This window comes from Duganella sp. BJB476 (genome assembly GCF_003416895.1).
Classification (GTDB): domain Bacteria; phylum Pseudomonadota; class Gammaproteobacteria; order Burkholderiales; family Burkholderiaceae_D; genus Rugamonas.
The window spans coordinates 680,643-722,708 of record NZ_QVIO01000004.1 but is presented as its reverse complement, the minus strand read 5'-3'; the positions used below and the strand labels follow the sequence as shown (position 1 = coordinate 722,708).

The window sequence follows — 42,066 nt, the reverse complement described above, 5'->3', positions numbered from 1 at the left end:
CCACCGACCACCCCGCCCAGCCCGCCCACGCGGCGGCCGCCGAGGCCCGTCTTTGAAGTCCATCGCGCGCGCGCTGCTGGCGGTCGCCGCACTGGTGCTGAGCCCGCTCGCGCCGGCGCAGACCGAGGACGGCGAAAACCAGCAGCTGTACCGCCAGGCGCTGCAGTCGATCGCCGAGGGCCGCAACACCGACGCCAGCGAAACGCTGCGCCGCGTGATCGAGGGCGAGCCGCTGCACGCCGGCGCCTGGCTGGACCTGGCGCTGATCCAGTGCGCGCTCGGCCACGAGGACGAGGCCGAACGCATGTTCGAGATCATCCGCAGCCGCTTCAACCCCTCGCCCGGCATCGTGCAGCTGATCACCGAGGCGCGCAGCGCCGGTTGCGCGCACTGGCGCCCGCACGCGCAGACCGCCTTCAGCGTCGGCCGCGGCATCGACCAGAACGTCAACCAGGGCGCTAGCAGCGGCGGCTACAGCGTCACCGGGGTGCCGGTCGAGGTGCCGCTGACCGAGGATTTCCATCCCAAGCACGACCAGTACACGGTGCTCACGGCCGACTACGTCAGCGACATCACCTCCAACGGCACCACCGGCTATGCGCAGTTCCAGTCGCGCCGCTACGACCGCCTGGGGCTGTACAACTCGTCGTCGCTGTTTGCCGGCGTCGACACGCCGTGGCGCTTCGGCCGCTGGACCTTGCACGGCTCGGCCAGCCTGGGCCTGATCACGCTGGGCCACCAGCTGTACCAGCGCCAGAGCCAGGTGCAGGCGCGCATCGGCCCGCCGCTGCCGCTGCCGGGCAGCATGCAGTTCAGCCTGACGACCAGCCTGACCCATGTCACCTACCTGACGCTGAGCAATTTCGATTCCAACACCGCCGAGCTGCGCGGCCAGTTCAACTACCGGCTCGACGACGACAGCGCCAGCGCCAGCCTGGCGCGGCTGAGCGACCGCGGCGGCAGCGCCCGCCCCGGCGGCAACCGCGAGGGCTGGCTGCTCAACGCGCAATGGCGGCGCCGCCTGTTCGGCGAGACCAGCGGCGAGCTCGGCTACACGCACCAGACCTGGAAAAGCAGCTCGGCCTATTCGCCCGGCTTCCTCGACCAGGTGCGCGACCAGACCACGCAGGTGCTGCGCGCCTCGATCAATTATCCGTTGAGCAACACCCAGTCGCTGCAGCTGGAGGCGCGCCAGGTGCGCAACAAGGAGAATATTTCCATATTCCAATACAACGACCGGCAATTGCAGCTCAGCTGGCAGTGGCAGGGACTGTGAAGCCGGCGTCCGCCGAACACGTTACAATCGCACCATGACGTCCACACCCGCCCCTGCCCCCCTGTCGCCGCCGGCCGTACCGCCCGCGGAAGAACGCCAGATCCAGATCCATCTGCGCAAGATTCCGCTGCTGTCCGAGCTGTCGGACGAGGAAGTGCTGGCCATCAAGCCGGAAATGCGCATCCGCCAGTACGCCAAGCGCGAAGTGGTGCTGCACAAGGGCGGCAGCGGCGACGGCCTGCTGTTCCTGCTGTCGGGCTCGCTCCAGGTGATCGACGTCACCGAGGACGGCCGCGCGATCGGCCTGCGCATGCTGGTGCCGGGCGACTTCTTCGGCGAGATCGCGCTGATCAACAGCTCCACCCGCTCGGCCTCGGTGGTGGCGATGACCGACGTGCTGGTGGCCTTCCTGCCGGCGCCGGTGGCGATGAACCTGTTCTCGCACTCGCCGTCGGTGGCGCGCCAGATGCTGCGCCACCTGGCGCAAAAGATCCAGCGCGACTCGGAATTCCGCGCCCTGCTCAGCATCAACAACACGGCCAAGCGCATCTACGCCTACATCGTGCTGATGCAGAAGAAAAACCCGGACGGCACCGTGGTGGAAAACCTGCCGACCCACCAGGACATCGCCAACATGATCAACACCAGCCGCGAGACCGTCACCCGCGCGCTGCTGACCCTGGTCCAGCAGGGCATCGTCCAGAAGGAGCCGCACCGCCTGCTCATCAAGGATCCGGACGCGCTGCAAAAGCTGGTGCAGGGCGACTGAGCGGCCGTGCGCGGCGGTCGCTGCGCAGTGTGACAAGCTGTAACATGTTACTTGCATAACAAGACGTGCGGTATAATCCCCGTCTCGTAATTTCCGCCCCGCGTGCCTGTCCCATGATGCCTCTCCGCCCTTCCTCCCCTCGTTCACCGCAGCGCGCACGGGCCGCATGATGTCGATCGCCATGCTACGCGGGCTGTGGCGTTACCGCGGCTTCGTGCTCGGCAGCGTCAAGCGCGAATTCCAGTCCAAATACCGCAACACCATGCTGGGCGCCGCCTGGACCGTGCTCAGCCCGCTGGCCATGATCCTGGTCTACACGCTGATCTTTTCCCAGGTGATGAAGAACCGCCTGCCCGGCAACGCCAGCGAATACGGCTACAGCATCTACCTGTGCGCCGGCGTGCTGGCCTGGGGCATGTTCGCCGAGATCACCTCGCGCGCGCAAAACATGTTCCTCGAACAAGCCAACCTGCTCAAGAAGATCAGCTTCCCGCGCATCTGCCTGCCGCTGATCGTGGTGCTCAACGGCCTGGTCAACTTCGGCATCATCTTCGGCCTGTTCACCGTGTTCCTGATCGCCTCCGGCCAGTTCCCCGGCGCCGTGTTCCTGGCGCTGCTGCCGGTGCTGCTGATCCAGGTCGCGCTGGCGATCGGGGTCGGCATGGTGCTCGGCGTGCTCAACGTCTTCTTCCGCGACGTCGGCCAGTTCTTCCAGATCTTCATCCAGTTCTGGTTCTGGTTCACGCCCATCGTCTACCCGGCCAGCATCCTGCCGCCCGAAGTGCGCGGCCTGCTGGTGTGGAACCCGATGGCGGCGGTGATCGAGGCCTACCAGACCATCCTGGTCAGCGGCCAGCCGCCGCAATGGCTGTCGCTGCTGCCGGCCGTCGGCGCGGCGCTGGCGACCTGCCTGCTGGGCCTGCAACTGTTCCGCAAGCGCGCGGGTGAAATGGTGGATGAACTCTGATGGGCGCAATTACTGTTAGCAATCTGGGCAAGGCCTACAAACTCTATCCCAACCGCTGGTCGCGCCTGGGCGAATGGATGCTGCCGTTCAACGGCCCGCGCCACAAGCTCAAGTGGATCCTGCAGGACGTCAGCTTCCAGGTGGCGCCGGGCGAGGCGGTCGGCCTGATCGGCATCAACGGCGCCGGCAAGAGCACCCTGCTCAAGCTGATCACCGGCACCACCCAGCCCAGCACCGGCAGCGTCCACATGCAGGGCAGCGTGGCCGCGCTGCTGGAGCTGGGCATGGGCTTCCATCCCGACTTCACCGGCCGCCAGAATGTCTACATGGCCGGCCAGCTGATCGGCCTGACGGTCGACGAGATCAGCGCGCTGATGCCCGACATCGAAGCCTTCGCCGAAATCGGCGACTACCTCGACCAGCCGGTGCGGGTGTACTCGAGCGGCATGCAGATGCGCGTGGCGTTCGCGGTGGCCACCGCGCGCCGCCCCGACATCCTGATCGTCGACGAGGCGCTGTCGGTGGGCGACACCTATTTCCAGCACAAGAGCTTCGAGCGGATCCGCCAGTACCGCCGCGCCGGCACCACGCTGCTGCTGGTGTCGCACGACAAGCAGGCGATCCAGTCGGTGTGCGACCGCGCCATCCTGCTCGACGGCGGCCGCCTGGCGCGCGAAGGCAAGCCGGAGGAAATCATGGACTACTACAACGCCATGATCGCCGAACGCGAGAACAGCACGCTGCGCCTCAACCAGCGCGACGACGGCAAGCTGCAGGTCACCTCCGGCACCGGCGAGGCCACCGTGGCCGAGATCGTGCTGCTGAACGACGCCGGCGAGGCGGTCGAAGTGGTCGACGTCGGCCAGGAAGTCACGCTGCGCATCACCGTGGCGGTGCACGAGGCCATCCCGCGCATGGTGCTCGGCTATATGATCAAGGACCGGCTCGGCCAGGCCATGTACGGCACCAACACCCACCTGAAGGAATTGCCGCTGGAAGACATGCAGGCCGGCCAGCGCGTCACCTACAGCTTCCGCTTCGCCGCCAACCTCGGCGCCGGCAGCTATTCGGTGGCCACCGCCATCGTCAGCACCGCCACCCACCTGGTCAACAACTACGAGTGGCGCGACCTGGCGCTGGTGTTTACCGTGGTGAACATGCAGCGTCCCCATTTTGAGGGTTCGGCCTGGCTGGACCCCGCCATCGAGATCACCCGCACATGAGCTTTATCTCCTACGCCCAGAATTTTGAAGACGTGCTGCTGTGGCGCGCGCTCAAGGACGTGCCGGCCGGCTGCTACATCGACGTCGGCGCCAACGATCCGGAACTGCACTCGGTCACCAAGGCCTTCTACGACCAGGGCTGGTCCGGCATCAACGTCGAGCCGATGCCGTCCTACGGCCCGGCCTTCCGCGAGCAGCGCCCGCGCGACATCAACCTGAACGTGGCGGCCGGCGCCGAGAGCGGCAGCATCACGCTGTTCGACGTGCCCGATGTCAACGGCTGGGCCTCGACCGACAGCAGCGTGGCCGCCGCCCACCGCGCCCACGGCCACCAGGTGGTCGAGCACACGGTGCCGCTGCTGACCCTGGCCGAGATCTGCCGCGAGCATGTGCGCGGCGAGGTGCACTTCCTCAAGATCGACGTCGAAGGCTTCGAGGGCGACGTGCTGCGCGGCATGGACTTCACGCTGTGCCGGCCGTGGATCGTGGTGGTCGAAGCCATCATGCCCAACAGCCGCGACAGCAACCACGGCGACTGGGAAGCGCTGGTCACCGGCCACCGCTACCAGTACGCCTGGTTCGACGGCCTGAACCGCTACTACGTCGCCGACGAACACGCCGAACTGGCCGAACGGCTGCACCTGCAGCCCAATGTGTTCGACGACTTCATCACCCACCACCTGGACAAGGCCTGGCGCCGCGGCAAGGAGCTCGACCAGCAGGTCGAAAGCACCTGGCAGCTGGCGCGCAGCGCCGACGCCCGCAGCAGCGCGCTGGAGCAGGACGTCACGCGCGCGGTGCAGCGCGGCGCCGAGCTGGAACAGGCGGTGGCGCGCGAGGCCGGCCATGCCGCGGCCCTGGAGCAGGACGTGGCCCGCGCGGCCCGCCACAGCGCCGCGCTGGAACAGGACGTCGCGCGCGCCGTGCAGCGCGGGCAGGAACTGGAACAGGCCGTCAACGACGCCGTGCGGAGCGGCGCCGAACGCGCCGAACAACTGAGCGGACAGATGCTGCAGATGCGCCAGCAACTGACGCAGCAGCTGCAACAGCGCCAGGACCAGGTGCTGCAGCTGCAGGCCGAGCTGCGCCAGTCCGAGAGCGCCGCGCGCCAGCTGGAAAACAATCTGCACCAGACCGCCGAATGGGGCACGCTGATGGAACAACGCCTGACGGCGGTGTACGCCAGCAGCTCGTGGCGCCTCACCGCGCCGCTGCGCGCGCTGGCCCGGCGCGGCGACAACAGCCTGCCCAAGCTGGCCGTGCGCGCCGCGCACAGCGGCGTGCGCCGCGGGGTGCGCTGGCTGAGCTCGCGCCCGGCGCTGCGCCGCGTGCTGATCCCGCTGATCAGCCGCTCACCCAAGCTGAGCAGCACCATCAGCCGCAGCCTGCAGGCCATCAAGCAGGGCGACCCGGCCGTCGGCGCCGCCGCCGTGCCGCACCTGCTGCGCGAACTGCCGCTGTCGGCGCGCAAGGTGCTCGACGACCTGCGCCGCGCACAACACTCTAACGACCACTGAACATGCGCCTTGTAATCGATCTCCAATCCTGCCAGAACGGCGCCGCCCGCGCGCCGGACGCGGTGCTCGCGCTGGCCCAGGCGCTGCTGCGCCAGGCCGCCACCCGCAGCACCCCGCACACCGTCCTGCTGGCGCTGGCCGCCGGCCAGAGCGAGCACATCGACCGCCTGCGGCTGGCCTTCGCCGGCCTGCCGCCGGCGCAACTGCTCAGCTATGAAGTCCCGGCCGGCCACGGCTGGAGCCACCACGCCGCCACCCTGGTGCGCGACGGCTTCCTCGCCAGCCTCAACCCGGACGCGGTGTTCGCGCCCGGCCTGTTCGACGTCGCGCTCAACGACACCGTGTTCGGCCCCGGCCCGGACGGCGTGGCCATGGTCTACACCGAAGCCGGCGCCGCCGCCGACAAGGCGCTGGCCGAGCGCCAGCAGGCGGCGCTGCGCGGCGCCGCGCTGGTGCGGCCGGCGATCGCCGCCGGGCTCGACGCCGAGGCCGAAGCCGCCGCGCTGTGGCTGGCGCTGGAACAGGCGCACGCGGCCCGGCTGGCGCAGCGCGCCGCCAGCGCCAACACCGCCGCCGCCCGTCCGCGGCTGGCCTACATCTCGCCGCTGCCGCCGGAAAAATCCGGCATCGCCGACTACAGCGTCGAGCTGATCGCCGAACTGGAACCGTACTACGACATCACGCTGGTGGTCGCGGCCGCCAGCGCCGGCGGCGTCGCCGCCACCGCGCTGGGCGCCCGCCTGCCGCTGCTCACGCCGGAACAGTTCGACCAGCAGGCGCCGCACTTCCAGCGCCTGCTCTACCACTTCGGCAATTCCAACGCCCACCAGTACATGTTCCCGCTGCTCGAGCGCCACCCCGGCATCGTCGTGCTGCACGACTTTTTCCTCAGCGGCGTGATCGACAACATGGAACGCGAGGGCGTGCAGCCGCTGGCCTATGTGCGCGCGCTGTACGCCTCGCACGGCCACAGCGGCCTGCTGGCGCACAAGGAGCTGGGCCACAACCCGTCGATCTGGGCCATGCCGAGCAACAAGGCGGTGCTGGACCAGGCCGCCGGCGTCATCGTCCATTCCGATTTCTCGCGCACGCTGGCCGAACAATGGTACGGCCCCGGCAGCGCCGACACCTGGCGCACGCTGCCGCTGCTGCGCGGCCTGCCGCCGCAGGCGGCCGGCCAGACCCCGGCCGAACTGCGCGCCGCCGCGCGCCGCCAGCTGGGCATCGCCGAACACGAGTTCCTGGTGTGCAGCTTCGGCATGCTGGGACCGACCAAGCTCAATCACCGCCTGCTGGACGCCTTCCTGGCCTCGCCGCTGGCGCGGCAGATCGACTGCCGGCTGCTGTTCGTCGGCGAAAATGAAGGCGGCCAGTACGGCGCCGAGCTGGCGCGCAGGATCACCGGCGCCGCCCACGACACGCCGGCCAGCATCGCCATCACCGGCTTCGTCAGCACCGACGATTACCAGCACTACCTGGCCGCCAGCGACGTCGCGGTGCAGCTGCGCACCCAGACCCGCGGCGAAACCTCGGCCTCGGTGCTGGACTGCCTGCTGCACGGCGTGCCGGCCATCATCAACGCCCACGGCGCCGCCGCCACCCTGCCGGACGCGGTGCTGGTCAAGCTGCCCGACCTGTTCGAGGACGCCCAGCTGAGCGCCGCGCTGGCCGAGCTGTACGCGCAGCCGCAGCGCCGCGCCCAGCTGGCCGAGGCCGGCCGCGCGCACGTGCGCCTGCACCACGCGCCGGCCGCCGTCGGCCGCCAGTACCATGGCGCCATCGAAGAGCTGGCGCGCGACAGCGCCGCCGGCCACTACCGCCAGCTGGTGGCCGCCGTCAGCGCCATCCGCCCGGCGCCGGACGACAGCCAGCTGATCGGCGCGGCCGCCTCCATCGCCGCCAACCAGCCGGGCGCCACGCCGCGCCAGATGCTGATCGATATCTCGGCGCTGGTGCAGGCCGACTACAAGACCGGCATCCAGCGCGTGGTGCGCAGCATCGTGCTGGCGCTGATCAAGGCGCCGCCGGCCGGCTACCGCGTCGAGCCGGTGTACAGCGAAGGCAGCAACCGCAGCTACCGCTACGCGCGCAGCTTCACCGCCGAGATGCTGGGCGTGCGCTCGCCGCAGCTGGAGGACGCGCCCATCGACAGCCGCGCCGGCGACCTGTTCCTCGGCCTCGACCTGGCCTCCAACATCACCTCGCAGAACCAGCCGCAGCTGCTGGCGATGCGCCGCCGCGGCGTCGCCGTGTGGTTCGTGGTGTACGACCTGCTGCCGGTGCTGCGTCCCGAATGCTTCACCTTCGCCGCCGACAAGTATTACGCCGACTACCTCGACACCATCACCTACGCGGCCGACGGCATCGTCGCCATTTCGCGCGCCGTCTCCGAGGAGCTGGCGGCGTGGGTGGCGACCCGCCCCAACCGGCGCCAGGCGCCGCTCAAGCTGAGCCACTTCCACCTGGGCGCCGACCTCGACGCCAGCGCCCCCAGCACCGGCCTGCCGGACAACGCCGGGCGCGTGCTGCAGGCGCTGCAGGAGGCGCCGACCTTGCTGATGGTCGGCACGCTGGAGCCGCGCAAGGGCCAGGCCCAGGCGCTGGCCGCCTGCGAGCTGCTGTGGGCGCAAGGGGTGGCGGTCAACCTGGTCATCGTCGGCAAGAACGGCTGGCTGGTCGAGGCCCTGGTCAGGCAGCTGGAGCAGCACCCGCAGCGCGAACAGCGCCTGTTCTGGCTGCCCGGCGTGTCGGACCAAATGCTGGAACAGCTGTACCAGCACAGCGCGGCGCTGCTGGCGGCCTCGGAAGGCGAAGGCTTCGGCCTGCCGCTGATCGAGGCGGCCCAGCACCGGCTGCCCATCATCGCGCGCGCCATCCCGGTGTTCCGCGAGGTGGCCGGCGAGCACGCCTACTACTTCGACGGCAAGTCGCCGCAGGACCTGGCGTCCGCCATCGAGGCCTGGCTGGCGCTGCACGCGGCCGGCCGCGCGCCGGCCTCGGCCGACATGCCGTGGCTGACCTGGCAGCAGAGCGCGCAGCAGTTGCAGCAGGCGCTGCTGTCCGACCAGCCCCACGCCAGCGTCGGCGGCGGCGGCGTCGCCCCGCAGCTGCTGGTCGACGTCTCGGCGGTGGCGCGCGAAGACTTGAAGACCGGCATCCAGCGCGTGGTGCGGGCCCAGCTGTCCGAGCTGATGGCGCTGCACAGCACGCGCTACCAGGTGCTGCCGGTCTACCTCAGCGACGAGGGCGGCCGCTGGCACTACCGCTACGCGCGCCGCTACCAGCACACGCTGACCGGCACCGACAGCTACGGCGTGATCGAGGACGAAGTGGTGGTGGCGGCCGGCGACGTGTTCTACAGCCCCGACTTCTTCCCCGGCGCCGTCACCGAGGCCGGCCGCATCGGCCTGTTCCAGCGCTGGCGCGACGCCGGCGTCAGCGTCAACTTCCTGATCCACGACCTGCTGCCGGTGCTGCGGCCGGAGTTCTTCCCGGCGCGGGTGGACGACGTGTTTGAAAAATGGCTGCACACCGTCAGCAACAACGCCGACCGCCTGCTGTGCATCAGCGGCGCGGTGGCCGACGAAACCCGCGCCTGGCTGCAGCAGCACGCGCCGCAGCGGCCGTTGCCGCAGTTCGCCGTGCTGCACCACGGCGCCGACATCGCCGCCTCGCTGCCGAGCACCGGCCTGGCCGACGACGCCGCCGCCGTGCTGGCCGACATCGCCGCGGCGCCGAGCTTCCTGATGGTCGGCACCATCGAGCCGCGCAAGGGCCACCTGCAGGCGCTCGACGCCTTCGAGCAGCTGTGGGCCGCCGGCGCGGACGTGCGGCTGGTGGTGGTCGGCGGCGAAGGCTGGAAGGGCTTGCCCGACGGCGGCCGCCGCACCATCCCGGCCATCATGGCGCGCCTGCGCGGCCACCCGGAACTGGGCCGTCGCCTGCACTGGCTGCAGGGCATCAGCGACGAATACCTGGAGCGGGTCTACCGCGACTGCGCCTGCCTGCTGTTCCCGAGCGAGGGCGAAGGCTTCGGCCTGCCGCTGATCGAGGCCGCGCGCCACGACCTGCCGCTGCTCACGCGCGACATTCCGGTGTTCCGCGAGATCGCCGGCGCCCACGCGCAATACTTCAGTGGCGACGACGGCGCCGCGCTGGCCGCCGCCGTGCGCGAGTGGCTGCGGCTGCACGCGGCCGGCCAGGTGCAGCCCTCGTCCGGCATGCCGTGGCAGACCTGGGCCGACAACGCCCGCAACCTGACCGCCATTTTGTTCCCCACCCCATCGACCCAGGAAGGCCCCAGCGTATGAGCGAGCTTGTCACCGCCGCCCCGGCGATCGCCGTCATCATCCCCAGCTACAAAGTCACGCGCCACATCCTCGGCGTGATCGCCGGCATCGGCCCCGAAGTGGGCCGCATCTACGTGGTCGACGACTGCTGCCCCGACCGTTCCGGCGAGCACGTCAAGGCGCACTGCCGCGACCCGCGCGTGGTGGTGCTGCAGCACGCCGAGAACCAGGGCGTCGGCGGCGCCGTCATGACCGGCTACCAGGCCGCGATCGCCGACGGCATGCAGATCCTGGTCAAGGTCGACGGCGACGGCCAGATGGATGCGCGCCTGATCCCGGCCTTCGTCGCGCCGATCGCCAACGGCGAGGCCGACTACACCAAGGGCAACCGCTTCTTCGACCTGGAACAGATCCGCCAGATGCCGGCCATGCGCCTGTTCGGCAACGCCGTGCTGTCGCTGATGACCAAGCTGTCGTCCGGCTACTGGGACTTGTTCGACCCCACCAACGGCTTCACCGCGATCCACGCCAACGCCGCGCGCCACATCCCGTTCGCCAAGGTCAGCCGCCGCTACTTCTTCGAGACCGACATGCTGTTCCGCCTCAACACCATCCACGCGGTGGTGGCCGACGTGCCGATGGACGCCAGCTACGGCGACGAGGTCAGCAACCTGAAGATCTCCAAGATCGTCACCGAATTCCTGCTCAAGCATGCGCGCAATTTCGGCAAGCGGCTGTTCTACAACTACTACCTGCGCAATATGTCGCTGGCGTCGATCGAGCTGCCGCTGGGGCTGGTGATGCTGGTGGGCGGCTCGGTGTACGGCATCAGCCACTGGATCGATTCGGCGCGCGCCGGCATCGCCACCCCGCCCGGCACCGTCATGCTGTCGGCGCTGCCGGTGCTGATGGGCATGCAGCTGATCCTGGCCTTCCTGGCCTACGACATCGCCGCCGTGCCGCGCCGTCCGGTGCACCTGCGCGCCGCGCTGAAGGCGCCGCATGCCTGAGCGCCTGTTCCTGCAGCGCCAGTTCCTGGTGTTCGTGGCCGGCGGCGTGCTGTCGGCGCTGGTCGACATCGGCCTGATGCAGCTGCTGCTGGGCGCCGGCGCCGCGCCGCTGGCGGCCGCCAGCGCCGGCTTCGTGGCCGGGCTGATGGTCAACTACGCGTTCCACGCGCGCGTCACCTTCGCGCGCCTGACGCAGCGCCACAGCCTGCCGCGCTACCTGTGCGTGGTGGCGCTCAACTACGGCATCACCTTGCTGCTGGTGTGGCTGGCGCAGACCTTGCTGGGCATGCCGCTGGCCGGCAAGCTGGCCTCGCTGCCGGTGGTGGCCGCCAACGGTTTCCTGCTGAGTAAATTCTGGGTATTCAAATGAGCACAGAGCACACGCCTTCCTCCTCCGCGCCGACGCCGGCGCTGACCTACGCCCCGGTGCGCGCCGACGCCGACGCGCTGCGGCACTACGGCGCGCTGTTTGCCGCCTGCTTCCCCGGCAGCGCCAAGTTCACGCCGGCCTACCTGCGCTGGCTGTACGTCGACAATCCGGACGGCCCGGTGGCCGGCTACGACGCCTGGGACGGCGAACGGCTGGCGGCGCACTATGTGTGCGTGCCCGGCCAGGCGCTGCTCGGCGGCCAGCCGGCGCGGGTGCTGCTCTCGCTCAACACCGCCACCCATCCGGACTACCAGGGCAAGGGCCTGTTCACCAGGCTGGCCGCGCTGACCTACGACAGCGCGCGCGAGCAAGGCTACGACGCGGTGTACGGCGTGGCCAACGCCAACAGCACGCCGGGCTTCATCCGCAAGCTCGGCTTCCAGCTGGTGCGGCCGCTGGAGGCGCGCGTCGGCCTCGGCGGGGTCGGCACCCGCGCCCACGGCCAGGGCGCGCCGGTCAGCTTCGAGCGGGTGCGCAGCGCCGCCGCGCTGGCCTGGCGCTGCGCCAATCCCGACAACCCGGTGCGCATGCGCCGCGCCGGCGCGCTGTGGCAATTCGACGCCGCCGCGCTGGGCCTGGCGCGCGCCTACGGCGAGCTGGCGCTGCCGGCCGACCCGGCATTGGCCGGCGTGGCCGGCGCCAGCGCGGCCGGCGGCTGGGCGCCGGCGCGGCTGTACCTGGGCCTGGTGCCGGACAGCGAACGCCGCTTCACCGGCTACCCGACCATCCCGGCGCGGCTGCGGCCGTCGCCGCTGAACCTGATCTACCGCTCGCTGTCGGGCCGCGTGGCGGCGCTCGACCCGGCGGCGATCCGCTTCAGCTTCCTGGATTTCGATGCCTACTGACGCCACCCCGGCCGCGCTGTTCCTGTTCGCCCACCAGGACGACGAGTACGGCGTGTTCCAGGTCATCGAGGACAGCCTGCGCCAGGGGCGCCGGGTGGCCTGCGCCTACCTGACCGCCGGCGCCCACGGCAGCGGCCCGCGCCGCAACGCCGAATCGCTGGCGGTGCTGGGCGCGATGGGCGTGGCGGCGCACGACATCGCGTTTGCCGGCGACCAGCTGGCGATCACCGACGGCCAGCTGCCGCAGCACCTGGACGCCGCCGGCGCCTGGCTGGCGCAATGGCTGGCCGGCTACCCGCAGGTCGAGCTGGTGTGCGTGACCGCCTGGGAAGGCGGCCACCACGACCACGACGCCCTGCATTTCCTGGCGGTGCAGCTGACCGCCGCGCTCGGCCTGGGCGGGCGGCTGCGCCAGTATGCGCTGTACAACGCCTGGCGGCGCCGCGCGCCGTGGTTCAACGTGCTGACGCCGCTGCCGGCCAACGGCGCGGTCGAGCGCACGCCCATCGCCTGGCGCGCGCGGCTGCGCCACCTGGCGCGGCTGGGGCGCTACCCGAGCCAGTGGAAAACCTGGCTGGGCCTGTTTCCTTTCGTGCTGTGGCACTATCTGCGCCACGGCTGCCAGCAGCTGCAGCCGGTCGATCCGGCGCGCCTGGCCGAGCGGCCGCACGCCGGCCCGCTGTACTACGAACACCGGCGCTTCTACACCTGGGACGCCCTGCAGCGCGACATGGCGGCCTGGCTGGCGCGCCGCGCCGCTTCCTGATCATTTTTAACGACGACACCTTATGACCTTATCGACTCCCGACCAGCTGTACGCCAGCGGCGCCGACCTGCAACAGCAACCGCCGCTGGTGGTCGACCTGGACGGCACCCTCAGCTATTCCGACATGTTGTGGGAAGCGCTGCTGCTGTTCCTCAAGACCAGCATCTGGCAAGCCTGGCGCCTGCCGTTCTGGCTGTTGCTGGGCAAGGCCGGCTTCAAGGACAAGCTGGCCGGCCTGGTCACGCTGGAGCCGGCCACGCTGCCGTACGACCAGGTGCTGCTGCACGAGCTGGCGCGCCAGCGCGCGCACGGCCGCCACGTGGTGCTGGCCACCGGCGCCGACCAGCGCTTCGCGCGCCGCATCGCCGACCACCTGGGCGTGTTCGACCACGTGCTGGCCTCGGCCGACGGCGTCAACCTGACCTCCTCCAACAAGGCCGACGCGCTGATCAAGCTGTACGGCGCCGGCGGCTACGACTACGTCGGCAATTCGCGCGCCGACCTGGCCGTGTGGCAGCACGCGCGCCACGCCTACGCCGTCACGCGCCGCCCGTTCCGGCTGGCCGACGGCCGCCGCACCGAGCACCTGGGCAGCCGCCGCGTGGCGCCGCTCAAGGCGCTGCTGAAGGCGATGCGGCCGCGCCAGTGGCTCAAGAACATGCTGGTGTTCGTGCCGATGCTGGCCGGCCACGCGCTGGGCGTGACCACCCTGACCGAATCGCTGCTGGCCTTCCTGGCGTTTTCGCTGTGCGCCTCCAGCGCCTACCTGCTCAACGACGCGCTCGACGCCCACGACGACCGCCTGCACCCGACCAAGTGCCGCCGGCCGATCGCGGCCGGCTCGCTGCCGCTGCCGCTGGCCATGGTCGCCAGCCCGCTGCTGGCGCTGGCCGCGCTGGGCCTGTGCGCGCTGTACGACCCGCTGCTGCTGGCGGTGGTGGTGATCTACTTCATCTCGACGCTGGCCTATTCCTTCCAGCTCAAGCGCATGCTGATGGTCGACATCGTCACGCTGGCGCTGCTGTACACGCTGCGCATCCTGGGCGGCGCCGCCGCCACCCTGATCGCGCCGTCGTTCTGGCTGCTGGCGTTCTCCTTCTTCATCTTCCTCAGCCTGGCGTTGCTCAAGCGCTACAGCGAGCTGTACAACCTGACCCGCCAGGGCAAGGACAAGACCAGCGGCCGCGGCTACACCACCGCCGACAAGGCGCCGATCGCCATCATGGGCGTCGGCAGCGGCTTCCTGTCGATCCTGATCTTCATGCTGTACTTTAATTCGACCACGGTGCTGCAGATGTACCGCGTGCCCGAGCTGCTGCTGGGCATCGTGCCGCTGCTGGTGTTCTGGATGGGACGGTTGTGGGTGCTGGCCTTCCGCGGCGAAGTCAATGAAGACCCGGTGCTGTACGTCAGCAAGGACAAGGCCAGCCTGCTGGTCATCGCGCTGTGCCTGCTGCTGGCGGTGACCGCCACGCGCTTTTAAGATCGGAACCCCATGAATCCCGTCCTGCTCGGCTACGCCTGGTGCGCCGCCGCTTCGCTGTTCAGCGCGCTGGCCACTTATTTGATCAAGGTCTCGACCCACCACGGGCCGGACTGGAATGTGCTGCGCCTGTTCTGGCTGGGCAGCGCCTGCGGCAGTTATGTGCTGGGCTTTGTGGCGTATTCGCTGGCGCTGCAGAAGCTGCAGATCAGCATCGCCTATCCGGTCATGACCGCCATCACCATGGTGCTGGTGGCCGCCATCGGCGCGCTGGCGCTGGGCGAGCAGATCACGCCGGCCAAGGCGGCCGGCATGCTGCTGCTGGCCGGCGGCGCCTTCCTGCTGGCGCGCTAGCCCGCTCTTCCTTTATTCGCTGCGGCCGATCTCGAAGCGGCTCAGCGCGATCCCCAGCGTGCGCACGTCGTTGCCCTGGCCGAGCGACTTCGGCGAGGCCGGCTGCGGCACCACAATGGTCAGCCCGCTTTGCCGGCCGTCGGTGTCGAACTGCAGCACGCGGTCCTGCGGCGCGCCGGTCAGGCGGACCACCTGGCGCTGGCCGCCGACCTCGACCGCGACATCGGCGTTGACGTTGGGGCCGAAGGCGCTGGCCCGGATCAGCAGGCTGAGCTTGGCCGGCAGCGGCGCCGCGAACGTCATCTTCACTTCCTTGCCCACCGACCAGGAACCCCACGGCTCCGGCGGCGCCAGCCCGTCGACGCTGGCCAGCACGCCGCCCGCCAGCGGCTGCGTCATGTCGACATTGGCCACCACCGTGTGCGCCACGCCGTGGCGCGCCAGCACGAAGCCGGTGCCCTGCACCTGCGGCTTGATCTCCGGGTCGAGCGGGTGGCGGCCCACCACCAGCAGCCATTCATGGTTGGGCGGCACGTCGGCCGCGCTCACCGGCATGCCCGGCGGCAGGTCGACATACAGCGCGTCGGCGCGGTCCAGGTGGAACATCGCGCGCAGCAGGCCGCTGCCCTCGCCGAACACGATCACCCGGCTGCGCTGCTCGGGCGTGAGCAGGGTGCGCGCGGTCAGCGCGGCGCTGTCGTAGGTGTCGGCGATGTGGGCGCGCGTCAGCACGCGGCGCACGCCGATGTCGCCGCTGAGCGTGATCAGCGGCAGCAGCGCGTACAGGTACAGCCGCGCCGCCAGGCCGCGGTTGCGCAGCCACACCAGCAGCAGCGCGATCTGCAGCGCGGCGACGATCTGCAGCGAGCGCTTGGAAATCGCCAGGATCTGGATTTCCGGGCCGTCCACCAGCCCCGGCTTGAAGGTCGGCAGCAGCGTCAGCGCCGCCACCACCAGCCCGGCCGCCAGCAGCAGCGCGGCGGCCAGGCCGGCGCGGCGGCCGCCCTGCACCGGTCCGGCGGCCAGCGGCGCGGCCATCATCACCAGCAGCGGGAAGACGAAGTCATAGTAGCGCTGGTGCAGCCGGTACAGCTCGTCCGGGCCGACCTCGACCAGGGTGGCGGTGTACAGCACCGTCACGCCCAGCACGCCGCCGAGCATCAGGCCGCCGTACACCTGCAGATGGCGCAGCGGCGCCGGCGCGCTGCGGCGGGCCGCGCCGCTCAGCAGCGCCAGCAGCAGGCCGGCCAGCGGCAGCGCCAGCAGCAGCAGCAGCGCCATCGCGTGGCCGCGCAGGCTGGTCAACGCCGGCGCCAGCAGGTGCAGCGGCGAGCGGCCGCTGTTGCTGGCGTGGTCGCCGTAGAAGCTGCCGAACAGCGACAGGCCGGCCTTGCCGGCCGCCAGGTAACCGAGGCCGGCCTTGACGGCCCACACCGCGGCCAGCGCCGCCAGCGCCATCTTCAGCCAGCGCAGCGGCCAGCCGCGGCCGCCGCTCCAGCTCAGGAACAGCATATAGGCCAGCAACGGCGGCAGCAGGAACACGCCGTGCACCTTGACGGTCGACAGCGCGCCCAGCACCGCGCCGGCCAGCAGGCCGTAGCGCAGCGGCGGCAGCTGGCGGTAGCCCAGCACCACCCACGACAGCACGCTGAAGCCGAAGAAGTACATCGCCTCGGGCATGAAGTAGGCGGTGTAGGAATTGACCGGGGCCAGCAGGCTGAGCACCGTGACCACGGCGGCCACGCGCTCGCTGGCCACCTGGCGCGCCAGCCGGTACAGGAACGGCGCCGAGGCCACGAACAGCAGCGCGTTGACGATGCGGGCGCAGTCGAGGAAGCCGTTGCCGCAGGCGCTGGTCAGGCCGAACAGCCACAGGTACAGCCACGACGGCACGATCGCCTGCGCCGCCGGCAGCAGCCGGGCGGCGCTGCTGTAGGCCCATTCGTCGGCGAACACCAGCGGGTACAGGCCGGTGCTGCGCAGCACCAGGTAGATGAAAATAAGCAGCACGGCGGCGGTCAAGCCGTGGCGCTGCGCCAGCGCCGTCAGCCGCGGAGCGCGGGAAAGTTGGGTCATATCACGGCCTTTTATTGAGTTCGGCTTGTTCCTGGGCACAGCGGGCACCGATGTACAACTTGCCCTCATGGCTCAGGTGGTTGGCGTCGCGGTACAGCAGACTGGGCGGAAAGGAGCAAATTTTATATGAAATGACAAGCATTTCCTACCCCGCAGCGCAGCGCGCCCGCCGGCAAGGCTGGCGGCGATATCGATCTTGCAATATACTCCCGTTTTTTCCGCACGGATAACTGGAGCCCCGTCGATGATTTCCCCCTACAAGCTGGCCGGCCACGAAGCGCGCCGCTACATGCTGGCGCTGGCGCTGGCGCTGCTGGCGCTGCTGACGGCGCTGCGTCCCAACATCAACGGCGACTTTGTCGAATACACGCTGCTGGCCTCGGCCTTCGCCACCCACGGCACGCCGGAGGTGCGCCTCAGCGATATCGCCGACCTCAAGCGCCTGGCGCCGGAACGGGCCGCCGTCTACGAAGTACTGGAGAAAGACATGCTGGCCGGCAAGCACGAGGTCTATGCCGCGTTCGAGCGCGGCCGCGGCGAGCAGGTGTACGCGGTGCACTTCTTCGGCTACCCGCTGCTGGCGGCGGTGCCGTTCAAGCTGCTGCAATGGTGCGGCCTGCCGCCGCTCAAGAGCTTCCAGGTGATCAACCTGGGCATGGTCTACATCCTCGGCCTGGCGCTGTTCCGGCTGTTCGGCTCGGCCCGCAAGGCCGGCGCCGGCGTGCTGCTGTTCATGGCCTGCGGCGGCGTGCTGTACTGGACCTGGACCAGCCCAGAATGCCTGAGCGCGGCCGCGCTGCTGGCCGGCCTGATTTACTACGCCAGCGGCGCGCCGCTGCGCGGCGGCCTGCTGGGCGGCCTGGCGGCGCTGCAAAATCCGACCATCCTGTTCTTCTTCGGCTTCGCGCCGCTGATCAAGCTGGCCATCGAGTACCAGGCCGGCGCCGGCCTGGGCGCCAACCTGCGGCGCCAGATCACCGCGCGCGCCGCGCTCGGCCTGGCGCTGGGGCTGGGCCTGCTGGTGCTGCCGCCGCTGTGGAATCTGTACCAGTTCCATGTGCCCAACATCATCGTCAAGAAATTCTCCGACGCCGGCCTGATCAGCCTGACGCGGCTGGTCTCCTTCTTCTTCGACCTCAACCAGGGCATGCTGATCGGCCTGCCGGCGGTGCTGGCGGCGCTGGGCCTGTGGGCCTGGCGCGCGCCCGAGCGCCGCCGCGCCGCGCTGGTGCTGGCCGCCGCCGCGCTGTTCGTGCTGGCGCTGTCGGTGCCGGCGCTGGCCGTGCTGAACTGGAACTCCGGCGCGGCCGGCATGATGCGCTATGTGTTCTGGTCGGCGATGCCGCTGCTGTTCGTGCTGCTGTGGCGCGCCAGCCTGGTGCCGCACTGGCCGCTGCGCCCGCTGCAGGCGCTGTTCGCGCTGCAGCTGCTGTGCATGGTGCACGCGATCACCTATTCGTACGTCAAGTTCAGCCCGCTGGCGCGGCTGGCGCTGGCGCTGGCGCCGGCCCACTACCACCCGGAGCCGGAAATCTTCGCCGAACGCAGCGGCCAGAACGATGACTACATCAACCCGGCCGACATCTACGTCTACCCGCGCGAGGGGCAGCCGATCAAGTGGCTGTACAACCAGGCCCAGCCCGGCATCGAGGCGCACCTGTGCGGCCCCGGCATGGCGCTGGCCGACGGCAACCGCATCACCGACAGCTACCGCAACTGGCGCTACATCGACGGCGCGCTGCACTGCCGCAGCGACGGCGGCCCGATCCAGTACGGCCTGACCGAGCTGCGCCAGGGCACCCCGCTCAAGCTCAGCGCCGGCTGGAGCGGCGTCGAATCGGGCGGCGGCATCTGGAACGGCGTCTGGAGCACCGGCGCGCAGTCGACCATCACCATCACGCTGCCGGCGCAGCTGAGCGTGCGCCAGCTGTCGCTGCAGGGCCACTACTTCGACGGCAACACCCGCAGCGGCGTGCGCGTCAACGGCATCGACCTCGGCTGGGTCCAGCTGGACCAGGCCAACACGCTGGCGCTGCCGGCCGGCGCCGGCGCCGACGGCCAGCTGCGCATCGAGCTCAAGCACGAGGCGCCGCACGCCCCCAACAGCCAGGATCCGCGCGAGCTGGCGTTCTTCCTGCAGGGCGTGACGCTGAAGTAAACGTCAATTATCAGATCGGAAATCTTGGTGATGTGGAACTAATTAGCATATAATTAATCTCATCGTAACACCCAAGAAACCGGACCCCCCATGAGTTTGATGCAAACGGACGGCGCCAGCACGGCGCCGCCTCCGGCGGCGGCGCACGCCGTCGCCGCCCCCGGCCGCCGCGCGCTGGCCCTGTTCGGCGCGCTGCTGGCGCTGCTGCTGGCGGCGCTGGCGCTGTCGCGCCCGGCCAGCCTGAGCGGCGACGGCGAGGAATACCTGCTGATGACGGTGGCGCTGGCCGCGCACGGCAGCCCCGACCTGCGGCTGGACGACCTGGCGCGCGCGCGGCCGCTGATGCCGGGCTATGAACCGGCGCTCGACGAGCTCGGCCGCGGCATCGCCGCCGGCGCGCTGGTGCCGCGCCAGGGCTATTACCGCGGCAACGACGGCCGCGCCTACTCGCTGCACTTCTTCGGCTACCCGGCGCTGGCGGCGCTGCCGTTCAAGCTGCTGCAATGGAGCGGCGGCAACCCGCTGCGCTGCTTCCAAATCGCCAACCTGAGCCTGGTCTGGCTGCTGGGCCTGTGCCTGCTGCGCGTGTTCGGCTCGGCGCCCAAGGCGCTGGCCGGGGTGGCGCTGTTCATGGGTTGCGGCGGCATCCTGTACTGGAACTGGAGCAGCCCGGAAGTGGTCAGCGCGGCCGCGCTGCTGGCGGCGCTGCTGTGCTGGTGCGGCGGCGCGCCGCGCCGCGCCGGCCTGCTGGCCGGCGTCGCCGCGCTGCAAAACCCCAGCATCGTGTTCGTGCTGGGGGCGGCGCCGCTGCTGGCGCTGTGCCTGCACTACCGGCGCGACGCCACGCCGGGCGCCAACCTGCGCGCCACGCTGACGCCGCGCATGCTGGCCGGCCTGGCCATCGGCCTGGCGATCTGGTCGCTGTCGCCGGTCTTCAACCTGATCGAGTTCGGCACCCCCAGCCTGATCGCCAAGGTCGCCACCGCGCACGAGCTGATCAGCCTGGTGCGCCTGCACTCGCTGTATTTCGACCTCAACCAGGGCATGCTGATCGCCATCCCCGGCGTGGCCGCCGCGCTGCTGCTGGGCGGCTGGCGCGCCGGCACGGCGCCGTCGCGCCGGCTGGGGGCGCTGGCGCTGCTGCTGGCGGCGGCGCTGACGGTGGCCTTCGCGGTGCCGGCGCTGTCGGTGCACAACTGGAATTCCGGCGCGGCCGGCGTCATGCGCTACGCCTTCTGGGCCGCGATGCCGCTGCTGTTCCTGCTGCTGTGGCGCCTGCGCGGCCGGCGCTGGCCGGCGCTGCCGATCGCGCTGCTGGCCGCCAGCCAGGCGCTGGCCATGGCGCACGCCAGCCAATATCTGTACCTGGAGTTCAGCCCGCTGGCGACCTGGGTCATGCGGCACGCGCCCGGTCTGTATAATCCGGAACCGGAAGTGTTTGCCGAGCGCGCCACCCACGGGGAATTGCAGCTCGATCCTGGCAAGGTCTACGCCTTTGAGCAGGACGGCGTGCCGCTCAAGGTGCTGTACCATAGCAGCCTGGCCGATCCGCAGGCGCGGCTGTGCGGCGAAGCGCCGGCCGGCAACGGCGGCGCCGGCCAATGGCGCTACCTCGACCACCCGGCGGCCTGCGCGGCGCCGGTCCAGCTGGCGGCGGCGCAGTTCCAGCGCGGCGCCGGGCTGCTGCTGGGCCAGGGCTGGAGCGAGGTCGAACAGGGGCGCGGCGTGTGGAGCGACAGCATGCGCTCGCAGCTGGTGCTGAGCTATGCGCGCGGCGCGCCGCCGCAGCAGGTGGTCATCCACGGCTATTATCTCGACGGCAACCGCCGCACCCGCGTCGCCCTCAACGGCAAGGACCTGGGCTGGTTCGACCTGCAGGCCGGCGCGCCGCTGGCGGTGCAGGCCAAGGGCGCCGAGCACGGCGTGACGATCGAGCTGACGCATGAGGCGCCGCACAGCCCCGGCCCGCAGGACGGCCGCCAACTCGCGTTCTTCCTGCAGGGAGCGACGCTACGATGAACCAAGCAAGCCGATGACAGGAAGCCACACGCTGCGACGAACGAAATCTGGACTGGATCCAGTTGCTGCGCGGCGCCGCCGCGGTGCTGGTGCTGCTGACCCACGCGCGCTATGCGATGCTGGGCGGCGACAGCTGGCCGCTGGCCAACCAGCTGTTCATGCCGGGCGCGCTGGGGGGCGACCTGTTCTTCATCATCAGCGGCTTCATCATGTGCCACTCGACCGCTGCTGCTGAGCGGCGGCATCGACTACTTCCAGCATGCGGTCAACCGCCTCACCTTCTGGCACAGCCTGGGCATGCTGCCGGCGCAGCCGCACGTGCTACCCTACTTCACGCTGACGCTGATGGTGGGCTGGACGCTGGAATTCGAAATGTATTTCTACCTGGTGTACGCCGGCAGCATGCTGTTCAAGCGGCTGCGCTGGTTCGTGCTGGGGTCGTGGGTGCTGCTGACGGTGATCCTGGCGCCGCTGGGCCGGCGCGGCTTCGACATGGACATCACGCGCGACCTCGGCTACGACTTGGGCTACCTGAGCATCGTCACCAGCCCGTTCGTGCTGGAATTCCTCGCCGGCGTGCTGATCGGCTGGCTGTACCGCCAGCCCTGGTTCCGCCTGCGCAGCGCGGCGCAGGCCTGGCAGGTGCTGGGCCTGGGCGCGATTTCCTACTCGCTGTACCTGACCCACGTCATCACCCAGGACTTGCTGACGCGCTGGCTGGAGAACCACGCCATGCGCCAGTTCGCCCACAGCTGGGGCTTCATGTTCATCTCGACCGCGGTGGCGCTGCCGGTGGCGGCGCTGTCGCACCACTACCTGGAGCAGGGACTGTCGACCGCGATGCGCCGCGGACTGATGCGCCTGCTGCGGCTAGCACAAGCCGTCCGGGCCACGCCAGCGTGGCGGCCACGGCGGGAAGACAATCTTCTGCCGGGCTTGAAAGCGCTGGCCGCGGAATCGGTATTGCTATATATTTAACTCCGTCATTTCACGCTGCACGAATGAGGGATATCAATGAATTGCATCGTCTGCCAGCAAACCACCTCGCCGGGGCTGTCGCCCTGGCACCGCATCTGCCCGGCCTGCCGCTATGAGAGCGCCGCGCTGCTGCCCACCATCAACGATGCCGACGTCCATGTCCACGTGGACGAGGCGCAGCGCGAAGCCGGCCTGAAAGCCATACGTCAGCAGAACTTCGAGACCATCGTCGGCTACGCGGTCGAGCTGGCGCCGCCCGGCGCCCGCCGCCTGCTGGACGTGGGCGCCGCGCATGGCTGGTTCCTGGAGGCGGCGCGCGGCCATTTCGACGTGCTGGGCATGGAGCCGGATACGGCGGTGGCGCACAAGACCGCCGCCCGCGGCCTGCCGGTGCGCAACGGCTTCTTCCCCGACGCGCTGGAGGCGGACGAGCGTTTCGACGTGATCGTCTTCAACGACGTCATCGAGCACATCCCCGACATCCGCTCGGCGCTGGCCGCCTGCCGTGAACGGCTGACGCCGGGCGGCATCCTGATCCTCAACCTGCCCAACAGCCGCGGCTTCTTCTATCGGCTGTCCAAGTTGTTCGCGCGCGTCGGCTGGCGGACGCCGTTCGAGCGGCTGTGGCAGAAGGACTTGCCGTCGCCGCATGTGCACTACTTCGAGGCCGGCAACTTGAGCAAACTGGTGGGGGGAGCAGGACTGGAGCTGCGGCTCAAGGCCGAACTGCCTGCGGTGCGCGCCAAGAACATGCTGGAGCGTTTGCGCTGCGCCGGCCAGGGAAGCTGGCTCGGCATCTACGCGCAATACGCCGCCGTCATGCTGACGATCCCGGTACTGCGCGCCTTCCCCAGCGACATCGTGGTCTGCGTCTACCGCAAGGCCTGATGCCGCCGGCGGCTTACTGCTTGGGCGCGCCGCCCAGCAGGAAGGCGATCTTCTGCTTGGGCTTGGCCGCTGCCGCGCTGCTCAGCGTGTCGGCGGGCGTCGGCGCCGGCGCCTTGGCCGGCTCGTACGGCTTGAGGAACCACGGGTCGACCTTCTCGCGGCGGCTGCCGTAGGACGGCGCACCGGCGGCGCGCGGCGGACGCTCGCCACGGTCGCTGCGCTCGCCGCGGCCGGCCGGCGCCGACGATGACGACGGCGCGCCACGGCCGCCCTCGTCGCGGCGCGGACGGCGTTCGCCGCGTTCGTCGCCGCCATAGCTCGGGGCCGGGTTGAAGCCGTCCAGCTCGCCGCGACGGATGGTCTGCTTGATCAGTTTTTCGATGTCGGCCAGCAGGCGTTCATCCTTGTCCGAATAGATCGACAGCGCGTCGCCCGAGGCGCCGGCGCGGCCGGTGCGGCCGATGCGGTGCACATAGTCTTCGGCGTTGTACGGCAGGTCGTAGTTGATCACGCACGGCAGGTCGGTGATGTCGAGGCCGCGCGCGGCGACGTCGGTGGCGACCAGGATGTCGATCTCGCCCTTCTTGAACGATTCCAGCGCCGCCATGCGCTCCTGCTGGGTCTTGTCGCCGTGGATGGCGACCGCCTTCATGCCTTCCTGCTCCAGGCCCTTGGCCAGGCGCGAGGCGCCAATCTTGGTGTTGGAGAAGATGATCACCTGTTTCAGCTCGCGCTGGCGCAGCAGGTGCGCGGTCAGCGCGTGCTTCTGGTTTTCCGGCACCTTGTAGACCACCTGGGTGACCTTGTCGGCGGTCTGGTTGCTGCGCGCCACTTCGATCGTCACCGGGTTGCTGAGGAAGGTGTTGGCCAGCTTCTTGATCTCCGGCGAGAAGGTGGCCGAGAACATCAGGTTCTGGCGCTTGGCCGGCAGCAGGTTGATGATGCGCTGCAGGTCGGGCAGGAAGCCCATGTCGAGCATGCGGTCGGCTTCGTCCATGACCAGCATCTGCACCTGGCCGAGGCTGATGTTCTTCTGCTCGACGTGGTCCAGCAGGCGGCCCGGGGTGGCGATGACGATCTCGACGCCGGCCTTGAGGATGATGGTCTGGCCCTTCATGTCCATGCCGCCGAACACCACGGTCGAGCGCAGCGGGGTGTGCTGGGCGTAGGCCTTGACGTTCTCGGCCACCTGCACCGCCAGTTCGCGGGTCGGGGTCAGGATCAGCGCGCGCACCGGGTGGCGCGCCGGCGAGGTGCTGGTGCTGGCGTGGGCCAGCAGCATCTGGATGATCGGCAGCGCGAAGCCGGCGGTCTTGCCGGTGCCGGTCTGGGCCGCGCCCATGACGTCGCGTCCCTGCAGCAGCACGGGAATGGCCTGGGCCTGGATCGGCGTCGGGTGCACATAGCCCTGGTCGGTCAGCGCGCGCAGGATGGCCGGCGACAGGCCGAAGTCGGCAAAACGGACTTCGGCGGGCTCGGCTGCTGCGACGGCGGCAGGCACGGCCACGGCTTCGGCGGCGACAGCTTGCTGGGCGGCGGACTCAATAACGGTCGGGGTGATGATCTCGGTTTCGGACATAATGTGTGCGGCGGCCCTGCGGCGGACAGCCAAGCTTTCTTCAATTAACATATCTGTGCTGCCGGCCCGGCGGATGTACGACTTGGAGGAGTGCGGAGGGACCGGCGGGCGGACACGCGGTGAGCAGGATACAATGAGCGCCGTAAACTATACCCTAATTTCCGGCAACTGCGCTAAAAACCACCGGCTTTTATATCGAAACCCTTGCATCAATGGTATGTATAATAGCCAATCTGACCAGAATAGCCTATAAAACCGAGCGCTGCTCCGCACGCGCAACCCGTTACGCCACCGGATACTCCTACATGCACGTGCTCCCGCCGGTCTTGCGCCGCTGCCCTTCCCTATTGCTGTCCTTGCTGTTGTTGCTGACTTCCCTGCTGGCCTGGCTGCCGTCCGCCGACGTCCTGGCGGCGCCGGCGCCGTCGCTGCGCTTCAAGAAACTGGGCCCGCTGGGCGGCGACGAACCGTCGATGCTGTCGCTGCTGCAAGACCGCAAGGGCTATATCTGGGTCGGCACCCACACCAACGGCCTGTACCGCTACAACGGCTACCAGGCGGTCAAGTACATCAACAATCCGAGCGACCCGCGCAGCCTGCCGCACGACCGCGTGTCGGCCATCTACGAAGACCAGCAAGGCCGCATCTGGGCCGGCACCCAGAACGGCCTGGCGCGCTTCAACCCGGAGAGCAACGACTTCACCCTGTTCGCGCCGCCCGGCAAGGCGCCCAAGAACCACCGCATCATCAAGAACATCATTTCCGACGGCAAGAACGGCATGTGGGTCGGCAGCTGGGGCGGCCTGCAGCATTTCGATCCGGCCAGCGGCAAGTTCACCGTCTACGCCCACGACGACGCCGATCCCGGCAGCCTGGCCAGCAACGACCTGAACGCCCTGGCGCTGGACGCCAAGGGCGGCGTCTGGATCGGCACCTGGCCCGGCGGGCTGGACTACCTGGCGCCGGGCGCGACCAGCTTCAAGCACCACCAGGTCGACCCGGCGCCCAAGCCGGACGCGCGCGTCAACATCGTCCGCGCACTGCAGTTCGACAAGAACGGCATGCTGTGGATAGGCACCGAATCGGGCGTGATCCGCTGGGACGGCAAGCGCGACTGGGACACCCGCCAGACCATCACCTCGCCATACAGCCGCATCACCAACTTCAACCTCGACAACAAGGGCACCTTGTGGTGCACCACGCTGTCGGCCGGCCTGCTGCGCTGGAACGAGGCCAACGGCGAGTTCGACCAGTTCGTGCACGCGGCCGACGATCCCTACAGCCTGCCCGGCGACAATCTGCGCGCGGTGCTGCAGGACCGCGGCGGCATGCTGTGGATCGCCTCCTTCACCGACGGCATCAGCCTGGCCAATCTGTCGAGCGAAGGCTTCACCCGCCACGTGCCGTTCCGCATCGACAGCCGCTCGGCGCCGGCCAGCAACGCGCTGCTGAGCCTGGCCCGCGCGCCGGGCGGCCGCATCTGGCTGGGCGGTAACGTCGGCATGAGCTTGTACGATCCGGCCAGCGGCAGCGTCATCCAGAGCTACCACGCGGACGACAAGAAGCCGGGCATGCTGAGCCACTCCATCGTCTACAGCATGTACCAGGACGAGGCCGGCAAAGGGCCGCTGTGGCTGGGCACCTCCAACGGCCTGAACCGGCTGGACACGCCGGACAGCGCCTTCCAGGTCATCCACTTCGGCAACACCGCCAGCGACTATATCAACGCCATCGCGCCCGGCGCCGGCGGCGTGCTGTGGCTGGCCACCGGCAACAGCCTGATCCGCTACGACACCAGGACCGACGCCCGCAAGATCTACTACAACGATCCGCAAGACCCGAGCACGCGCAGCGTCAACGGCACCTCGGCGGTGCTGGAAGACCGCGGCGGCCGGGTGTGGGCCGGCTCGGAATGGAATGGCGGCGGACTCGACCTGCTGGATCCGGCCAGCGGCAAGTTCCGCCACTACCGCCACGTCAACAACGAGCGCAACAGCCTGAGCGACGACAACATCGCCAGCCTGCACGAGGATGCGCAAGGCCGCATCTGGGTCGGCACCAGCAAGGGCCTGGACCTGGTGGTGGTGGCGGCGGACGGCCAGGTCAGCTTCAAATCGTACGCGGCGGCGATGCGCGCGCCCAAGATCCTGTCCATCGAGCACGACCGCGACGGCAAGATCTGGTGCAGCACCATCGCCGGCCTGTACCGCCTGGACCCGGCCACCGGCCAGGTCAGCCACTTCAGCGCGTCGGACGGGCTGACCGAGGGCTACACCGTCAACTCCTCATCGATGGGCGAGAACGGCGTGCTGTACTTCGGCGGCGTGCACGGCATGACGGCGGTGACGCCGTCGGCGGTGCGCACCAGCTCGGTGCCGCCGCAGGTGGCGATCACCGACATCACCGTGTTCAACCACTCGCTGCAGGACGGCAAGCCGGGCGAGAACGTCAAGGCCGAAGGGCCGGTGACCTCGCCCACCGCGCTGACCCTGTCGTCGCAGGCCTCGGTGTTTTCGCTGGAGTTCGCGGCGCTGCACTACACCGAGCCCAGCGAGAACCGCTACGCCTACCAGCTGCAGGGCTTCGACCGCGATTGGGTCGAGACCGACGCCGCCCACCGCAGCGCCAGCTACACCAATCTGAACCCCGGCCACTATGTGTTCCGGGTCAAGGCCGCCAACCACCTGGGCGTGTGGAATCCGGAGCCGGCCACGCTCGACATCACCATCACGCCGCCGTTCTGGCAGCGCTGGTGGTTCCGCGCCGGCGGCGCCGCGCTGATCGTCGGCTCGCTGCTGCTGGCCTACAAGATCCGCATCCACCGCCTGACCCGCCACCAGGCCGAGCTGGAGCAGCTTGTGGCCGCGCGCACCGGCGAGCTGGAGGAATCGAACCGCAAGCTGGCCGCGCTCAGCACCACCGACGGCCTGACCGGCGTCAGCAACCGGCGCGGCTTCGACCTGGCGCTGGAGGCGGAATGGCGGCGCGCCGCGCGCACCGGCCAGACGCTGGCGCTGTCGATGCTGGACGTCGACTACTTCAAGAAGTACAACGATCACTACGGCCACCTGGCCGGCGATTCGACCCTGCGCACCGTGGCCGAGCTGATCACCTCGCACGGCCGCCGCACCACCGACCTGGTTGCGCGCTACGGCGGCGAGGAATTCGCGCTGCTGGCGGCCGCCACCGACGCGGCCGACGCCTTCGGCGTGGCCGAGGAAATCTGCGCCGAACTGGCGCGGCGCCAGCTGCCGCACGAGCAGTCGCCGTTCGGTATCCTGACCATCAGCATCGGCGTGGCGGTGATGGTGCCGACCGAGGACAGCTCGCCGGAACTGCTGGTGCAGATGGCCGACCGCGCGCTGTACCGCGCCAAGGAAAAAGGCCGCAACATGGCGCTGCTGGCCATGCCGCCGATGTAGGTAGTGATGGATACGAAGCAAACCACCGCGCCGGACGACGATCCGATGCCGCTGCCGCCGCCAGCGCCGCAGCCGGGCGACTGCTGCCACAGCGGTTGCACCTTCTGCGTGGAAGACATGTACCAGGATGAACTGGAGCGCTACCGCGCCGCGCTCAAGGCGTGGCGCGAGCGCCATCCCGGTTGAGGATCAGCGGCGGGCGCCGGAAAAGTCGAACAGGTTCATCAAGTCGCCGATGGCCGGGCGGTTGCGCGGCACGTAGGGCGAGGCCTTGTCATGAACAGGGTTAGGCAGGTTGTCGCGGCTGCGCGCCGACAGCGGCGGCAGCGACCAGTTGCGCTCGATGAACTTGGCGATCGAGGCGTGGTCGTAATACGTGTGGTCGACCGCGCCCTTTTTGGCCCACGGTGAAATCGCCAGCAGCGGAATGCGGGTGCCGTCGCCGAAGAAGTCGATCGCCTGCACATAGCCGGAATCGTAATAGCCGCCGCCCTCGTCGAAGGTGACCAGGATGACGGTATTCTTCCACAGCGCCGGATTGGCCTGCACGCGCTCCAGCACGCCGGCCACCAGTTCGTCGAAGCTGGTTTCCATGGCATAGCCGGGATGGCCGGAGATGCTGTCGTACGGCGCGATCACGGCCACCGACGGGAAGCTGGCGGCGTCCTTGACGTCGACGTAGAACTGCATCAGGTCGGCCAGCTTGTCCTTGTCCGGGCCGTTCATCGTCGAGCTGAAGAAGGTCGGCGTGTCGCACATGCCGCAGTATTCCTTGTCGACTTTCTTGCCGTCGTTGCGGCCGCCGCTATACCACTTCCACGACACGCCGCCGGCCGTCATCGCATCGCCGATGTGCGGCATAGGTTGCGGCGGCAGCAGGAATTTGTCCGGGCCCAGCGGCAAAGGCTCGCCCAGCGGGCCGAATGCGGGGTCGAGATTATTGACCATGTAGTAGTGGCCGGGCGCGCAGTTGCCGTCGTTGAAGGCGGGGTAAGGCAGTTGCGCCAGCAGCGCGCGGATGCCGGCCACGCCGGGCTGCGCCGGATCGGCGCAATTGACGTAGGTGCCACCGCGATAGCCGTCCTCGGTGTACCAGTTGTTGGTGCCGGGCTGGGCGTCCGGATTTTCGATCTGCTTGGCCGGCGGCACGGCGGCCTTGCCGTCTTCCGTGTAGTAGCCGACATCGGCCGTGGCCAGCGCGAAGTAATTGGCGGTGGTGCCGCCCATGATGGGTTGATGGTAGTTGTCGGCGATGGCGTACTGGTCGGCCAGGCGCTTGAACAGCGGCGCGTCGCCGCGCGCCATATTGTAGAAGCCCATGGCGACCGCGCCCTGCCCGGTCTTGCCAGGCGCTAGCGGCGCCGGATTGCTGGGACCGGGTCCGGTCTGGTCGGCCACCCAGACAAACAAGTCGTTCTTGCCGCCGTCGACCTGCTGCCACATCTGGAAGAAACGGTGGGTCGGATCGCCGGTGTGGGCGCCGTAGCCGACGTGGTGGGTGATCTGGAACGGGCCGTTGGGCAGGTTGGACGGGAAGCGCGCATCGGCCACGTCCTGCCGCTGGCCGAAAGCACCCCAGGCCCAGGGCTGGGGCAAGGTGCCGTAGACGCCGTTGAATTCCGGCGTAGGCGTGTAGGCGCCGCTGGACAGGCCCAGCTTCTGCGCCGCGTCCGCGAAGCGCGGCCCCGGCGTGCCATCCTTGTTGACGATTTTCTTCGACAACAGGTTGGCCACCGTCTGGCCCTTGCGCGGCTCGTACACGCCGTACAGATTATCGAAAGTCCGATTCTCGCCGACCAGCACAATCACGTGCTGGATCGGCGTGGTGGCCACCTCGCTGGCCGCTGCGGCGGCCGACAACATCAACGCACCGCAGACCAGCGAGCGCACCATTTACAGCTTGCCGTTCAGCGTGATGAACACTTGACGCGGCGCACCGGTCAGCAGCGTTTGCGCGGTGCCGTTGACATCGCTGGCCTGGAAGCCGTTGGTGCCGATCGAGCTGATGTACTGCTTGTCGAACAGGTTGGTGACGTTGACTTGCAGCGACAGGTCTTTCAGCATGCCCAGCGATTTCATCTTGTAGCCGGCCGACAGGTTAGCCAGCCAGAACGATGGCACGCCGCCGTCGTTCAGGTAGGTGTAGTAGCGCTTGGCGGTGTACTTGCCGCCGACGCGCGCAAACCAGGTGCCGCTTTCATACGACGCTTCGGTGTTGAACAGATTGCGCGGCGCATCGACCACTTGCTTGCCACTGACGGCCACCAGCGTGGCGCCATCCTGGTAGTTCGACTTGTACTTGGAATCGTTGAAGGTGTACGAGTTGAACCAGCTGATTTCGCGGTTGAACTTCCACACGGCGATCGCTTCCAGACCCTTGGTGTCGACCTTGCCGACGTTGACGAAGGTCGACGGGCAACCGACGATGCCGGCGCAGGTGGCCACGCTCAGCTGGCGGTCGTCGAAGCGGGCGTTGTAGACCGCCACCGAACCCTGGATGTCGGCGCGCTTGAAGCGGTAGCCGAGGTCGATGTTGACCGAGGTTTCAGGCTTGAGGTTGGCGATGCCGGCGTTGTAGGCGGCCTGGGTCTGCGAGAACGGACCGCTGACGCCCGGCTGGAAGGCGCGCATGTTCTTCGATGCGGAAGCGAACACTTCGTCGTCGGCGCTGAGGGCGTAGTTGACGCCGGCCTGCGGCAGGAATTTCTTCTCTGCGTCGAGGTCGCCGGCGGCGCGGGTGCCGATCAGGTTGGTGGCGTGGATGTCGACGTCCATCGCCTTGAAGCCGGCGTTGAACTTCAGCTTGCCGTCCATGGCGCTGAAGGTGTCGGCCACATAGTACTGCGAGGTGGTGGTGACGAAGTTCTGTTTGAAGTCGGTGCGGAACGGATTAGCCAGGAAGAACATGGTGTCGGCAGGACCGGTCACCTTGTAGTAGTTGCGGCTGACGTTGTGGTTGCTGCGCTCGCCCCACAGGCCGGCGGTGATGGTGTGGCCGCCCAGTTCCCAGGTCAGGTCGCTGGTGACGCCGTCGCGGCCGATCGAGTACTCGGTGGTGCGCAGCGAGATCGGGTTGGCGGCGTCGGTCGCCACGTATGGCGTGTACCAGTGGCCCTGGCCGTCGTTGTCGTGGTGGTAGATGGTGGTCTTCAGTTCGATCGACGGACCGAAGTTCAGGGCCAAGGTCAGGCCGCCGATGGTGTCCTTGCGCAGGCCGCCGGCCGAGTAGTAGGCGTCGTCCATGCTGTTGACGCCGCCGGTGTAGACGCCCTTGGCGGCGTTGACGGCGCGCTGCCAGTCAGGCTGGTAGTTGTCCCAGCCGTAACCCAGGCGACGCACCATTTCCAGCGACACGTCCTGGTAGTCGACTTCGCGGCGGTCGGAATAGTTGAGGAAACCGGTCAGGCTGTTTTCGCCGAAGTTGAACACGAACTTCGAGTTCAGCTGATCCTGGTCCTGGCCGCCTTCGCCCTTGGTCTTGTCGGTGCGCTGGCGGGTGCCGCTGATGTAGGCCTTGACGACGTTGTTGATCAGGCCGGTATCGACGCGGGCGAAAGTGCGCGACGTCGAATCGCTGCCGAAGGTTTGCGCGAAGGTCAGGCCGCGCACATCGCTAGGGGCCAGCGTGAAGAATTGCACGGTACCGCCCAGGTTGCTGGTCGAGGCGGTGCCGACCGCGCCCGCGCCTTGCGACACGGTGACGTTGCCGACGTTTTCCGACGAGATGGCGCGGCTGATGTGCAGGCCGTTGTTGTTACCGTAGCTCATGTCGCCCAGCGGCACGCCGTCCAAGGTGAAGCCCAGCTGGTTCTGGTTGAAGCCGCGCACGCTGAAGCGGGTCGACCACTCGTAGGCGCCGAACGGATCGGCGGACTGGAAGTTCACGCCTGGCAGTTTCTCCAGGACTTTGAGCGGGCTGGTGCCCGGCAGCGCTTCGGCCAGGTCGGCCTTGTTGATGTTCTGCACCTGGCGCGACTGGCCACGGCCGGTGATTTCCACCGTTTGCACAGGGCCGATGATGGCGCCGGCTACCGAGCTGTCGGCGGCGGCATCGGCCGCGTCGGCGGCGTAGGCGTGGCAAGCCAGGGCTTGCAGGACCACCAGGCACAAAGGTTTCAGAGGGAAGCGCTGTTGCATAATTTGTTCTTCTTTCTTGCTGGTTAGTGTGGACTAGGCTGGAAACTAAACTCGCAAGATTGTAGGAACTGCATGTGACGCGGCGATGACGGGAATGTGACAACTTGGTGACATAACAACATTTCTTCACTCAGGATAAGTACGCGAGCGTACGGACCGCCGGTTGGCCTCCGCCTTAGCATGGTCATCAACAGGGAGATTTCATGGACATGACGACGCCACAGCGCGGCAAGCAAGGCTGGCTCAGCAAGCTGGGACCGGGACTGATCACCGGCGCGGCGGACGACGACCCCAGCGGCATCGCCACCTATTCGCAGGCCGGCGCGCAATTCGGCTACGGCATGCTGTGGACCATGCTGCTGACCTATCCGCTGATGGTGGGCATCCAGGCGGTCAGCGCGCGCATCGGCCGCGTCAGCGGGCACGGGCTGGCGACCAATATCCGCCACCACTTTCCGGCGCCGCTGCTGTATCTGCTGGTCGGCCTGCTGCTGGTGGCCAACACCATCAACATCGCCGCCGACATCGCCGCCATGGGCCAGGCTGTCGCGCTACTGGCCGGCGGCCCGGCGCACTGGTATGCGGCGGCGGCCGGCATGCTGTCGCTGGCGCTGCAGGTGACGCTGCCGTACAGCCGCTACGTCAAGGTACTCAAATGGCTGACGCTGGCCCTGCTGGCCTATGTCGCCACCGCGCTGACGCTCAAGCTGCCGTGGCTGACCCTGCTGCATGAGGCGCTGCTGCCCAAGCTGTCCTGGCAGGCGGCCTACATCACGACGGTGGTGGCCATCTTCGGCACCACCATCAGCCCCTACCTGTTCTTCTGGCAGGCGTCGCAAGAAGTCGAGGACCTGCACGCCGAACCCGGCGCCAGGGCGCTCAAGCATGCGCAGGAGCAGGCGCCGCGCAACCTACAGCGCATCAAGGTCGACACCGTGGTCGGCATGGGCTTTTCCAACCTGGTGGCCGTGTTCATCATGCTGACCACCGCCGCCACGCTGGGCGCGCACGGCATCACCCATATCGACTCGTCGGCCCAGGCCGCCTCGGCGCTGCGGCCGATCGCCGGCGACTTCGCGTTCGCGCTGTTCAGCATGGGCATCATCGGCACCGGCCTGCTGGCGGTGCCGGTGCTGGCCGGCTCGGCCGCCTACGCCATCGCCGGCGCCATGCGCTGGAAGAACAGCCTGGAGCTGCAATATTCCGGCGCGCCCAAGTTCTACGCCATCATCATCGGCGCGACCGTCATCGGCACCGCGCTGTGCTTCACCAATATCGACCCGATCCGGGCGCTGTACTGGAGCGCGGTGCTCAATGGCGTGATCTCGGTGCCCATCATGGTGGTGGTGATGCTGCTGGCCGCGCGGCCGGCGGTGATGGGCAAGCTGGTGATTTCGCGCAGGCTCAGCGTGCTGGGCTGGCTGTGCACCGGCGTGATGGCTGCGGCCGTGCTGGCGATGTTCGCCACGCTGGGAAAATAATCGGGTAAGCTGGGGCCTCAATATTTGTGGAGCCCACCCATGCTGCGATTCTGTGCACTGTTGATGGCGGGTTTGCTGTCGCTGTCGGCGCTGGCGTTCGAACGGCCGTTTCCGGCCAACGCACTGCGCGGGAAAATGACGCCCGGCTATTTCCCCGATGTCAGCATCGACGGCAAGCCGCGCCAGCTGTCATCCGCCGCGCGCATCTTCAACCGCGACAATATGATCGAAATGCCGGCCGCATTGCGCGGCAGCGACATCGTGGTCAACTACACGGTGGACGGCCAGGGCAATATCGACCGCATCTGGATATTGACCGCCGAGGAAGCGGCGCAGAAACTGCCTACCGCGTCGGACGCTAAATAGCGAAATTATCAACGTGCGGCCTGTCGAGCAGGCCGTCCGCAAAAACCAGCAGTTCCTCCGCCGGGATCGGCCGGGAAATATGGTAGCCCTGCAGGTAATGGCAGCCCATCTTTTCCAGGATGGCCGCCTGGCCGGCCGTTTCCACGCCCTCCGCCACCAGCTGCAAGCCCAGGCTGTGTCCCATCGCGATGATGGCGTGCACCAGATTGTTGCTGCGCTCGCTGTGCTCGATGTCCATCACGAAGGCACGGTCTATCTTCAAGGTGTTCAGGTGGAACTGGGTCAGGTAGCTGAGCGAGGAATAACCGGTGCCGAAATCGTCCAGCGAAATACTGATGCCCAGCGAGCGCAATTGGGCCAGCACCGCCTGTACGTGGCCGCCATCGTCGATCAGCACCCGCTCGGTCAGCTCCAGCTCCAGCTGGCGCGCCGCCAGGCCGTTGCTGGCCAGCGCCTGCCGCACCAGCCCGACAAACCCCGGATCGGCCAGCTGCCAGGCCGAGACGTTGATGCTGATGGTGATCTCGCCCAGCGGGCTGGCCTTCCACTGCGCCACCTGGCGGCAGGCTTGGTTCAGCACCCAGGTGCCAAGTTCGACGATCATGCCGCTATCTTCGGCGACTGGTATGAAACGGTCCGGCGGAACCGCGCCCAGCAAGGCGCTGTCCCAGCGCAGCAGCGCCTCCACCTTGGTCAGTTTGCCGGTGTGGGAGTTGGTGATGGCCTGGTAGACCAGGCGGAACTCGCCGGCCTCGATGGCGCCGCGCAGGGCGCCGTCGATCACCAGCGCATCCTTGGCGGCGGCGTTCATGGCGTCGTTGAAGAAACGCATTTCGCCGCGTCCCGCCTTCTTGGCTTCGAACATGGCAATGTCGGCGTTGCGGATTAGCGTATCGCTATCGGTGCCGTGCAAGGGATAGCAGGCGATGCCCACGCTGGCCGAGACGCCGATGGCATGGTGCGACAGGTTGAAGCTGTCGCCCATGGTGGCGATGATGCCGGCCGCGCAGTCGCCGGCGGTTTTCTCGCTGCCGCCTGCTGGCAGGCCGGGCAGGACGACGATGAATTCGTCGCCGCCGAAACGGGCCAGCACATCCTGCGGACGCAGGATGGCGTGCAGGCGGCGCGCGAACTGGCGCAGCAATTCGTCGCCGACGGCATGACCGAAGGAATCGTTGACGCGCTTGAACTTGTCCAGGTCGATGAACAGCACGGCGCATTCGTTGCGGTCGAAGGCGGCATTCGCGAGCTCCTCTTCCAGCCGTTTGGACAGCGCATGGCGATTGAAATAGCCGGTGACGGGATCGATGCGGGCCGCCTGGTACAGCAGATCGTCCTTCTTTTTGCGCTCGCTGATGTCCAGCAGCTGGACCAGGCAATACGTGCGGCCGCGCTCTTCGTAAGGCGAGCCTAGCATTTCAACGGGCAATTTATTGCCATTGTGCAATGTCACGATGGCGGTATCGACGATGGGGTAATGGACGCCCTCGGTCACGAACTGGCTGAAATAATGGTCCGCCATCTCACGCGTGAGGCCGGGAAGCAAGTCCGTGACATGGCGACCGATCAAATCGGCAGGGGCATTAAAACCCAGCAAACGGGCGCAGCGCTCGTTGGCCACCATGACATAGCCACGGCGGTCGCGAATCAAAAAACCATTGCTCAGGCTATCGATGGTGCGCGCATAGCGTTGCTGGATCTCATCCTGTACCGCATAAATCAAACCCAGCATGCTGAGGGTTTTTAATATCGTGGTGCCGACAAACCAGATCAAATATAACTCGGGTCCCAGCGTTACCGCGCTGAGCAGGTTAAAACCGCCACGCAAGATCAAGGTAATACCCAACAGGCGATAGCGGTTTTTATTCTTGATCAGGCGCTGGCCGCACCAGAGCATCATCATGCCTAATATGGCGGCGCTGCCGGGCGCGATAATGGCCGGATTACTAAACCAGACCACACCTGATATCGTGGCTATCAATATACCTGCAGGCAATATCCAGCGTATTTGATAACGGTATAACTCTCCCAAGAAAAACTTGGTGCCGCTCCAATAACCTATCAGGCCGGCGCTAAGTAATACGGCGCAAAGCTGAATACGCAGGGTTTCGGAAAATACGCGGTCGCCGATAAACCAGATAATAATTCCGCTCATTACCGATAACTGCCCCAGCCCCCAGAACAGGGCGTGCTTTTCCTTGCGTTGCATAAGCCACAGGAAAATAAGCAATGTACTCAGAATAGCGTCTGCCGCAAAAGCGGCCGCTACTGCGGAGAGGTGGGCGTAATTGCTGAGGTCCGTGCTCATATTTATCGGCCGTCTTCTGGCCCGGAATCCTGAAGAACTGTTTTTGAGGTAACTATCTTCATTGTATGCTGAACGGCCGCGCGGGCGGTATCTCAGGCCGGATACAGTGTTGCCGATTGGCACAATGCGGCTGTCCGCCCGAAAAGGCCCCGGGAACTATGTTTTTTATGCCAAAAATTGGCATGTACCAGCCAGTTTTGAGCTTGGCTCGCCCTGCCCCGGGGCAGGGCGCGGACCTCGGCACCAGCAGGCGCTGATTGCCGATCTATTCAATGCCATCAAGCGAATAAGGAAATAGCCAGGCACCACATGACCAGCGCAATCACACCATCCAATATCTGCCAGGCGCGCGGCTTGGCAAATACAGGCGTTAAATAACGGGCGCCAAATCCCAGGCTGCTAAACCACAATAAGGAAGCGAGCATGGCGCCCAATGCGAAATACAGGCGCCCGTTTCCGGCCTGTTGTCCGCCTATCGAACCGAGTAATACGACGGTATCCAGATATACATGCGGATTCAATAAACTGAATGCCAGCATGGCCGCGATAACCGTGCGGCGATCGCCGACCGGGGCACTGTCGCCGGCCGCCATTGCGCCGGGATTTAAAGCCGATCGGGCAGCCCGCAATCCATACCAGAATAAAAATCCGGCACCGGCGATCTTAATCCAGAATAACAGCGCCGGCGCTTCCGTAATCAACTGCCCCATGCCGGCCACGCCCGCGCCAATTAATACAACATCGCAGATAACGCAAATAGCAATGCAGGTCAGCACAAACTCGCGTTTCAACGCCTGCCTCAGCAAATAAGCGTTTTGCGAACCGATAGCGACGATCAGGCTGCCGCCCAGACCGACACCCTTCAAAAAAGCAGTAACTTCCATATTTTTCTCCCAAAGCGATACGACAGCTTACTTAGCTCGCCAAGATAAGTATAATTAATATTACTGACCAAATATTAGAGCGGCTAATGAAGCAAGTAGACTATCGCGGCCTGGCGGCGTTGGATGCCGTCATCGATCATGGCAGCTTTGACAAGGCGGCTTTGGCGTTGTCCATCACCCAATCGGCGGTCTCGCAGCGGATACGCATGCTGGAAAACAGCGCCGGCGAATTGCTGATCGTGCGCAGCCAGCCGCCCACACCGACCGAGGCCGGCCAGCGGCTGATCGCCCATTACCGCCAGGTGCGCCTGTTGGAAGCGGCACTGCTCCACCGGCCGGATTCGGGCGAAGCGCGGCCGGAGATCGCCATCGCCGTCAATGCCGACAGCGCCGCGACCTGGGTGCAGGAAGCGGTAACGCCACTGATGAACAGCGGCCAGTGCCTGCTTCACATCCGCCTGGACGACCAGGACCATACGCTGACCATGTTGCGGGAAGGCCGGGTATTCGGCTGCGTGACCAGCGAAGCGGCGCAAGTTGCCGGAACCACCTCGACGCCGCTGGGCATCATGCGCTATCACTGCGTCGCCAGCCCGGCGTTCGCCCAACGCTGGTTCCCGGACGGCATGACGGCCGCCGCCGTGCAACTGGCGCCGGCGCTGAATTTCGACCGCAAAGATGCGCTGCAAGAACGCTATATCGCCCGCCGCACCGGCTACAGCGGCCACTATCCACATCACTCGCTGGCCAGCTCGGATGGTTTTGTACGGTTTATCGAGGCGGGCTTCGGCTATGGCATGGTGCCGTTCTTGCAGTGCGAACAGCAATTGAAGGCGGGAACGCTGGTGGAAATGACGCCCGGCGACACGCTGGAGGTGCCGCTGATCTGGCACCGATGGGATATCCAGACAGCGCTTACTCGCGCATTGTCGGACAATATGATCGCTACAGCGCGCAAATGGCTACTTTGAGGCCTTATCATCCATGACCACGAACTCTTGCCGCACCCGCTCTTCCCACGCGGCCGGGTCGGGCTCATACAAGGTCGCCGTCGGCGCCACATACTCCAGCGGCCCGGTGCGCTGGTAGAGCATCACATTCGTCCAGGCCACCGTGCCGGCCGGAAAGCTGCATAACAACTTGAACGCCGGATGCCTCAACGGATAGGTAGTCGTGCTGACCAGCGCGCCTTCCTGCATCTCGCGCGCCAGCTTGTCGCCTAGCGCGTCCATCAACGGACCGAAGCAGGTGCTGTACATGAACACCAGGCTGGCGCCGCGCACATCGACCCGGAACATATCCGCTTCGATAAATGCGATGCGGGAAGCGAGATCGAGCAGATGGCTGCCGTGCGCCTCGCCGCCAAACGGCAACTGCAGCGGCGTCTCCGGCGCCAGCGGCGACGGCAAGGCCGCCAGCGCCTGCCGCGCCAGCGCCAGCAAGTTGTGCAGGCGCTGGACCGCCATCGCATGCCGATAGCCTATCAACTCGACACCTATGCAGCGCTGGAATGGAAACGCCAGCGCCGCCGACATCACCACTTTGCCCAGCCCGCTGCCCAGATCGACCATCACGCCGCCAGGGCGGATGGACGCGGCGATCGCGTCGAAGTAATTGTCCAGTTCGTAGCGCCGGAACTCGCCGTAGATCAGGCCGCCGTCCTCCACCAGCCAGGCCCGCACTTCCGCGTCGCCGATCTGCTCCAGCGAACGAAAGCCGGGCAGCGCCGCCACACGCGGCAACATTCCGTGCGGCAGCAAACCCGCCGGCAAGGTGCCGGTGATCACGCTCAGGTGCGGACGCAAGCGTTGCAAAAGATAATCGCGGCGCGACTTGTCTTCCAGGCAGGCGCGCAACGCGTAGCCGACTTCGATAAACCTGAGGAAGGGAGAGTCGGGCTTCAGCTCCAGCGGCGGCCGCACATGCTGTTCGCCGCCCTGTATGCTTTGAAACAAGGTCTCGAACACATCATCGGGATGCTGGAAGCTGGCGACCGGCCGGTTCGCCGCGTCCTGGGTGCGAAAAACCGGCGGGCTCTGCATGGCCTTGCGAATCAGGCGCGCAGCGCCGACAACATCTGGTCGACGCTGTCGTGGGCGGCTTGCCAGCCAGAACTGGCGAGCACCGGCGCGCACACCGGGCATGCCTCGAACGGATTACAGTCGTGCGGCAATTCCTGGTAGAACTTGCCCACCACCGACTTGCCGACGTACGAATCGACCGACAGCGGCTTGGCTTTCGGCGCCACCGAGGCCTTGGCCGGCACAAAATCGGCGCCGCCTGGGGCCAGCCAGCGCTCGAAGGGTTCGGTCGGCTTACCGTCGGGAACGTACCACGACTTGCGCTCGCCATTCCAGCGCGCACCCAGGGCCTTGGCTTCGTCTTTTTCCGCAAACGGAACTTTTAAAAACATCATCGTCGCTACTCCGCTAATGGAAGCTGTCATTTTACATGCACGTCCGGTTGACTGCACCGCCCTTCGCCGATATAGTTGCCAAAAGCAAGCATCAGGAGAAAGCCATGCATCAGGACATGCAACAGCAAGCCGACGTCGTGCGTCAGTTCAACCGCTACTACACAGTCCACCTGGGCCTGCTGCGCGGGCGCTACCTGGACACGGACTATTCGCTCAGCGAAGGCCGCATCATGTACGAACTATCGATGAATCCCGGCTGCACGGCAAATCATCTGCGCAACAAGCTGGGCCTGGACGCCGGCTACATGAGCCGCCTGGTGCGTTCGCTCAGCGAGCGCGGCCTGATCAGCGGCGTGCGCTCGGAACAGGACAAGCGCGCAACGCTGCTGAGCCTGACCGACGCGGGTCAGGCCGTCATTGCCGACATCAACCATCGCGTCTCGGCGGAAACGGTGCGCATGCTGGGCCAACTGGGCGAATCGCAGCGCACGGAATTGCTGGACGCGATGCGCAAGATGCAGCACATCCTGTCGAGCCCGGCCACGCGCGTGGTGCGCGCCACCGCCGCCCAGCTCGACGATGCGCGCCATCTGCTGCACGAGTATTTCGACCTGATCAACGTCGTGCTGCGCGATGACGACGATGCCATCCGCGCCTTCCTCAACGATGCCAGCTCGGCCATGTGGATCGCCTATGTGGACGGTGTGCCGGCCGCCTGCGTGGCCACGCGTGCGCTGTCGGAAGTGGCCGGCGCGACCGAGTGCAAGCGCTTGTATGTGGTCGACCGTTTCCGCCGGCGCGGCCTGGCCGAAGCGCTGATGCAGGCGCTGGAAAGTCACGCCGCGCAAGCCGGCTACAACGCCGTCTACCTGGACACCAAGGACGACCTGCACGTGGCGATCAGGCTGTACGAACAGCTGGGCTACGAACGCTGCGAGCGCTACAACGACAATCCGCAGGCCACCATCTTCATGCGCAAACGGCTGGGCTGAGGCGTGCGGCCGTTCTCGTAGCGAAGGAGTAATATTGCAATATATACACCTCACACCGGAACGCCATGAAAACCCTGCTCGCCATCGCCACCAGCTGCCTGAGCCTCACGATGCCCGCCATCGGCCAATCGGCCGATGGCGATCCTTTCACCGGCATCTACTCGACCATCGACCCGCGCACCGGCGTGGAGGTGGATTTGCTGAAAATTCGCAAATTTCTGGATGATGGTTATACCGTGTTCATCCGCGGAGAACGCTGGTCCGGGCCGTTCGACGGCAAGGTGGGTGAGCCAGCCCAGCAGTGGGCGATGCCTGGCCCCTTCCCTCACGATCCGCGGGTGGTCACGCTGGCCGTCGACGAGCTCGGTTCGCTGTATCACTTGCCCGCCGGCGCATTTTCCCGCGCGGGCAGATCCGACACCGAATACCTTGCGCAGATGGTTCGGCTGGGGACGGTGGAAATGAAGCGGCGTCCGCTGATCACCGACCACAGAGAGCGCGGCGAACGCGCGGCGAACGATTACAGCGCACTGGACAGCGATCAAAAGATCGCGGTCAGCACCCTGAACTACAGCGCCAAACAGATCCAGATCGGCCTGAGCGACCCGGCCAACAAAAACAACGCGGTCGACACCGATCCGTTGAACGGCTACATGACCAGCGTGCCGAATTGCTGCTTCTACCTGCCGGCCGAGTGGAAACCGTCGTTGCGCGTCAACGTCGAGTACCGCGCCGATGGCAAGCAGAAAATCATGCCGCTGGCCGTGCCGAAGTACGACAGCCCGCGCAACCTGTGGGTCGCGGTGCAGCCGGACGGTCGCGTGGAGATCAGCTTCCCGAATGGCTACGAGGAGGACGACCGGCAGCGCGCCATGCCGGCGCCGCCGCCGGCGGAACTAGCCGTCATCAAGGCCGCCAAGTTAAGGCGCATCAGGGAAAAGGTCGCCGACCTGTCCCATCAGTTGCAGAAAATGCCAGCCGACGCGGCCAGCGAATTCCGCGAACCCCTGCTGGGACTGCGGCAAGAAGCGCGCTACATGGAGGTGCTGTACGCCTGCAAGCAGGCGCGCAAGGAATGCGAAATGGAAGCGCAATCGCAGTCCAGGGAGGTGCATTGATGGCGTCCCTGAAAAAAACATTGCTACTGGCATCCCTGCTGCTGGCCGCATTCAGCGTCAGCGCCCTATCGCCCACCCAGCCGCCAACGAGAAAGCTGACCGGCAGGCTGATGAGCGGAGGTGGCATTGATGATGTGAGCGTTTCCGTGCTCAGTCGCGACAACGCGCCAATCGACGCCTACTGCGATGGCCAATGCGGCGACTGGTTCGAGCCCGCCAGGAACGGCGAAGGGGTCACCCTGCGCCCTGCGCTAATCGGCAAAAAAGTCGAACTGTCTGTCGCCACCGAACGTAACGGCAAGCGCATCGCCGGCC

32 protein-coding genes (1 of these 32 cut by a window edge) are annotated in these 42,066 nt (G+C 67.2%); 24 read left to right on the top strand and 8 right to left on the bottom strand.

The annotated features are described in order from the left end of the window. From D0T21_RS19795 to D0T21_RS19740, 12 genes are all read left to right on the top strand, one after another. Nucleotides 1-1,276: bacterial transcriptional activator domain-containing protein (locus D0T21_RS19795; protein ID WP_307720726.1), on the top strand; the 1,276-nt coding region annotated here is incomplete at its 5' end. A gap of 34 nt (nt 1,277-1,310) precedes the next feature. Beyond that, on the top strand, nt 1,311-2,045 hold the full coding sequence (locus tag D0T21_RS19790; protein ID WP_229211556.1) for a Crp/Fnr family transcriptional regulator: 735 nt from the start codon (nt 1,311-1,313) through the stop codon (nt 2,043-2,045). 166 nt (nt 2,046-2,211) lie between these two features. Continuing rightward, the gene (locus tag D0T21_RS19785) at nt 2,212-3,012 is read left to right on the top strand and encodes an ABC transporter permease (RefSeq protein ID WP_116991485.1); all 801 of its coding nucleotides are present in this window, start codon (nt 2,212-2,214) and stop codon (nt 3,010-3,012) included. Next, nucleotides 3,012-4,235, top strand: coding sequence for an ABC transporter ATP-binding protein (locus D0T21_RS19780; RefSeq protein WP_116991486.1), 1,224 nt, complete (start codon nt 3,012-3,014; stop codon nt 4,233-4,235). The genes D0T21_RS19785 and D0T21_RS19780 overlap by 1 nt, the downstream gene beginning before the upstream one ends. Beyond that, nucleotides 4,232-5,752, top strand: coding sequence for an FkbM family methyltransferase (locus D0T21_RS19775; RefSeq protein ID WP_116991487.1), 1,521 nt, complete (start codon nt 4,232-4,234; stop codon nt 5,750-5,752). Before D0T21_RS19780 ends, D0T21_RS19775 begins: the two co-directional genes overlap by 4 nt. A gap of 2 nt (nt 5,753-5,754) precedes the next feature. Beyond that, a complete protein-coding gene (locus D0T21_RS19770) occupies nt 5,755-10,062 on the top strand; it encodes a glycosyltransferase (protein ID WP_116991488.1) in 4,308 nt (1,435 codons plus the stop codon). After that, nucleotides 10,059-11,051, top strand: coding sequence for a glycosyltransferase family 2 protein (locus tag D0T21_RS19765; RefSeq protein WP_116991489.1), 993 nt, complete (start codon nt 10,059-10,061; stop codon nt 11,049-11,051). Before D0T21_RS19770 ends, D0T21_RS19765 begins: the two co-directional genes overlap by 4 nt. Then, on the top strand, nt 11,044-11,421 hold the full coding sequence (locus tag D0T21_RS19760; RefSeq protein ID WP_116991490.1) for a GtrA family protein: 378 nt from the start codon (nt 11,044-11,046) through the stop codon (nt 11,419-11,421). The genes D0T21_RS19765 and D0T21_RS19760 overlap by 8 nt, the downstream gene beginning before the upstream one ends. Next, nucleotides 11,418-12,326, top strand: coding sequence for a GNAT family N-acetyltransferase (locus D0T21_RS19755; protein WP_116991491.1), 909 nt, complete (start codon nt 11,418-11,420; stop codon nt 12,324-12,326). Before D0T21_RS19760 ends, D0T21_RS19755 begins: the two co-directional genes overlap by 4 nt. Next, nucleotides 12,316-13,092: a PIG-L deacetylase family protein gene (locus D0T21_RS19750; RefSeq protein WP_116991492.1), complete on the top strand. Its 777-nt coding sequence runs from the start codon at nt 12,316-12,318 to the stop codon at nt 13,090-13,092. The genes D0T21_RS19755 and D0T21_RS19750 overlap by 11 nt, the downstream gene beginning before the upstream one ends. A gap of 22 nt (nt 13,093-13,114) precedes the next feature. After that, nucleotides 13,115-14,575, top strand: a complete 1,461-nt coding sequence (locus D0T21_RS19745; protein ID WP_116991493.1) for a UbiA family prenyltransferase — start codon at nt 13,115-13,117, stop codon at nt 14,573-14,575. A 12-nt stretch (nt 14,576-14,587) separates the two neighbouring features. After that, entirely contained in the window at nt 14,588-14,929 is a 342-nt protein-coding gene (locus D0T21_RS19740) for an SMR family transporter (protein WP_116991494.1), read from the top strand. Between the two features lie 12 nt (nt 14,930-14,941). On the opposite strand, the gene D0T21_RS19735 is transcribed toward D0T21_RS19740, so the two are convergent. Then, nucleotides 14,942-17,005, bottom strand: a complete 2,064-nt coding sequence (locus tag D0T21_RS19735; protein ID WP_158568023.1) for a glycosyltransferase family 39 protein — start codon at nt 17,003-17,005, stop codon at nt 14,942-14,944. A 244-nt stretch (nt 17,006-17,249) separates the two neighbouring features. Here D0T21_RS19735 and D0T21_RS19730 point away from each other — a divergent pair, with 244 nt between their 5' ends. From D0T21_RS19730 to D0T21_RS19715, 4 genes are all read left to right on the top strand, one after another. Further along, complete coding sequence (locus D0T21_RS19730) at nt 17,250-19,163, top strand: hypothetical protein (protein WP_116991496.1); 1,914 nt, start codon at nt 17,250-17,252, stop codon at nt 19,161-19,163. A gap of 90 nt (nt 19,164-19,253) precedes the next feature. Beyond that, the gene (locus D0T21_RS19725; RefSeq protein ID WP_147328136.1) at nt 19,254-21,182 is read left to right on the top strand and encodes a hypothetical protein; all 1,929 of its coding nucleotides are present in this window, start codon (nt 19,254-19,256) and stop codon (nt 21,180-21,182) included. 297 nt (nt 21,183-21,479) lie between these two features. Then, nucleotides 21,480-22,160 carry an acyltransferase gene (locus tag D0T21_RS19720; RefSeq protein WP_229211555.1) on the top strand — a complete coding sequence of 227 codons (681 nt, stop codon included), beginning with the start codon at nt 21,480-21,482 and terminating at the stop codon, nt 22,158-22,160. 36 nt (nt 22,161-22,196) lie between these two features. Then, the gene (locus D0T21_RS19715) at nt 22,197-23,048 is read left to right on the top strand and encodes a bifunctional 2-polyprenyl-6-hydroxyphenol methylase/3-demethylubiquinol 3-O-methyltransferase UbiG (RefSeq protein ID WP_116991498.1); all 852 of its coding nucleotides are present in this window, start codon (nt 22,197-22,199) and stop codon (nt 23,046-23,048) included. A gap of 13 nt (nt 23,049-23,061) precedes the next feature. On the opposite strand, the gene D0T21_RS19710 is transcribed toward D0T21_RS19715, so the two are convergent. Beyond that, on the bottom strand, nt 23,062-24,627 hold the full coding sequence (locus tag D0T21_RS19710) for a DEAD/DEAH box helicase (RefSeq protein ID WP_116991499.1): 1,566 nt from the start codon (nt 24,625-24,627) through the stop codon (nt 23,062-23,064). A 305-nt stretch (nt 24,628-24,932) separates the two neighbouring features. Between D0T21_RS19710 and D0T21_RS19705 the strand changes: the two genes are divergently transcribed. Together D0T21_RS19705 and D0T21_RS19700 are read left to right on the top strand one after the other, a co-directional pair. Beyond that, nucleotides 24,933-28,049, top strand: coding sequence for a diguanylate cyclase (locus D0T21_RS19705; RefSeq protein ID WP_116991500.1), 3,117 nt, complete (start codon nt 24,933-24,935; stop codon nt 28,047-28,049). Nucleotides 28,050-28,055: 6 nt separating this feature from the next. After that, on the top strand, nt 28,056-28,235 hold the full coding sequence (locus D0T21_RS19700) for an oxidoreductase-like domain-containing protein (RefSeq protein ID WP_116991501.1): 180 nt from the start codon (nt 28,056-28,058) through the stop codon (nt 28,233-28,235). 3 nt (nt 28,236-28,238) lie between these two features. Here D0T21_RS19700 and D0T21_RS19695 read toward each other — a convergent pair whose 3' ends face one another. Both D0T21_RS19695 and D0T21_RS19690 read right to left on the bottom strand, forming a co-directional pair. After that, nucleotides 28,239-29,942, bottom strand: a complete 1,704-nt coding sequence (locus D0T21_RS19695) for an alkaline phosphatase family protein (protein ID WP_116991502.1) — start codon at nt 29,940-29,942, stop codon at nt 28,239-28,241. Next, on the bottom strand, nt 29,943-32,186 hold the full coding sequence (locus D0T21_RS19690) for a TonB-dependent receptor (protein ID WP_116991503.1): 2,244 nt from the start codon (nt 32,184-32,186) through the stop codon (nt 29,943-29,945). A 203-nt stretch (nt 32,187-32,389) separates the two neighbouring features. Between D0T21_RS19690 and D0T21_RS19685 the strand changes: the two genes are divergently transcribed. Further along, the gene (locus tag D0T21_RS19685) at nt 32,390-33,667 is read left to right on the top strand and encodes an NRAMP family divalent metal transporter (protein ID WP_116991504.1); all 1,278 of its coding nucleotides are present in this window, start codon (nt 32,390-32,392) and stop codon (nt 33,665-33,667) included. 39 nt (nt 33,668-33,706) lie between these two features. After that, entirely contained in the window at nt 33,707-34,033 is a 327-nt protein-coding gene (locus tag D0T21_RS19680; RefSeq protein ID WP_116991505.1) for a hypothetical protein, read from the top strand. Here the strand turns inward: D0T21_RS19680 and D0T21_RS19675 are convergent. Then, nucleotides 34,026-35,936 (bottom strand): bifunctional diguanylate cyclase/phosphodiesterase, encoded by a 1,911-nt coding sequence (locus tag D0T21_RS19675; protein WP_229211554.1) that lies wholly within the window; start codon nt 35,934-35,936, stop codon nt 34,026-34,028. The genes D0T21_RS19680 and D0T21_RS19675 overlap by 8 nt on opposite strands. 683 nt (nt 35,937-36,619) lie before the next feature. Next, nucleotides 36,620-37,225: a LysE/ArgO family amino acid transporter gene (locus tag D0T21_RS19670; protein ID WP_116991507.1), complete on the bottom strand. Its 606-nt coding sequence runs from the start codon at nt 37,223-37,225 to the stop codon at nt 36,620-36,622. Between the two features lie 86 nt (nt 37,226-37,311). On the opposite strand from D0T21_RS19670, the gene D0T21_RS19665 reads away from it, so the two are divergent. Then, nucleotides 37,312-38,196 (top strand): LysR family transcriptional regulator ArgP, encoded by an 885-nt coding sequence (locus D0T21_RS19665; protein ID WP_116991508.1) that lies wholly within the window; start codon nt 37,312-37,314, stop codon nt 38,194-38,196. Here D0T21_RS19665 and D0T21_RS19660 read toward each other — a convergent pair. Beyond that, on the bottom strand, nt 38,188-39,267 hold the full coding sequence (locus D0T21_RS19660) for a histone methylation protein DOT1-like protein (RefSeq protein ID WP_116991509.1): 1,080 nt from the start codon (nt 39,265-39,267) through the stop codon (nt 38,188-38,190). The genes D0T21_RS19665 and D0T21_RS19660 overlap by 9 nt on opposite strands. Before the next feature lie 11 nt (nt 39,268-39,278). Continuing rightward, nucleotides 39,279-39,641, bottom strand: a complete 363-nt coding sequence (locus D0T21_RS19655; protein WP_116991510.1) for a DUF5710 domain-containing protein — start codon at nt 39,639-39,641, stop codon at nt 39,279-39,281. 104 nt (nt 39,642-39,745) lie between these two features. Between D0T21_RS19655 and D0T21_RS19650 the strand changes: the two genes are divergently transcribed. The 3 genes from D0T21_RS19650 to D0T21_RS19640 all read left to right on the top strand — a co-directional run. Further along, complete coding sequence (locus D0T21_RS19650; RefSeq protein WP_199538526.1) at nt 39,746-40,633, top strand: helix-turn-helix domain-containing GNAT family N-acetyltransferase; 888 nt, start codon at nt 39,746-39,748, stop codon at nt 40,631-40,633. 65 nt (nt 40,634-40,698) lie between these two features. Then, nucleotides 40,699-41,751 (top strand): DUF3304 domain-containing protein, encoded by a 1,053-nt coding sequence (locus D0T21_RS19645; protein ID WP_116991511.1) that lies wholly within the window; start codon nt 40,699-40,701, stop codon nt 41,749-41,751. After that, on the top strand, nt 41,751-42,066 hold the 5' portion of the coding sequence (locus D0T21_RS19640) for a hypothetical protein (protein WP_116991512.1). Its footprint extends 53 nt past the window's final position; the window shows 316 of its 369 coding nt (coding positions 1-316); the start codon lies at nt 41,751-41,753; its stop codon lies off the right edge, out of view. Before D0T21_RS19645 ends, D0T21_RS19640 begins: the two co-directional genes overlap by 1 nt.

What these genes read in the sequence shown, in the direction of transcription:
- D0T21_RS19790 (WP_229211556.1), top strand. Translation starts at nt 1,311, where the DNA reads ATGACGTCCACACCCGCCCCTGCCCCCCTGTCGCCGCCGGCCGTACCG.
- D0T21_RS19785 (WP_116991485.1), top strand. Translation starts at nt 2,212, where the DNA reads ATGATGTCGATCGCCATGCTACGCGGGCTGTGGCGTTACCGCGGCTTC.
- D0T21_RS19780 (WP_116991486.1), top strand. Translation starts at nt 3,012, where the DNA reads ATGGGCGCAATTACTGTTAGCAATCTGGGCAAGGCCTACAAACTCTAT.
- D0T21_RS19775 (WP_116991487.1), top strand. Translation starts at nt 4,232, where the DNA reads ATGAGCTTTATCTCCTACGCCCAGAATTTTGAAGACGTGCTGCTGTGG.
- D0T21_RS19770 (WP_116991488.1), top strand. Translation starts at nt 5,755, where the DNA reads ATGCGCCTTGTAATCGATCTCCAATCCTGCCAGAACGGCGCCGCCCGC.
- D0T21_RS19765 (WP_116991489.1), top strand. Translation starts at nt 10,059, where the DNA reads ATGAGCGAGCTTGTCACCGCCGCCCCGGCGATCGCCGTCATCATCCCC.
- D0T21_RS19760 (WP_116991490.1), top strand. Translation starts at nt 11,044, where the DNA reads ATGCCTGAGCGCCTGTTCCTGCAGCGCCAGTTCCTGGTGTTCGTGGCC.
- D0T21_RS19755 (WP_116991491.1), top strand. Translation starts at nt 11,418, where the DNA reads ATGAGCACAGAGCACACGCCTTCCTCCTCCGCGCCGACGCCGGCGCTG.
- D0T21_RS19750 (WP_116991492.1), top strand. Translation starts at nt 12,316, where the DNA reads ATGCCTACTGACGCCACCCCGGCCGCGCTGTTCCTGTTCGCCCACCAG.
- D0T21_RS19745 (WP_116991493.1), top strand. Translation starts at nt 13,115, where the DNA reads ATGACCTTATCGACTCCCGACCAGCTGTACGCCAGCGGCGCCGACCTG.
- D0T21_RS19740 (WP_116991494.1), top strand. Translation starts at nt 14,588, where the DNA reads ATGAATCCCGTCCTGCTCGGCTACGCCTGGTGCGCCGCCGCTTCGCTG.
- D0T21_RS19735 (WP_158568023.1), bottom strand. Translation starts at nt 17,005, where the DNA reads ATGACCCAACTTTCCCGCGCTCCGCGGCTGACGGCGCTGGCGCAGCGC.
- D0T21_RS19730 (WP_116991496.1), top strand. Translation starts at nt 17,250, where the DNA reads ATGATTTCCCCCTACAAGCTGGCCGGCCACGAAGCGCGCCGCTACATG.
- D0T21_RS19725 (WP_147328136.1), top strand. Translation starts at nt 19,254, where the DNA reads ATGAGTTTGATGCAAACGGACGGCGCCAGCACGGCGCCGCCTCCGGCG.
- D0T21_RS19720 (WP_229211555.1), top strand. Translation starts at nt 21,480, where the DNA reads ATGCTGCCGGCGCAGCCGCACGTGCTACCCTACTTCACGCTGACGCTG.
- D0T21_RS19715 (WP_116991498.1), top strand. Translation starts at nt 22,197, where the DNA reads ATGAATTGCATCGTCTGCCAGCAAACCACCTCGCCGGGGCTGTCGCCC.
- D0T21_RS19710 (WP_116991499.1), bottom strand. Translation starts at nt 24,627, where the DNA reads ATGTCCGAAACCGAGATCATCACCCCGACCGTTATTGAGTCCGCCGCC.
- D0T21_RS19705 (WP_116991500.1), top strand. Translation starts at nt 24,933, where the DNA reads ATGCACGTGCTCCCGCCGGTCTTGCGCCGCTGCCCTTCCCTATTGCTG.
- D0T21_RS19700 (WP_116991501.1), top strand. Translation starts at nt 28,056, where the DNA reads ATGGATACGAAGCAAACCACCGCGCCGGACGACGATCCGATGCCGCTG.
- D0T21_RS19695 (WP_116991502.1), bottom strand. Translation starts at nt 29,942, where the DNA reads ATGGTGCGCTCGCTGGTCTGCGGTGCGTTGATGTTGTCGGCCGCCGCA.
- D0T21_RS19690 (WP_116991503.1), bottom strand. Translation starts at nt 32,186, where the DNA reads ATGCAACAGCGCTTCCCTCTGAAACCTTTGTGCCTGGTGGTCCTGCAA.
- D0T21_RS19685 (WP_116991504.1), top strand. Translation starts at nt 32,390, where the DNA reads ATGGACATGACGACGCCACAGCGCGGCAAGCAAGGCTGGCTCAGCAAG.
- D0T21_RS19680 (WP_116991505.1), top strand. Translation starts at nt 33,707, where the DNA reads ATGCTGCGATTCTGTGCACTGTTGATGGCGGGTTTGCTGTCGCTGTCG.
- D0T21_RS19675 (WP_229211554.1), bottom strand. Translation starts at nt 35,936, where the DNA reads ATGATGATGCTCTGGTGCGGCCAGCGCCTGATCAAGAATAAAAACCGC.
- D0T21_RS19670 (WP_116991507.1), bottom strand. Translation starts at nt 37,225, where the DNA reads ATGGAAGTTACTGCTTTTTTGAAGGGTGTCGGTCTGGGCGGCAGCCTG.
- D0T21_RS19665 (WP_116991508.1), top strand. Translation starts at nt 37,312, where the DNA reads ATGAAGCAAGTAGACTATCGCGGCCTGGCGGCGTTGGATGCCGTCATC.
- D0T21_RS19660 (WP_116991509.1), bottom strand. Translation starts at nt 39,267, where the DNA reads ATGCAGAGCCCGCCGGTTTTTCGCACCCAGGACGCGGCGAACCGGCCG.
- D0T21_RS19655 (WP_116991510.1), bottom strand. Translation starts at nt 39,641, where the DNA reads ATGATGTTTTTAAAAGTTCCGTTTGCGGAAAAAGACGAAGCCAAGGCC.
- D0T21_RS19650 (WP_199538526.1), top strand. Translation starts at nt 39,746, where the DNA reads ATGCATCAGGACATGCAACAGCAAGCCGACGTCGTGCGTCAGTTCAAC.
- D0T21_RS19645 (WP_116991511.1), top strand. Translation starts at nt 40,699, where the DNA reads ATGAAAACCCTGCTCGCCATCGCCACCAGCTGCCTGAGCCTCACGATG.